51 protein-coding genes and 4 tRNA genes (2 of these 55 only partly in view) are annotated in these 57,671 nt (G+C 39.4%); 20 read left to right on the top strand and 35 right to left on the bottom strand.

Annotated features, from left to right (window positions below):
* Positions 1-1,230 carry the 5' portion of an oxidoreductase gene (locus AC4E8C_RS03150; RefSeq protein ID WP_490210182.1) on the bottom strand. 753 nt of this gene lie to the left of the window's left edge, so the window shows 1,230 of its 1,983 coding nt (coding positions 1-1,230); its start codon is at positions 1,228-1,230; its stop codon lies beyond the left edge, outside the window.
* 360 nt (positions 1,231-1,590) lie between these two features.
* On the opposite strand from AC4E8C_RS03150, the gene AC4E8C_RS03145 reads away from it, so the two are divergent.
* Positions 1,591-2,961, top strand: a complete 1,371-nt coding sequence (locus AC4E8C_RS03145; RefSeq protein WP_490210180.1) for a S8 family peptidase — start codon at positions 1,591-1,593, stop codon at positions 2,959-2,961.
* Between the two features lie 113 nt (positions 2,962-3,074).
* On the opposite strand, the gene hxlB is transcribed toward AC4E8C_RS03145, so the two are convergent.
* Both hxlB and hxlA read right to left on the bottom strand, forming a co-directional pair.
* Positions 3,075-3,632 carry a 6-phospho-3-hexuloisomerase gene (gene hxlB, locus AC4E8C_RS03140; protein ID WP_490210179.1) on the bottom strand — a complete coding sequence of 186 codons (558 nt, stop codon included), beginning with the start codon at positions 3,630-3,632 and terminating at the stop codon, positions 3,075-3,077.
* 7 nt (positions 3,633-3,639) lie between these two features.
* Entirely contained in the window at positions 3,640-4,272 is a 633-nt protein-coding gene (gene hxlA / locus AC4E8C_RS03135; protein WP_490210177.1) for a 3-hexulose-6-phosphate synthase, read from the bottom strand.
* Positions 4,273-4,478: 206 nt separating this feature from the next.
* Here hxlA and hxlR point away from each other — a divergent pair, with 206 nt between their 5' ends.
* The 6 genes from hxlR (at position 4,479) to AC4E8C_RS03105 (ending at position 9,758) form a co-directional block, all read left to right on the top strand.
* Positions 4,479-4,841, top strand: a complete 363-nt coding sequence (hxlR, locus tag AC4E8C_RS03130) for a transcriptional activator HxlR (RefSeq protein WP_490210175.1) — start codon at positions 4,479-4,481, stop codon at positions 4,839-4,841.
* 263 nt (positions 4,842-5,104) lie between these two features.
* The gene (locus AC4E8C_RS03125; protein ID WP_490210173.1) at positions 5,105-6,880 is read left to right on the top strand and encodes an ABC transporter ATP-binding protein; all 1,776 of its coding nucleotides are present in this window, start codon (positions 5,105-5,107) and stop codon (positions 6,878-6,880) included.
* A gap of 147 nt (positions 6,881-7,027) precedes the next feature.
* A complete protein-coding gene (locus tag AC4E8C_RS03120) occupies positions 7,028-7,366 on the top strand; it encodes a transposase (RefSeq protein WP_490207782.1) in 339 nt (112 codons plus the stop codon).
* Complete coding sequence (locus AC4E8C_RS03115; protein WP_490212454.1) at positions 7,309-8,214, top strand: IS3 family transposase; 906 nt, start codon at positions 7,309-7,311, stop codon at positions 8,212-8,214. The genes AC4E8C_RS03120 and AC4E8C_RS03115 overlap by 58 nt, the downstream gene beginning before the upstream one ends.
* Positions 8,215-8,508: 294 nt before the next feature.
* Positions 8,509-8,655: a hypothetical protein gene (locus tag AC4E8C_RS03110; RefSeq protein ID WP_490210171.1), complete on the top strand. Its 147-nt coding sequence runs from the start codon at positions 8,509-8,511 to the stop codon at positions 8,653-8,655.
* A gap of 440 nt (positions 8,656-9,095) precedes the next feature.
* The gene (locus AC4E8C_RS03105) at positions 9,096-9,758 is read left to right on the top strand and encodes a DNA-binding response regulator (RefSeq protein ID WP_490210169.1); all 663 of its coding nucleotides are present in this window, start codon (positions 9,096-9,098) and stop codon (positions 9,756-9,758) included.
* Positions 9,759-10,223: 465 nt separating this feature from the next.
* Here AC4E8C_RS03105 and AC4E8C_RS03100 read toward each other — a convergent pair whose 3' ends face one another.
* Positions 10,224-11,093, bottom strand: a complete 870-nt coding sequence (locus AC4E8C_RS03100; protein ID WP_490210167.1) for a cation diffusion facilitator family transporter — start codon at positions 11,091-11,093, stop codon at positions 10,224-10,226.
* Positions 11,094-11,372: 279 nt separating this feature from the next.
* Between AC4E8C_RS03100 and AC4E8C_RS03095 the strand changes: the two genes are divergently transcribed.
* Entirely contained in the window at positions 11,373-12,212 is an 840-nt protein-coding gene (locus AC4E8C_RS03095) for an STAS domain-containing protein (RefSeq protein WP_490210165.1), read from the top strand.
* A 24-nt stretch (positions 12,213-12,236) separates the two neighbouring features.
* On the opposite strand, the gene AC4E8C_RS03090 is transcribed toward AC4E8C_RS03095, so the two are convergent.
* From AC4E8C_RS03090 to AC4E8C_RS03060, 7 genes are all read right to left on the bottom strand, one after another.
* Positions 12,237-13,412 (bottom strand): amidohydrolase, encoded by a 1,176-nt coding sequence (locus AC4E8C_RS03090; RefSeq protein WP_490210163.1) that lies wholly within the window; start codon positions 13,410-13,412, stop codon positions 12,237-12,239.
* The gene (locus tag AC4E8C_RS03085; RefSeq protein ID WP_490210161.1) at positions 13,402-14,643 is read right to left on the bottom strand and encodes a Zn-dependent hydrolase; all 1,242 of its coding nucleotides are present in this window, start codon (positions 14,641-14,643) and stop codon (positions 13,402-13,404) included. The genes AC4E8C_RS03090 and AC4E8C_RS03085 overlap by 11 nt, the downstream gene beginning before the upstream one ends.
* 17 nt (positions 14,644-14,660) lie before the next feature.
* The gene (locus AC4E8C_RS03080; protein ID WP_490210159.1) at positions 14,661-15,866 is read right to left on the bottom strand and encodes a hypothetical protein; all 1,206 of its coding nucleotides are present in this window, start codon (positions 15,864-15,866) and stop codon (positions 14,661-14,663) included.
* A 252-nt stretch (positions 15,867-16,118) separates the two neighbouring features.
* The gene (locus AC4E8C_RS03075; RefSeq protein WP_490210157.1) at positions 16,119-17,675 is read right to left on the bottom strand and encodes a GNAT family N-acetyltransferase; all 1,557 of its coding nucleotides are present in this window, start codon (positions 17,673-17,675) and stop codon (positions 16,119-16,121) included.
* A gap of 223 nt (positions 17,676-17,898) precedes the next feature.
* Positions 17,899-18,936 carry a DUF4179 domain-containing protein gene (locus AC4E8C_RS03070; protein ID WP_490210155.1) on the bottom strand — a complete coding sequence of 346 codons (1,038 nt, stop codon included), beginning with the start codon at positions 18,934-18,936 and terminating at the stop codon, positions 17,899-17,901.
* On the bottom strand, positions 18,933-19,442 hold the full coding sequence (locus AC4E8C_RS03065) for a sigma-70 family RNA polymerase sigma factor (protein WP_490210153.1): 510 nt from the start codon (positions 19,440-19,442) through the stop codon (positions 18,933-18,935). Before AC4E8C_RS03065 ends, AC4E8C_RS03070 begins: the two co-directional genes overlap by 4 nt.
* A 153-nt stretch (positions 19,443-19,595) precedes the next feature.
* Positions 19,596-19,979, bottom strand: coding sequence for a hypothetical protein (locus AC4E8C_RS03060; RefSeq protein ID WP_490210151.1), 384 nt, complete (start codon positions 19,977-19,979; stop codon positions 19,596-19,598).
* Between the two features lie 229 nt (positions 19,980-20,208).
* Between AC4E8C_RS03060 and AC4E8C_RS03055 the strand changes: the two genes are divergently transcribed.
* Positions 20,209-20,958, top strand: coding sequence for an SAM-dependent methyltransferase (locus tag AC4E8C_RS03055; protein ID WP_490210149.1), 750 nt, complete (start codon positions 20,209-20,211; stop codon positions 20,956-20,958).
* Positions 20,959-21,002: 44 nt separating this feature from the next.
* On the opposite strand, the gene AC4E8C_RS03050 is transcribed toward AC4E8C_RS03055, so the two are convergent.
* From AC4E8C_RS03050 to AC4E8C_RS03035, 4 genes are all read right to left on the bottom strand, one after another.
* Complete coding sequence (locus AC4E8C_RS03050) at positions 21,003-21,995, bottom strand: LLM class flavin-dependent oxidoreductase (protein WP_490210147.1); 993 nt, start codon at positions 21,993-21,995, stop codon at positions 21,003-21,005.
* Between the two features lie 83 nt (positions 21,996-22,078).
* Entirely contained in the window at positions 22,079-22,891 is an 813-nt protein-coding gene (locus AC4E8C_RS03045) for an MBL fold metallo-hydrolase (protein ID WP_490210145.1), read from the bottom strand.
* Between the two features lie 15 nt (positions 22,892-22,906).
* The gene (locus tag AC4E8C_RS03040; RefSeq protein ID WP_490210143.1) at positions 22,907-23,872 is read right to left on the bottom strand and encodes a quinone oxidoreductase family protein; all 966 of its coding nucleotides are present in this window, start codon (positions 23,870-23,872) and stop codon (positions 22,907-22,909) included.
* Positions 23,873-24,040: 168 nt separating this feature from the next.
* Positions 24,041-24,214 carry a hypothetical protein gene (locus AC4E8C_RS03035; RefSeq protein ID WP_490210142.1) on the bottom strand — a complete coding sequence of 58 codons (174 nt, stop codon included), beginning with the start codon at positions 24,212-24,214 and terminating at the stop codon, positions 24,041-24,043.
* Between the two features lie 152 nt (positions 24,215-24,366).
* On the opposite strand from AC4E8C_RS03035, the gene AC4E8C_RS03030 reads away from it, so the two are divergent.
* Positions 24,367-25,290: an SDR family oxidoreductase gene (locus AC4E8C_RS03030; RefSeq protein WP_490210140.1), complete on the top strand. Its 924-nt coding sequence runs from the start codon at positions 24,367-24,369 to the stop codon at positions 25,288-25,290.
* Between the two features lie 57 nt (positions 25,291-25,347).
* On the opposite strand, the gene AC4E8C_RS03025 is transcribed toward AC4E8C_RS03030, so the two are convergent.
* Entirely contained in the window at positions 25,348-25,986 is a 639-nt protein-coding gene (locus AC4E8C_RS03025; RefSeq protein ID WP_490210139.1) for a hypothetical protein, read from the bottom strand.
* Between the two features lie 125 nt (positions 25,987-26,111).
* Here AC4E8C_RS03025 and AC4E8C_RS03020 point away from each other — a divergent pair, with 125 nt between their 5' ends.
* On the top strand, positions 26,112-26,297 hold the full coding sequence (locus AC4E8C_RS03020; RefSeq protein ID WP_490210138.1) for a hypothetical protein: 186 nt from the start codon (positions 26,112-26,114) through the stop codon (positions 26,295-26,297).
* A 547-nt stretch (positions 26,298-26,844) separates the two neighbouring features.
* On the opposite strand, the gene AC4E8C_RS03015 is transcribed toward AC4E8C_RS03020, so the two are convergent.
* Positions 26,845-28,038 carry a nucleoside transporter C-terminal domain-containing protein gene (locus AC4E8C_RS03015; protein ID WP_490210137.1) on the bottom strand — a complete coding sequence of 398 codons (1,194 nt, stop codon included), beginning with the start codon at positions 28,036-28,038 and terminating at the stop codon, positions 26,845-26,847.
* 287 nt (positions 28,039-28,325) lie between these two features.
* Here AC4E8C_RS03015 and AC4E8C_RS03010 point away from each other — a divergent pair, with 287 nt between their 5' ends.
* Positions 28,326-30,362 (top strand): Na+/H+ antiporter, encoded by a 2,037-nt coding sequence (locus tag AC4E8C_RS03010; protein ID WP_490210136.1) that lies wholly within the window; start codon positions 28,326-28,328, stop codon positions 30,360-30,362.
* Between the two features lie 69 nt (positions 30,363-30,431).
* On the opposite strand, the gene argH is transcribed toward AC4E8C_RS03010, so the two are convergent.
* From argH to AC4E8C_RS02985, 5 genes are read right to left on the bottom strand one after another with little or no spacing between them, the layout of a single operon-like run.
* On the bottom strand, positions 30,432-31,922 hold the full coding sequence (argH, locus tag AC4E8C_RS03005) for an argininosuccinate lyase (RefSeq protein WP_490210134.1): 1,491 nt from the start codon (positions 31,920-31,922) through the stop codon (positions 30,432-30,434).
* A gap of 16 nt (positions 31,923-31,938) precedes the next feature.
* The gene (locus AC4E8C_RS03000; RefSeq protein ID WP_490210132.1) at positions 31,939-33,630 is read right to left on the bottom strand and encodes an ABC transporter permease; all 1,692 of its coding nucleotides are present in this window, start codon (positions 33,628-33,630) and stop codon (positions 31,939-31,941) included.
* The gene (locus tag AC4E8C_RS02995) at positions 33,627-34,730 is read right to left on the bottom strand and encodes an ABC transporter ATP-binding protein (protein ID WP_490210131.1); all 1,104 of its coding nucleotides are present in this window, start codon (positions 34,728-34,730) and stop codon (positions 33,627-33,629) included. Before AC4E8C_RS02995 ends, AC4E8C_RS03000 begins: the two co-directional genes overlap by 4 nt.
* Positions 34,731-34,742: 12 nt before the next feature.
* A complete protein-coding gene (locus AC4E8C_RS02990; RefSeq protein WP_490210129.1) occupies positions 34,743-35,843 on the bottom strand; it encodes an extracellular solute-binding protein in 1,101 nt (366 codons plus the stop codon).
* 15 nt (positions 35,844-35,858) lie between these two features.
* A complete protein-coding gene (locus AC4E8C_RS02985; RefSeq protein WP_490210127.1) occupies positions 35,859-37,070 on the bottom strand; it encodes an ROK family transcriptional regulator in 1,212 nt (403 codons plus the stop codon).
* 346 nt (positions 37,071-37,416) lie between these two features.
* Between AC4E8C_RS02985 and AC4E8C_RS02980 the strand changes: the two genes are divergently transcribed.
* A complete protein-coding gene (locus AC4E8C_RS02980; protein WP_490210125.1) occupies positions 37,417-39,924 on the top strand; it encodes an NEW3 domain-containing protein in 2,508 nt (835 codons plus the stop codon).
* 485 nt (positions 39,925-40,409) lie between these two features.
* The gene (locus tag AC4E8C_RS02975) at positions 40,410-41,000 is read left to right on the top strand and encodes a guanylate kinase (RefSeq protein WP_490210123.1); all 591 of its coding nucleotides are present in this window, start codon (positions 40,410-40,412) and stop codon (positions 40,998-41,000) included.
* Between the two features lie 72 nt (positions 41,001-41,072).
* Here the strand turns inward: AC4E8C_RS02975 and ulaA are convergent, their stop codons facing one another.
* The 4 genes from ulaA to AC4E8C_RS02955 are packed head-to-tail and all read right to left on the bottom strand — an operon-like array spanning position 41,073 to position 45,270.
* Positions 41,073-42,335, bottom strand: coding sequence for a PTS ascorbate transporter subunit IIC (gene ulaA, locus AC4E8C_RS02970; RefSeq protein ID WP_490210122.1), 1,263 nt, complete (start codon positions 42,333-42,335; stop codon positions 41,073-41,075).
* A 2-nt stretch (positions 42,336-42,337) separates the two neighbouring features.
* A complete protein-coding gene (locus tag AC4E8C_RS02965) occupies positions 42,338-42,613 on the bottom strand; it encodes a PTS sugar transporter subunit IIB (protein WP_490210120.1) in 276 nt (91 codons plus the stop codon).
* Positions 42,610-43,053, bottom strand: a complete 444-nt coding sequence (locus AC4E8C_RS02960) for a PTS sugar transporter subunit IIA (RefSeq protein ID WP_490210118.1) — start codon at positions 43,051-43,053, stop codon at positions 42,610-42,612. Before AC4E8C_RS02960 ends, AC4E8C_RS02965 begins: the two co-directional genes overlap by 4 nt.
* 51 nt (positions 43,054-43,104) lie before the next feature.
* Positions 43,105-45,270, bottom strand: coding sequence for a BglG family transcription antiterminator (locus AC4E8C_RS02955; RefSeq protein ID WP_490212453.1), 2,166 nt, complete (start codon positions 45,268-45,270; stop codon positions 43,105-43,107).
* Positions 45,271-45,500: 230 nt separating this feature from the next.
* On the opposite strand from AC4E8C_RS02955, the gene AC4E8C_RS02950 reads away from it, so the two are divergent.
* Together AC4E8C_RS02950 and AC4E8C_RS02945 are read left to right on the top strand one after the other, a co-directional pair.
* Complete coding sequence (locus AC4E8C_RS02950; protein ID WP_490212452.1) at positions 45,501-45,920, top strand: MarR family winged helix-turn-helix transcriptional regulator; 420 nt, start codon at positions 45,501-45,503, stop codon at positions 45,918-45,920.
* Positions 45,921-45,932: 12 nt separating this feature from the next.
* Positions 45,933-47,138: an MFS transporter gene (locus tag AC4E8C_RS02945; protein WP_490210116.1), complete on the top strand. Its 1,206-nt coding sequence runs from the start codon at positions 45,933-45,935 to the stop codon at positions 47,136-47,138.
* A gap of 49 nt (positions 47,139-47,187) precedes the next feature.
* On the opposite strand, the gene AC4E8C_RS02940 is transcribed toward AC4E8C_RS02945, so the two are convergent.
* Positions 47,188-48,000 carry a VOC family protein gene (locus AC4E8C_RS02940; protein ID WP_490210114.1) on the bottom strand — a complete coding sequence of 271 codons (813 nt, stop codon included), beginning with the start codon at positions 47,998-48,000 and terminating at the stop codon, positions 47,188-47,190.
* 126 nt (positions 48,001-48,126) lie between these two features.
* On the opposite strand from AC4E8C_RS02940, the gene AC4E8C_RS02935 reads away from it, so the two are divergent.
* On the top strand, positions 48,127-48,315 hold the full coding sequence (locus AC4E8C_RS02935; RefSeq protein ID WP_490210113.1) for a hypothetical protein: 189 nt from the start codon (positions 48,127-48,129) through the stop codon (positions 48,313-48,315).
* A gap of 87 nt (positions 48,316-48,402) precedes the next feature.
* On the opposite strand, the gene AC4E8C_RS02930 is transcribed toward AC4E8C_RS02935, so the two are convergent.
* From AC4E8C_RS02930 to desA, 4 genes are all read right to left on the bottom strand, one after another.
* On the bottom strand, positions 48,403-48,930 hold the full coding sequence (locus AC4E8C_RS02930; protein WP_490210111.1) for a chromate transporter: 528 nt from the start codon (positions 48,928-48,930) through the stop codon (positions 48,403-48,405).
* Complete coding sequence (locus tag AC4E8C_RS02925) at positions 48,930-49,490, bottom strand: chromate transporter (protein WP_490210109.1); 561 nt, start codon at positions 49,488-49,490, stop codon at positions 48,930-48,932. Before AC4E8C_RS02925 ends, AC4E8C_RS02930 begins: the two co-directional genes overlap by 1 nt.
* A 23-nt stretch (positions 49,491-49,513) precedes the next feature.
* Positions 49,514-51,124, bottom strand: coding sequence for a gamma-glutamyltransferase family protein (locus tag AC4E8C_RS02920; RefSeq protein WP_490210107.1), 1,611 nt, complete (start codon positions 51,122-51,124; stop codon positions 49,514-49,516).
* 427 nt (positions 51,125-51,551) lie between these two features.
* A complete protein-coding gene (desA, locus tag AC4E8C_RS02915) occupies positions 51,552-52,583 on the bottom strand; it encodes a Delta(5) desaturase DesA (protein WP_490210105.1) in 1,032 nt (343 codons plus the stop codon).
* A 334-nt stretch (positions 52,584-52,917) separates the two neighbouring features.
* On the opposite strand from desA, the gene AC4E8C_RS02910 reads away from it, so the two are divergent.
* The 3 genes from AC4E8C_RS02910 to AC4E8C_RS02900 all read left to right on the top strand — a co-directional run bounded on the left by AC4E8C_RS02910 (position 52,918) and on the right by AC4E8C_RS02900 (position 57,225).
* Positions 52,918-54,366 carry a DEAD/DEAH box helicase gene (locus tag AC4E8C_RS02910; protein WP_490210103.1) on the top strand — a complete coding sequence of 483 codons (1,449 nt, stop codon included), beginning with the start codon at positions 52,918-52,920 and terminating at the stop codon, positions 54,364-54,366.
* A gap of 146 nt (positions 54,367-54,512) precedes the next feature.
* Positions 54,513-55,478, top strand: a complete 966-nt coding sequence (locus AC4E8C_RS02905) for a LacI family DNA-binding transcriptional regulator (RefSeq protein ID WP_490210102.1) — start codon at positions 54,513-54,515, stop codon at positions 55,476-55,478.
* Positions 55,479-55,767: 289 nt separating this feature from the next.
* The gene (locus AC4E8C_RS02900) at positions 55,768-57,225 is read left to right on the top strand and encodes a M20 family peptidase (RefSeq protein WP_490210100.1); all 1,458 of its coding nucleotides are present in this window, start codon (positions 55,768-55,770) and stop codon (positions 57,223-57,225) included.
* 106 nt (positions 57,226-57,331) lie between these two features.
* Here the strand turns inward: AC4E8C_RS02900 and AC4E8C_RS02895 are convergent.
* The 4 genes from AC4E8C_RS02895 to AC4E8C_RS02880 all read right to left on the bottom strand — a co-directional run.
* Positions 57,332-57,405, bottom strand: a tRNA-Ile gene (locus tag AC4E8C_RS02895).
* Positions 57,406-57,411: 6 nt separating this feature from the next.
* Positions 57,412-57,485: transfer RNA gene (locus tag AC4E8C_RS02890), tRNA-Gly, on the bottom strand.
* 15 nt (positions 57,486-57,500) lie between these two features.
* Positions 57,501-57,576: transfer RNA gene (locus tag AC4E8C_RS02885), tRNA-His, on the bottom strand.
* A 46-nt stretch (positions 57,577-57,622) separates the two neighbouring features.
* Positions 57,623-57,671 (bottom strand) — tRNA-Asp (locus AC4E8C_RS02880); it runs 28 nt beyond the window's last position.

Here is a 57,671-nt window from a genome sequence, read left to right as displayed (position 1 = left end):
AAAAATTGTAACATTGTATCCTTTTAATGAAAGGACTCGTGCGGCCTCCATCCCGCCAGGTCCGCCGCCAATGATCGCAATATTTCGTTTTTCTGTAATTGGCCTTAAATCTCTAAATTCCAGTTCCCGTCCAGCTCTGATGTTTACAGAACACTGAACGTGAGAATGCCTATTTACTGACTGTATACAATTTAAACAAGAGATACATTTTCTAATCTCCTGTTCGCGGCCTTCATAGGCTTTTTTAGCCCATTCTGGATCGGCAATATGCCCCCTTCCTAAGGAAACAAAGTCCGCCCTCCCACCGGCTAATATGGCCTCGGCAAATTGGGGCTCGCGAATCACCCCAACTGTAATAACAGGTATGTTGACGACTTTTTTTAATTCTTCGGCTAGGTAGACCCGCCAGCCTTGTTGATACATCACCGATTCAATTATTTTATCGGAAGAATCATAGGTTCCCACACTGGCATGAATCGCGCATATTCCACGGTTTTCTAAGTATTGAGCAATTTCCTTACTTAATTCTGCATCAATTCCACCTTCGACAAATTCATCCACACTAAGCCGAACTGTCATCGGATAATCATGACCACACTTTTCTTGAATGCCGCTCATGATTTCTCCTAAAAATCTCAATCTATTCTCAAAGCTGCCGCCATATTGGTCCGTTCGCAAATTGGTATAGGGGTTTAAGAACTGATTAATTAAATAACCATGGGCACCGTGTAATTCTACTCCGTCAATCCCGGCAAGTTTGCACCTATAGGCAGCCGCGACAAATTTATGTATTAGCTCTTTCACTTCTGCTACTATTAATTCCCTAGGCTCTTCCCCGATGGCCGCACAGGTTACTGGACTCGGTGCGACGATTTGTTTCCCGCCAATAAGCGCCGAGTTAGATTGTCTTCCTGCATGATGAAGCTGGACAAATAGTTTCGCCCCATATTTATGAACGGCATTTGCCAAACGGCTGAATCCCGCAATAAAACGATCTTCATCAATCCGCAGCTGATTGATCATACCTTTCCCAAATTCATAGTCGATGCACGTAAATTCAACAATAATTAATCCTGTCCCGCCTTTGGCCCTTTCTTCATAATAGGCAATTTGGTGGTCAGTGATTTCGCCATTGGGACCAGCTAGATTCGTGCCCATGGCAGGCATAACAATTCTGTTCTTTAAGGTTACACTTCCTATTTTTCCTTTTTCGAATAAATGACTGTACACCTCAATATTCCCTCCTTTTAATTGCTCACTATTTCACAATCACTTTCAATAAAGTACTTCCAATATTTATTATAAACGGTATTTCCTTCAAATTTTGTGATAGATGCGTGACAATAAGAAAAAAACTTAACAAACCCATAAAAAAAGAAGATAAATTAAAAATAGTTCATATACTGGCACCTCTGACAAAAGAGTCTTCACACTATAATTTTACTATAAAATTGATTTTCTGTAATAATTTTCTATGAACTTTTAGGGTCTATGTAACTAACTTACTGGATATAGAACCCTTTTTTAACCAATCATAAAAGGGACCATAACAAACAGGCTCATCATTAAAAACCATATTGAGGTGCAGGTATGCAAAAAAGAGTAATCATCGGTATCCTAACTATATGTTTTTGCATCGTCGTATTTATAACCGTACGCCCTTTTTGGCTGGATCAGGGAAAAATATCACCGAACAATCCAAGTAAAAGTAACCTTAACTCCCACACAAACCGCCCGCTGCAGGTCCGTAATGTGCAGCAGAATAATGGTGCCATAAAAAGAGTGGATATGATTCAGGACAATCACAACTTAAAGCTAAGACTAAATAGCACCCCTTCAATCAAGTTAATTCATCATAACAAGCAGGATAAAAGCCATTACTATGATAATGAAGTGGTTGTTCAATTTAAGGAATCACCATCCAAGGAAAAAATTCAACAGTATACCCGAGATATTGACGGAATACTGAAAGAGCAGCACGAAACCTTATATATATTCAAGTCGAATAGCAAATCTGCTACTATGCTGGAACAGTACTTTACTAAAGATGAAGCTGTTGAATATGCGGAACCCCACTACATCATTTTGCCAAATGAAGTAAATGATACCTTTTACCAAAGCTATCAATGGAATCTGCCCGCGATTGGAACGGAAGACGGATGGAATGTTACCCGTGGGTCAAAAAATGTAAAAATTGCAGTGGTGGATACTGGTGTGGACCTAGATCATCCAGATCTGACAAAACGGTTAACCACAGGTTATAATGCCATTACCAATTCGAACAATCCTGATGATGATAACGGTCATGGTTCGCATGTTGCCGGGATTATTGCAGCCGATACCAATAATGGCGAAGGCATGGCTGGGATCACATGGTATAACCCGATTATTCCAGTCAAGGTTATGGAAGCTGATGGAACAGGGGGGTCCTTTTATGTAGCGAAAGGGATCCGTTGGGCTGTCGATCACGGTGCTAATGTGATTAATTTAAGTATTGGTAATTACCAAGCATGTGATGTAATGGAAGACGCGATTGACTATGCCCTAGAAAAGGATGTGGTGGTCATTTCAGCCGCAGGGAATGATAATACAAACCAGCCTAGTTATCCAGCTGCCTTTTCCGGGGTTCTCGGTGTCGCAGCTGTTGATTGGGATGGCAATCGAGCCGAGTTTTCTAATTATGGGGATTACATTGATGTGGCAGCACCTGGTGTTGAGATTCCAAGCACTTTCTCAAATGGGGAGTATGCCTCCCTGTCAGGAACCTCCATGGCCGCGCCCCATGTAACCGCATTGGCAGGGTTAATCCGTTCTGTAAATCCTAAGCTTAAAAATACTGAAGTGGTTGATATCATTAACAAAAGCACTCGTTCAGCAGGAAAAGCAGGTCCTAATCCATACATTGGACATGGAGTTATCGATAATGCAGCTGCCTTGCAAATGGCTAGAAAAGCTAAATAATTTGGACTAGCCTCAAATCTGATTTTTCACTTTTTGTATAGAATTAATGGTGATTATACAGAAAGGACCACAACTTAAAAATGTGGTCCTTTCTGTATATGTTTAGCTGCATTCTATTCAAGATTAGCATGTTTTCCATACATTTTATTAGAATCTAAGCCTTTTTTCTCCATAAAACGCAAGATTATGGAATCGTAAAATAATAACATCGTTTGTTCAAATAGAGATCCCATTGGTTGAATAGTCTTGTAATCACCCGCAGATTGATCTTTCGTTACCCCAGGTAATTTAATAATCATATCCGCTAATTTTCCAATGGTAGATTCTGGAGAAATGGTTATAACTGCAACTTTACCGCCTAAGCTTTTAGCTTTTTCAGCAATGGCAACCAAGGTTTTGGTTTCTCCTGAACCTGACCCAATAATTAATAGATCATCCTTTTCGAAGTTAGCTGTTACGGTTTCACCAACAATATAGGCATCAATCCCCATGTGCATCATTCGCATTACAAAAGATTTACCCATAAATCCAGATCTGCCCGCACCAGCCACAAAGATTTTCTTGGATTCTAAAATATGGTTCACTAATTTCTCGGCGTCTGTATCAGATATTAAGTGTACTGTTTGACTTAATTCTTGAACAATTTCAGTTAAATATTGAGTAGTATTCATTGTTGAATCAACCTTGTTTAATTAATTCCTGCATTTCTTGTGCAGCAGCCCGTTTATCTTCTTTGCTTGTGATACCGCCGCCTACAATGATAAGGTCAGGTTGTTCTTTAATTACTTCTGAAAGTGTTTCTAATTTGATTCCACCAGCGATTGCAGTTTTGGCATTTTTTACAACGCTCTTAATCGTGTGTAGATCTTCAAAGGAATTTTTTCCTACCGCTTGCAGATCGTAACCAGTGTGTACACAGATATAATCGGCACCAAGTTCGTCCAATTCTTTGGCACGGGCTGCGATATCTTTTACCGCAATCATATCAACAAGGATTTGTTTACCTTGTTTTTTAGCTTCTTCTACTGCACCTTTAATGGACTCATCCTCTGCCGTACCAAGAATTGTAATGATGTCAGCACCTGCAGCAGATGCTTGACTTACTTCATATCCGGCTGCATCCATAATTTTCAAGTCCGCTAATACAGTTAAGTTCGGAAATGCAGCTTTTACCTCTTTCACTGCTTTAAGACCTTCATTGATCACCACAGGAGTACCAATCTCTACTACATCAATGTACTCTTCAACCTCTTTCACTAATTCAATTGCTCCTGGAATATCGACAAGATCTAATGCTAATTGTAATTTCATTTATATTCGCTCCTTATAAAATGTGGATTTTTATTTTGTGCTAATGGGCTCCAATTAACTTGTACAAATGTTCCCATTTGAAAATCTATTTACTCACTAGGACGTTTCTTAGTATACTTATCAGGTATTAAAATTAAAAGTACGCACTTTTATCGCATATAGTGCTAAAAAGTATACTATTGGGTAAATAGAGGAGGGTGAAGCAAATGCCAAATTTAGGAGAGAAAACTTTTAACTGTGAAAAAGAATTAACACTCGCAATAATTGGTGGTAAGTGGAAAATGTTGATTTTATGGCATCTAGGTAAGGAAGGAACGAAACGATTTGGTGAATTAAAGGCCCTTATGCCAGGGATTACCCAAAGAATGCTTGTAAACCAATTACGTGAACTTGAAGAGCATTTTATTGTACATCGTGAAGTATTCCCTGTCGTTCCACCAAAAGTTGAATACTCGTTGACTGAGCATGGAAAAAGTCTTATGCCGATTTTAAATGCTATGTATGAATGGGGAAAAGATTATATTGAGAATGTCCTGGACAAACAAACTGAAGGCCAATCAGCCATTTAGTAGAAAAAGTTTTTTGTAAGTTATGATTGCTGCCCCAGGCTTTTTTACTTTTATATAACTTGATCGTCAAAGTATATTACTAGTTATCTAATGACAGCCTTGTGCTGTCTTTTTTTTGCTAAAAATAGAAAAATGCCATATGACCACAAAAATAGGGTATAATTATTATTTGCCATTATATTTATAGAAGAGTTACGATTTTATCTCGATAGGGATTGGAATACTACAAAAAGTAACTTTTCTTTATAGTTAAGGAGCCCATTATGCAAAGTTATCGAATATATTTTAAATTTGTAAAACCATATTGGAAGTTAGTGCTGGCAACATTAATTATAGGAGTTATTAAATTTGGAATTCCCTTGACGCTGCCACTCATTTTAAAATACGTCGTTGATTCCATTATTTTAACAAAAATGACACTGAGTGATAAAATCCTTCACCTCTTCTATGTCATTGCTGCTTCATCTGTGCTGTTTGTCATCATACGCTATCCTGCTGAATATTATCGTCAATATTTCGCTCAGAAGATTACCAGCCAAATCTTATATGATATCCGCAGTAAACTATACGATCATTTACAGAAGCTGTCGCTGCGCTTTTATCAAAACAGTAAGACAGGTGAAATCATCTCCCGTGTTATGAACGATGTGGAGCAAACGAAGAACATCGTTGAAACAGGAATGATGAATATTTGGTTAGATATTTTCACGTTAACAATTGCCCTGGGATTTATGTTTACCTTAAATGTTAAGCTTTCATTTGTAACGATTGCCATTCTTCCCTTCTACGCTATTGCCGTAAAGATCTTATATAAACGTCTAAAATCATTAACAAAACAACGTTCACAAGCGCTCGCTGATGTGCAATCCTATCTTCATGAACGAGTGTCCGGAATGCCAGTGGTAAAGAGTTTCACCCTAGAGGACTATGATAAAAATCAATTTGACATTCGCAATCGCGGTTTTCTCAATAAAGCGATGGCAGTGACAAGATGGAATGCCTTAACCAATTCCATTATTAATACCTTGACCGATATTGCACCCTTGCTAGTCATTGCTTATGGCGGATACGAAGTTATTAACAAGGGAATTTCTTTAGGAACATTTGTCGCCTTTTTTGGTTATCTAGACCGAATTTACGGGCCTTTACGCAGATTAGTTAACTCCTCTACCCTATTAACCCAAGCAGCAGCTTCCCTCGATCGGGTAATGGAGCTTTGGAATCATCCTTACGATGTAAGTGATAAATCTAATGCCAAGAACCTTACTGCTGTAAGGGGTGAAATTAAATTTGATCATGTATCCTTCCGCTATGATAAAAATTCGGATTGGATTTTAAGGAATGTTGACTTAACCATTGCTCCAGGTAAAAAGATCGCACTCGTTGGGATGAGCGGCGGAGGTAAATCGTCTCTTATCAGTCTGATTCCTAGATTTTACGAAATCGAGAAAGGGCGAATTACCCTGGATGGAATTAATCTCACTGATATTACCCAGAGAAGCTTAAGAAGCCATATCGGAATGGTGTTACAAGACAATATCTTATTTAGTGGTACGATTCGGGAAAATATTTTATTAGGAAACCCAGATGCATCGGAAGAAGAAATGATTTCCGCTGCGGTTGCCGCCAGTGCCCATGAATTTATTGAACATTTTCCCAATGGATATGATACGGAGATCGGTGAAAAAGGGGTCAAATTATCTGGTGGTCAAAAACAAAGAATTGCGATTGCCCGGGTTTTCCTTAAGGATCCAGAAATTTTAATTCTTGACGAAGCCACTTCAGCATTGGATTTAGAATCAGAGGCTTTAATTCAGGAATCTTTAGAAAAACTAGCAAATAGCAGAACGACAATCACCATCGCCCATCGATTATCTACGATTACCAATGTAGATGAAATCATTTTTATGAAGGATGGCGAAATCGTCGAACAAGGAACACACGATGAATTAATGCGGAAAAATGGCAATTATGAACACTTATATAACATTCAAAATTTAAACCATGACCACCATGAGCTGAATTTAACCTCGAAATAAAATATAAGAATCTAATTTTTAAGGAACGGTTTTCGAGTGCTTTCTTAGAAAAGACGTATGAATTGATATTATCCCCTTTAAGTAGACAGTGTAAAAAGCCCGCTAATAACGTGGGAATGATACACTACTACTTGGAGGGGATTTTTTATGGCAAAAAAGGGGACGAAATTTCAATCCTATACAGAAGAATTTAAACGTTTAGCAATTGAAAGATATATTAATGGTGATGGTAGTTACCAAACTCTTTCTGAGGAGTTGGGATTACGAAGCCCAACCCAATTAAAAACTTGGGTAAGAAAGTTTGAGGAAGGCAATCAACTTACCGATCAAAGGGGAAAAACTTCTACTGATAACCCCCTTAAAGGGCGACAAAAAACAAAGTTCAAAAATGTAGAAGAAGAACGTGATTACTATAAGGCTCAGGTTGAATACTTAAAAAAGCAGTATCCAAATCTTCACGGGGAGGTGAAATCAGAAAATCAATAAGGTTTGAGATTATACATGAGCTAAAAGGTATATACCCCATTACCTGGTTAACTGAAATTGCTGAAGTGCAGAGATCTGGCTATTACAAATGGGTAAAAACCATTGAGATTCGTGAAAAGAAAAAGGAAAAGGATCAGGGGTTAATGGATCTAATGCTTTCCATCCACCTCAAACATAAGGAATATGGCTATCCTAGAATGGTAGTAGCCCTGAAGGAGGAAGGATTTGAGGTAAACCATAAGAAGGTTTACCGTTTAATGAAGGAGATGGAAATTCAGTCGGTAATAAGAAAGAAATGGAGATACTTTGGTAAAAAAGGTTCCAAAGTGTTCCCTAACTTGGTTAACAGGGAATTTAAAGAGAGAAAAGAAAATGAAGTCCTAGTAACAGACATAACTTACATACCTTTCCAAAACCGTTTTTATTACCTATCAGTTATTCAGGATCTATATAATAATGAAATTGTTTCTTGGAAGTTATCAGACAGGAATAACATGAAACTGGTATTGGATACTGTGGAGGACCTAAATAAAAAAAGAATCGTGCACGGAACCATTCTCCATTCGGATCAAGGATTCCAGTACACGTCTAAGAAATACAACAAACGATTAAATAAATATGGCATTAAGGGCAGCCACTCTCGCAAAGGAAACTGCCTAGATAACGCCTGTGTTGAATCGTTCTTTTCCCACTTTAAAACAGAAATGTTGTATCAAACCGATTGTAAAACAGAGGAAGAATTAATACAAGCAATAGAGACATTTATGTATGAGTACAATTATAAGAGATTCCAAAAACGACTAAACCACCGTGCTCCAGTTGAATATCGGATCACGATGGCTGCATAGTCTTTTTTAGAGCTGTCTACTTGACGGGTGTAAGTCCAAATTGGCATACGTCTTTTTATTTATTTATCTGGGTAAGTGGGTCAAAACTCTGTGATTTGCAGTGCGTTTTAATTACAAATTTTATTGATCTTTTTAAGAGTACCGCACTTTTTGGTGGGGGAGTCGGTTTAGACACTTATCAGATAAATAGACGGAGAAATTTCTCCTAATTAGTAAATAGCACGAAAATAGCTTGGAATAGACGGAGGGGTTCCGCTTATTGACACAAAAAACTTAAAAATGGGGGATTTTGCTATGCATAATCGGAAAACCTCCCCTTATATTCCTCGAAACGAGCTCCATTCTGCATATAACCGGAAAATCTCCGTTTATTTTACTTTTGCTGGTTACTCGATTAGGACAAGATATCTTATCGATATTGTTGAAATTCAAAGAAAGTAAATTGACAAATTTAAGAATTCTATTAAACTAAAAATAGTTCTATCTTCAAATTTTCTTTTTATATTAATTACTCAGCAAGTCATTATTTTCCTTATCTCTATAATTTAAGCCACATTAAACCTCTTTTTTCACTCGCATTAACTCTCTTTAATTTTAAAATCATACCTTAGTTTAAATGAATAAATAATGGGGATGGTTCATTGGCAGTGTCGAATATGTATGCCGAATAAATGCCCATGTTGTAGATTCTTCTTATGAAAACGGAATATTTACCATTATGGTTTACTTGATTGAGGAAAGAACGGTTTCCAAATTAGTTAAGTCATTTAGGCTAACTGTCAAGATTTTTTGTTATTTGCTAAATTTGATTAAATTTATTAGCTATAGTATATAAAGGGTTCTGTATTAGACATACCTTTGGATAGGAGGAGAGAGATGCTATGGGATTTCAAGAAGAATACAAGGCTTTTATGGATGCTCACCTGCAGGCAAGAAATGGTGAACGGTTGCGGCGCCTACAAGAAGGTCACAAACAAGCTGAGATATTGTTTTTGAAGCAAGTGTGGTGGCCTCTATTTTACCATTTTCAGTATCTACATCCAGAATATGAAGTGGATGATTTCAAGGATGGAAAAAGGTATTTGGATTTTGCTTATATTCGTCCCGCCATCCGTATTTGCTTCGAGATTGACGGGTTCGGCCCTCACTTGAAGAACATAAGCAGATGGCAGTTTTCCGACAGCCTGGAACGTCAAAACCAGTTGGTGATTGACGGATGGACCGTGATTCGCTTTTCTTATGACCAAGTTAAAGAGAATCCTCGTCGATGCCAACAGATTGTTCAGCAAGTGATTGGCCGATGGTTGGGTGATGAACTGGACCTGACCTCTCTTTCCTTTGTCGAAAAGGAAGTGCTTCGGTTATCGATTCGAAAAGGTGAAGTAATATCGCCTATAGAAGTCGAGAAGTATTTGAAGTTAAGTGACAAGACGGTAAAAAAGGTACTTTCTCGGCTAGTAGAGAAAAAGATGCTGATTCCCGCATCTGGGGTCGTGAGGGTCAGATCTTATCGGTTGGGGGATCAGGTTAAACGCCCGATCTGAAAATAGACGGAGAAATTTCTCCTACTTAGTAAATAGCATGAAAATAGCTTGGAATAGACGGAGAGATTCCGCTTATTGACGAAATAAACGTAAAAATGAGAGATTTTGCTATGCATAATCGGAAAACCTCCCCTTATATACCTCGAAACGAGCTCCATTCTGCATATAACCGAAAAATCTCCGCTTATTTTCCTATCGCTGATTACTCAAATAATGATTTAAAGGAAGTAAGATAAAACCATCACGAGACTGGTTTTATAAAGAAGGATGTTTTGATTTAGCATTTTATTAATCCAAGTGAACCTCATTTTAATGCATTAGGGTGAAACGTATCACAAGGAAGTTAAGTTTTATATACCAATAATGAACTCCTGTCAGTTCGGCACATATTTAAAGAAATGCACTTCAGAACGGAAACTCTTTATTTTTAGATTTAGTACTTTTTTTTGTTAATAAAAGTCCCAGCTAATTCGGCTCTACATGGACATGAACTTCGTAGATTCCATATTCATTTATGAGTGCCTTTTCCACCTGTGTAGCGATGTCATGGGCCTGTTTAATATCCAGGGTAGAATGAACAAGAATCACCACATCGATGACTTCATTATTCCCATAGTTTCTGCCTTTAATTTCTTTAATTCCTTTAACTCCTGATATGTTTGTAATGACTTCTTGGTAAACTTGAATTTTATTTTCATCAAATCCATCTGAAAGTTCATGAGAAGATTCCTTAAAGATATCCCAAGCTGTTTTACAAATTAATAGTCCTACGATAATAGCCGTTATAGTATCCAGCCACGGCATATTTAATTGAGAGCCAGCAATACCTACAGCTGCCCCTATACTGACCCAGGCATCTGATAGATTATCCTTTGCAGCTGCCATTACGGATTTACTATTTATTTTATTTGCCAATTTTTTATTGTATCGATAGACAAAATACATCGCTAATGCTGAGCCCATACCGACATATGCCGTCATCATGTCTGGTGACTCTTTTCCTCCCTGAAACATTGAAGTAATGGCTTCAGTCAGCACTTGTATCCCCACGGCAGCCATAATAATAGAGGCAACTAATGAGGCGATCGTTTCACTTTTCCAATGACCATAGCCATGATCTTTATCCGGCGGCCGTTGAGAAATTTTCAGTCCGATAAGGACAGCAATGGATGCTATGATATCAGTCGTATTGTTTAGACCATCTGCTTTCAATGCAGCCGAATCACCGACATATCCAAAAATTAATTTTATGATAGATAAACATATGTAAGCAATTATACTAACGATTGCGCCACGTTCACCTAATTTAAGATCATGATACTTTTTCTCTTCCATGTTACTTGCCCTCCCACTACCATCCCTTCTAATGATATTCCTAAAAATTGAGTGGGTCTAGAGCAACCTTTTTGCCCCTTTTTATATAAGTAGACTATGGAGAATAATGTTTCTTATGGGAAAGATTCTAATTTATAGTCACATATAGATTAAGTATAAACAAATTTATTCTAAATAAGGCTATAGCCTTATTTTATCCTTATTAATAATCCAGTTACAAAAGGGTTCTCCTATTTAAGGTATAATCTTAATATATGGAAACGGGAGGGTTATTAATATATGAGCCTGCAAAATAAAATAGCTACCTATTTCGCAAAAAATGCAACTTTACTGGCAGTACAACTTGTTGAAGGTGTTCTTCAAAAGATGAACTTAATTATTTCCGAAGAAGAAAAGCAGCGAGCTATCGAAATGTATATTAAGCTTTTCCAATTTTTAGGCATATCCATTTTAGAGGGCACAGATGATATTGCGGAGGAGCTATTATCATGGAGTAAGAAGAACGCAGAACATCAGGTCTCTTCAGGAGGAAAAATATCTGAGATTGCAGTTAGGTATCCGCCCACTAGAGAAGTCTTTCTCGATCTTATCACAAAATTAACCGAGGTATTTGGGATATCATTTAAAGATAGTAAATCTATTATTATAAGGTTTAATTCCATGCTCGACGTCAGCTTAAACGAGACGATTTTAGCTTTTGAAATGCTTTCAGAAAGATACGAGGAAAAGACTCAGCGAGAATTGGCGGAACTTTCGGCACCTGTCGTTTTGATTCAAGAGGGTGTTGCCGTTCTTCCATTAGTTGGTGAAATCAATTCTTATAGAGCCGGTTATATATTAGAAAAGGGTGTTCCTAAAATTGTAGCACTTCAATTAAAATATATTATCATAGACTATTCAGGTATCTTAAATCTCAATCAAGAAATTATAAATAACCTAAAATCGATTGGAGATATCCTTGTTTTGTTAGGCATACATGTCATTGTTACGGGTATACGGCCTGAACTAGCCTTTACAGTTGTGAACAGTGGGATGGACATGTCTTCCTTTAAAACCTTTACCCATGTCAAGCATGCGTTAGAATGGATTAATTCAAAAAGTAAATTGGCACCCCTTTAGGGTGCCAATTGGAGGAATCCTTCATTATTCATTTAAAAAAGCCCATGCATATTGAGCATATAATTCTGCTCCTGTCACCAATGCATCTTCATCGATGTTAAATCTGCCGTGATGGTGGGCCCACTCTGTATCTTTTGCAGGGTTTCCGCTGCCCACCAACGCGAAACTGCCAGGCACCTCGGCCATATATTCACTGAAATCCTCGCCGCCCATGGTCGGCTTTTCAAAATAAACCGCATCTTCACCAAATGCTTCAGCTGCAACCTTTTGAACTAGTTTCGCACTGTACTCATCATTATTCACTGCTTGAGTACCGCGAATATATTCTACCTTCGCCGTTGCCCCGTACATGGCCGCTACTTGTTCAGCATAATGCTGCAGTTGTGTTTCAATGTGGTCCCTAACGGCTGGATCAAAACAGCGAACAGTACCTTCAATCACAGCATTTTCAGCGATTACATTGAAACGTGTACCAACTACCATTTTTCCAACTGTAAGCACTGCTGGTTTTTGTGTATCAACCGTTCTGGATACAATCGATTGTACATTCATAACAAAGGAAGAAGCTACTATTGCAGTATCGATACAATCATGCGGCATCGCCCCATGTCCGCCTCGGCCCTTAAACGTTACTGTAAAAAGATCGGCTGAGGCGAATGATGGTCCTGCTGGACAAGAGACTTTATTCGTTGGCATCTGGGACCAAATATGAATGCCGAACACATTATCAACCCCATCAACAGCCCCTTGTTTCACCATTGCTTTGGCTCCCTCTGCTACTTCCTCTGCAGGCTGGAACACCAAACGGACATTTCCAGGCAAATCCGCTTTACTTTCATTTAATGCCTTGGCCGCAATCAGCAGCATTGCGGTGTGAGAATCGTGACCGCAGGCATGCATTTTCCCCTCTACTTTGGAGGCATAAGGTAAATCTTTATTTAGTTCTTCGACCGATAAAGCGTCCATGTCTCCTCGTAAGGCTACCGTTTTGCCTGGTTTTCCCCCTTCAATTGTTGCGATTACGCCAGTTGGCACCGTTCTTCGATAAGCAATTCCGAGATTATCGAGATACTCACAGACAAACTTAGTTGTATTTTCTTCTTCCCAGGATAATTCAGGCTCACTATGAAGCTTTCTGCGTATGGCTGTTAATTCTTCACTATAATCTTGAATAGCTTGTTTTATTTTTTCATTGATCATTTCTATCTGCCTCCGTTAATTTCTTCGCTGTTTCATAAAAAACCTGTACAGCTTTTGCAATATGCCGTGAATCTGACCATTCTTCCGGACAATGGCTAAGCCCGTCTTTACTTGGGATGAAGAGCATTCCTACATCCGTAACATCGGACATAACCATCGCATCGTGACCTGCACCGCTATTAATTGAACAATAAGGAATATTTAATGCACTACTGTTCTGTTCTAACAGGTTACGAATTTCTTGATTCATCGCCTTTGGCTGCATGTATAAACGCTGTACTGCCGATATCTGGATCCCATTTCTACTATATGAATCTATCAATTCGTTCATTTTACGAATGACATTTTGGATATGTTCTTCCTTGCTTGAACGAAGATCGACCGTAAAAACGGTTTTATTAGGTATAACATTTGCACCGTTAGGAAATACATTTAACTGTCCCGTTGTCATAACGGTCCCTTCCCCTTCCTCGATTGCCAGGTTAGGAAATTGTGCAATAAGCTTAGCAGCTGTGACTAATGCATCTGAGCGCCGGTCCATCGGTGTTGTCCCGGCATGTCCCGCTTGCCCATCGACGGTTATTTCAAATTGAGTCAAACCAACGATTGCCTCCACGACACCAATCGGAATATTTTTCTCTTCCAAAATCGGTCCTTGTTCAATATGCAACTCTAGGAACGCCTTAATCGTTTTGGGATCTCTTTTTTTGGGCAGAGATGAATCTAGGCCGATGATTTCCATCGCCTCAATAGGAGAAATTCCATCTTTATCTCTTAAATTCTTAAAACCTTCTTCACTAAGTAAGCCAGTGATCCCTCTAGATCCCATCAATCCGCCGCCAAATCTGGCGCCCTCTTCTTCAATTAACGCAATCACTTCCAAGGGATATTTGGGTGTTAGATGATTCTGGGCAAACAGAGCTGCCACTTCAAGTCCTGCCACCACACCAGCCGGTCCGTCATAGGAGCCGCCATTCGGAACTGAATCAAAGTGGGATCCAATGAGAACGCTAGGAGCATCCTTTAAAGTACCTTCAAGCTTGCCGAAAATATTGCCAAAACCATCTTCACGAACAGTTAAGCCATACTCCTTCATTTTTTCCTTGATATAATTTCGTGCTTGTTGATCTTCCTTGCTATAGGTAAGACGAGTCGTCCCTTTTCCAGGTGTTGCTGTAAATTGACTTAATGTTTCTATATGTCCTTCAATCCGTGTTTGAAGGTCTTCCATTCAAATCTCCTCCATTTTTAAAGTAATTTCACAAAAATACCTGCTAGAATAACCGACACAATTGTAACGGTAATAAACCCGCCGACAAGCATTGGAGGCAGCATGTGGCTTGTTAGGACTTCTTTTTCTTTTTCATCATTTGTTAACGACTTGATTACTTCGTTTGTGATGATATAGTCTGCTGGAAATCCATACAAAGCCGTTAAGGAAACAGCGAACGCCATATCTTTACTTACCTTCAGGATTTTACCGGCGATGAAGGAGAAGATGTACATCCCAATCACACCGATTACAATGGTGCCAACCAATGGATAAATGATTTCGAGCATCATGCTTGGTGTTGCTTGTTTTAAGCCATCAAAGACAAATAGCATCAGACCCATGAGCGCAAAACCGAAACCATTTGCTTTTTGTAAAACCTGTTTTTCCAGAAAACCAATGCTTTTCGCGATAATCCCAAACAATAAGCAAAGGACAAACGGACTAACAGAAACAACGGGTGCCAATAAGGTTGAAACTAGGTAAGCAAGAAAGGCCACAAGGGCAAGTCTGAAAAATTTAAAGTACTCGGTGTTGTATTTCTCAGGCAGGTTCTTAAATAACTTAAGCTCTCCTCCTGCAGTTTCTGCTGAAGCGGCGACTTCTGCTGACGCATTTGCTGGTACCTTTTCAGCTAAGTTCCCATTCCGATATTGTGTGAGAAGTCGCTTGCCTTCTTTTTTCAACATAATCGAAGTAAGCGGGTAGCCGGCAAATCCCTGTATCACATAAATGACGATCGCAAATACCGATAGCGAGGCGAGGCCTGCTTCCTTTGCCCCTTCTGACATGATTAAGGCCGATACAACTCCGCCCACTAGAGGCGGAATGGCCACAATCATGGTTTCAAAGCCATAAATCAATGTTCCGATCCCTAGTAAAAAAACGATAATCCCTATAATTCCAGAAAGCGCAATAATAATGGTCTTCCATTGAGCCTTCAATTCCTGAACCGATAACAACGTTCCCATATTAGTAATTAATAGGTACATTAACATGGTAGCAACGACAGGCGGGATACCGGCAATTGAAACGATTTCCTTTGGGAAAAATGTCCAATATCCAATCAAAAACAAAACTGCACTGATAAATATAGATGGAACCCAGGCTTTTGTTCGAATCGCAACCCAATCCCCAATTAATAAAATAAGAACAACAATAACAAAGGCTAACATTTGAGACATAAGGTCACTTCACTTTCTATAAATTAATTGATATCTTTCGTGGGACGAAAAATAATACGTTATTAGAATAATAATATAATTCTATTTTTCAGTCAATTTTAATTATTAAAATTTTTCTTGCAACCGTTTACAGTTCATTTGTTTTACTTTATGTAGAATAAATTCCTATTTCAGGCAAATGATTTTATTATTTTATAAATCATAAAAAAAAGAGACGAACAGCTTGATGGACTGGTTCGCCTCTTTTGGTTTTTAGCTCTTTTCTTCATGCTTTAGATGGTTCCACTCGATCCGATACAAGTCACGTCGACGATCTTGTAATTGACGAACAGAGCCTGTCTTTTGAGAACGCCTTAACTTCTCAATATCAATATCCCCAACAACGACGGTATCGATATTGGCATCACATTCTCCGACAATTCCATCCCTGGCAAATTCAAAATCCGATGGACTGAAAATGCCTGATTGCGCATATTGAATATCCATGTTCTTTACATGAGTCAAGTTACCGACCGTACCCGCAATACACGTATAGATTTGATTCTCAATAGCCCGTGCCTGGGCACAATAACGGACTCGTAAATAGCCTTGACGATCGTCTGTACAAAATGGAACAAAAATGATATTCGCGCCCATGTCAACTGCCATCCGGCCAAGTTCAGGGAACTCAATATCATAACAAATCAGGATGGCTATCTTTCCACAATCCGTGTCAAACACATTAAATTCGTTTCCCTCAGAAATTCCCCACCATTTCCGTTCATTAGGGGTAATGTGGAGCTTTGACTGTCTTTCGATCGTGCCATCCCGCCGGAATAAATACGCAACATTGAGCAAATCACCATTTTCTTCTACAAAATGGGATCCTCCAATGATATTTACATTGTAGCGGACGGCAAGTTCAGTAAAAAGTTCTATATACTGATTGGTAAAAGTAGCAAGTAAGCGAACGGCTTGGTCCGGTCTCTTTTCTTCCAGGTAGGACATCAATTGTGTGGTGAAAATCTCTGGAAACAATGCAAAATCAGAACCAAAATCGGCTGCGACGTTTACGTAATATTCCACCTGGCGCTTAAATTCATCAAAACAGTCAATTTTTTTCATCATATACTGGATCGCGCATATTCTAACCGGGAGCGCTGCGCGATAATGGCGCCGGGATGTAGGCATATAGTCAATATTGTGCCATTCCATCAGGGTGGCAAATGACTCTGATGCCTTGTCATCTGGCAGGTATCTCGTATTGATACGTTTAATCGAGAATCCTTGCAGCAGCTGGAAGGATAACACGGGATCGTAAATGCTGTGTTTCTCTACTTCAGCTACGTATTCGCGGGCAGTCATTTTATCTTTGTATAAGTGATAATTTGGTATACGCCCGCCAATAATAATACTTTGAAGGTTTAATTGCCTTGCTAGTTCCTTTCGCGCCTCATATAGCCGATGCCCTAATTTCATCCGCCGGTACTCAGGATCAACCATTACTTCAATTCCGTATAGGTTAAACCCGGCTGGATCATGATTGGTGATAAAACCATTATTCGTGATGGTGTTCCATGTATGTTGATCTTTATATTCATCAAAATCCACAATTAAACTTGAGCATGACCCGACAATCTTATCCTCGTATTCCACACAAAATTGTCCCTCAGGGAAAATTCGCAGGTGACTCAGTAATTGCTCCCGTTTCCATGGCTCCATGTTAGGAAAACATTCTTTCCCTAATTCAATAATCTCATCAATATCTTCCGCACGAATGTTGCGGATGATTATTTTCTTTTCATATTTTGACACATCGGTCTCTGTCATGTTTTCACGCCCTTGAACTAAATGTACGAACTGTTATAAAAAAATTATTCCAAATAAAACACGGTTTGATTGTATTATTCCCTCTTCTGAAAATTATTAACATTGACCTTTTCACTTTTATTCACCGATGACATCTTTTATGTTATTAGTAATTTTTGCACAACAAAAAGGAAGGTATCTAAATACCTCCCAATCGTTAACCTATTTCTCCAATAGAACTTGTTTATTCGCCAATTGCTTTCAATTCTTCTAATCCGACCATTTTAATGGTGTAAGGTCCCTTATATTCTTTATCTAGTTGTGATGCCACTTCCTTACGAATTTGCTCTATTACCTTCTGGTCCTTTTTCTCAAGGGATGTTTCAATCGTAATCGTTAGTCCGTCCTTAATGGTGTAAATGAAAGAATTGACTTTGTACGCTTCTTTCTTCGCTACTAACTTCTCAAAAATCAGATGAAGATTTTTTTCTAGTTTGGTTTTCGGATCGATATTGCTTAAGTTCGCAATGCGAATATCGATTGGAAAATCATTTTCATAATATTTTTTACTTAGATAGTTTCGGATCATATTGCGAACCTCATCCACTCGTTTCTCCGACTCAGGAATAATCACAAACACTTTGTTCATACTCGCGATTTGCCCAACGAAATCGACACTGTATCCTTTATCCTTGAGAATCGATTGAATTTCTTTTGCACGCTCGATGCTTATTATATTTATTCGTCTCACCGATGAATAAAAATCCGCTTTAAACGGAAGAACTTCTATGGTTTCTGCATAATATCCCTTCTGATCGAGCATATCTTTCGTGAGGGCTTCGACATCTGATTTTGTTTTGTCATTATAATCTTTGCTGTTTAGAAAAACCATCACTTTATCGGGGTCTTCCTCTTTAAAAAATCCACCCACTCTCATTCCTTTAACCTCGTATCCACGTTTCAAGCCTTCTTCTCGAACAAGAGCTAAGACTGATTTTACGCCTTGCTTATCTGCATCTTTCAAAAAGGCATCCTTTAAATACGGGATTTTGGATGCGACTTTTGCCATTGCCGGAGAAACAAAGGTAGAACCGAAGAATAAGACGATAACCGCTGCGATGCCCGCTAGTGACATAATTAGAGTCTTTCTTTTCCTTGTGACACGTTGATTCAGCTCAGTTACCTTTTCTTCACTTTTTGCTTGCTCTAAGCCTTTATACATAAAATCCATCATGTCATCTGGAATTTGAATTTTTTCTAGTTCTTTTTGAATTTTGTTCATGAAAATTCCTCCTTTCGATGTTCCACTCGGATTTTTTCTAAAGCCCGGTAAATTTTTGATTTAATGGTACTGATGGGTGACTCCACCATCTCGGAAATTTCCTGAAAGGTATATTCTTGATAATACTTCAGATAAATTAACCTTTTTTCATCTTCATCTAATGTATTTAGCAGTTCATGTAATAATAAATCAGCGTACTTTTCCTCCGCCTTTTGCGGTCCTAATTCATTATTAAAGTGCAATTCCACCACTTTCTTTTTCTTTCTTAACAAGTCAATCGATGCGTTGATGGTGATTTTCAAGATCCACGTCTTAAAGTAACTCATTTCCTTTAAACTTTTTCGATTTTTAAAAGCACGATAGGCTGCTTCCTGGACTATATCTAAAGAGTCCGGTTGATTCTTCGTATACATATAGGCCATTCTATAGATCGAATCTTTATGTGTTTCAAATAAAGATATAAATAATTTTTCTGTTAAGATCTCACGATTTTCAGGTACAGTCATATTTTCACCCCTTTTATCTGTTTACTATATTAGACCGAAAGATCGTTCATTTTGGTCGAAAATTTTATAAAAAATTTTATTTGTTTCAAACATGCGAAAAAAGAGCTGATTTCTCAGCTCCCTTTATATACTTGTACAAAAAATTGATTGCTTCTACAGCTTGTCGTTAGAGGCAGATAATTCCTTTATTTTATCGATCCAATCCTTAAAACTTCCAAACTCTTTTTCATCAAATCCGAAATGGTCCTTTATTAAACGGACAGATTTGCTTTCTTGATCCTGATAAACACCATCGGAATAAATTAATTGAAAGAGTTCAGTTAAGACAATATTTTTGGAACGTTCACTTTTAAATATCTTTAGGATATCATCCATGGCTAAACCTTTTAGTTTATAATCCTCAAGATCCATTTCGCTTTGATACTTGTTTAATATAGAATTCTCATATATCGATAATTTCCCATCAATTCGGGCAATCAGAGCAGCTAATTCGAGAAATGCTGTTTTTTCCTCTTGTTGAAGTTCTGCTAGAAACATGACCCCATCTCCTTCTAATCATTATTATATATACGAAAAAAGGCCATCTTGGTTTCAATTTTACAAAAAATTAAGAGGTTAACCATGCCCATATATTTCGTGTAAACAGCCAATCTCCTTAATTAGGCTAGTGTCATTAGATGTTGCAATTGGTATACTATTAATAGGCATTATTAATTAGTCTTGACAGAAAGTAGAAATTTTTTCTTTTTAAAAAGGAGATTGCCTTATGGATAGAAACAAATTTTCGGCTATAGCCCATAGTGATCATGCTTTTAGTAATCCAATCAACGAGGAAAAACTCGCAAAAATGGTAAAAATCATATCCCCCAAGCAGAATGATAAGGTGATTGATATTGGCGCAGGAAAGTGTGAACTGTTGATCCGTTTAGTGGAGAACTATCAGGTGAAAGCAACGGCCATTGAGTTGTATAGCGGTGCCATTGAAGAAGCTAAGAGACAGGCAGCCAATAGAATTGCCGAAGGAAGTATTGAATATATAGTCGATGATGCCACAGTGGCAGTCGAGAAATGTGAAAAAGGCGGGTATAACATTGGAATTTGTATTGGGTCTACCCATGCATTGGGTGGTCTTGAATCCACACTCCAAACTCTTAAAGGTCTTGTTAAGAAAAATGGGTACATATTGATCGGTGAAGGTTATTGGAAGCAAAAGCCTAGTCCTGAGTATCTAGAGGCCCTCGGCGGAGCAGACGAGTCCGAATGTAAAACTCATGCTGATACTGTCAAGGCAGGCCAAAAATTAGGACTAATTCCGCTTTGGGCATATACAGCCAATGATGACGAATGGGATGATTATGAATGGCTTTATTCCTCATCAATCGAGAATTATTGTTTTGAAAACCCTGAGGATCCCGATTGTAATGCAATGCTTGAGCGAATTCGGACGTGGCGTCAGACTTATTTAAAATGGGGCAGGGACACCTTAGGATTTGGATTGTATTTGTACCGGAACTAATTTCCCCAATATTCTTCATTGGGGTTCTTCTATAGACGCCAGACCTATAGAAACATTTCTGCTAGCAGCATATAGGTTTTAATTTTATTGTGGAAGCCATGGACGTTATTTATAATCATGAATTCTTCAGTTTGATACATTTCACTTAAACGAAGAATTTCGTCCTTTACCTTTTCTGGATTTCCAACCACCATACGATTTCGGTTCTCTTTACACTTAAGCCTTTCTTCTTTGGTCCAAGACTTGCCTTTTGCTTCTGCTAGATTAGGAATTCGAGTGTCTATCCCCTTTTCAACAGATAACAGCCACATATCTTGACTTAATGCTAATTCGTCCGCTTCTTCTTGCGTTGGAGCACACACAACGAAAATACAAACATTCGTACTTGGCTGGGCTAATAATGGCGACGGTTGAAAGTTTTCATAGTAATACTTCATTGCTTTTTCCCCATTATGCGGCGTGATGAAATATCCATATGTAAAAGCGGTTCCGTGCTCAGCAGCCACCCTTGCACCACGCTGTGTAACACCCAACAGCCATATGTGCGGAACCGTATCTATGGTGGGAAATGCCTGGACATCATGATACGGATGCTCCTTTGGTAAACGATTAGTTAAGAAACCTTGCACATCCTTAACCTGCCTTGGAAATTCATTGAGACTTCTTCTTACCCCATCTGTTAGTGCTAACCTTGTCATTGGGGAACCACCCGGTGATCGACCCATGCCTAGGTCGATACGATTAGGGTAAAGGGCCTCTAAGACCTTGAAATTTTCAGCAACCTTATAGGGACTGTATTGAGGAAGTAACACACCACCAGACCCTATCCGTATTTTTTTCGTATTTGCTGCAAGAGAAGAAATTAGCACTTCAGGGGAAGTTCCTGCCAGCCCATTTGTATTATGATGCTCGGCCACCCAAAAACGAGTGTATCCCAACTCTTCGGTAATCTGGGCTAATCTTATCGTGTTATGTAAAGCATTGCTGCTTGTTTCGCCTTTACTAATAACTGATTGATCGAGGACACTCAGCTTCAATAAAAAACCTTCTTTCTAATCTTATTGCTATTATCCTGTTCATTCTTTCTAAGAACAGGCAAAGGTCGTCTTTAAAAAAAAGTTTAATATTCCCTCTTAATAATCTCGATATTGTCTTTATGGCTTTGTTTCGTAAAACTTGAGGGGAACGGCATTTCTTTTTCTAATTCATCCAGCGCATCGGAGTTTTTATTTTTTACCGCACCTATTAGCCTTTCCAGATAATCCTGTGAAACATAAATTCGCCGCTTAATCTCCTCCACACTAGTGGTCATTTGACCATGACCGGGAATCAGAAGGGAAATCCTATGGTCTTGAAGAATTCTTTCAGCTTTCCGAAGTGTTTCCTCATAGGACTTCGCACTATCATACATAAATGGCAGTTCAAAATCAGATAAATAATCTCCGGCAATCCAAACTCCAAGCGGTTCTATAATGGTAAACACTCCATCATGCGTATGGCCCGGTGCTAAATAGAAGGTCATGATAGTATCTCCGAGCATCAGCTGCTGCCCATCTTCGCTTATCACAATATCGACCTCTGGAAAATCCACCGGATATGTACGTTGAATATAATAATCATTATCAAATTGTTGAATCAATTCTATCTTTTGCTGTTTATTCGGATGCTCTTGCAGTCCTTTACTTCCAATTACCTTGGCCCCAGGAAATGCACGATAACCGATAACATGGTCAAAATCTCCATGCGTGAACAGGAGATAGAGCTCCCTCTCTCCTTGGATATTAGCCACATGCTCAACAATTTCAGCTATTTCCTGTGGCAGCCAGTTTGGGTCTACCACTAAAACAAATTGCTCTGTTTCTACTACCGTACATGTTGTCTGATATAATGCACTTTGAAACACGGTAATAGACTTATTTTGATATTGAATCATAGCTATCCCCTCTCCCTAAGGAATTAATAAGATTTTACCGGTGCTCTTGCGGCTTTCTAGATAACGATGTGCTTCTTGTCCTTCTTCCAAGGCGAACATAGTTGGCTCGGAAACACGCACTTTTCCCGCTTCCATCCAGCCAAACAGTTCATGGGAGCGAACGATTCGTTCTTCGCGTGAAGTAAGCACATTCCATAAATCCCCGCCTGTTAGTGTCTTTGATGTATCCATTAACATTCTGGGGTCAACAGGTGCAGGGTCTCCGCCGGACATTCCGAAAAAGACAACTGTTCCACCAACGCGCGTCACAGCAAAGCTTTCTGAAAGAGTAGAACCGACGGATTCATAGACCACATCAACACCTTTACCCTCCGTTGCCTCCAATACTTGGCTCTTCCAATCATCTTTGTATAAAAATACTTGATTAGCCCCTGCTTCTTTGGCTGCGACTGCTTTTTCTCTGGAAGAAGTTAAACCAATTACTTTTCCCCCTAGCAGATTTATTATTTGGACGAGCAGTTGCCCCACACCGCCAGCAGCGGCATGAACAAGAACCACATCATTCTTTTTCACCGCATAGCTATCTCGTGTTAAATAATGCGCCGTCAGCCCTTGCAACAAGACAGAAGCCGCATCAGTAAGTTCGATTGTTTCAGGAACTGGGATCGCTTTTTCAAAAGGTACAGCAACTAGTTCAGCATTCGCAAATGGTACATCTGCAAACGCCATCCGATCGCCAACATGGACTCCTTGTACATTTTCACCAACTTCCTCGACAATGCCTGCCCCTTCATACCCTAGGATATAGGGAGGATTTCCGGCTAGATGATAGTTTCCTTTTCTTCTATATATATCCGCAAAATTTAAGCCAATCGCTTTCATTCTAACTAAAATTTCATCTGGACCAATGGCAGGATTCTCAATTTCTGCGTACTCCAGTACTTCTGGTCCTCCAAATGTATGAAACACAAGTGCTTTCAAATTAATTACCTCATTCTAAGTAGTTTTCATTTACTCTTTTATTAAATAGTTTTCTAACAGCGAATGCAAATAACGGCTTCTTTTCTTCATTTCATGTGCAAAAAAGATGCCACATCCTGGCGTGCATGGTGATTAGATAGGCATCTTATGATTAACTTTTCTGGTCCTTTAGATAACGGGATAATACTGCTCATATCTTGGATTATAGTAGAAAGGCGGTCTTGGTCCAATTTTCGGCATTTGAATGGCCTTCGGATTCGAGTTGTAAACAACCTCTACCTTTTCATCAGATTGATTGACTAACAACAATGTTACTTCGCGGCTGTATGGCCCATACGGCATCGCATTTACCTCCTTCGAATTGTTTATCCTCTACACTATTCTTTTTATCAATTTTATGAGCCCGGCCATTTCGAAAAAAAGCACCGGCATGCACGCTGATAGCCCAATTTTCATAAAGTAACAGGAAAATGTGTCATCTAGGAGGATTTCCCATGGCAAACAACGATCATCAACAAAATCAAAATTACCCTTTGTATCCCCACTACGGAAAAATAACACGCTATGAAGATATTCCACTGACGGTTCCAGAGCAACGTCAGCTTCGCCAGCCTGGTGTTGAAAGTTTAATGGTTCCTCGGCCCATTATCGAAAATCCCAATTACAAAGGAAGCGGAAAATTAGTCGGAAAGGTTGCTCTTATCACTGGCGGTGACAGCGGGATGGGGGCAGCGGCGGCCATCGCCTTTGCTAAAGAAGGAGCCGACGTTGCAATTGCTTATTTGGATGAACATGAGGATGCTACTCGAACCAAAACGAGAATTGAAGAATTAGGGAAGCGATGTTTATTATTACCTGGCGATCTTCGAGTCAAACAACAGTGTGTTGACATCGTAGAAAAAACAATTCAAACATTTGGTCAGCTCGATGTGCTGTGCAACCATGTAGGGATTCAATTTCAGCAATTAAGTTTATTAGATATTACCGATGAGCAATTCGATGATACGTTTAAAGTCAACATTTACTCTCATTTCTACACTACCCGTGCTGCTCTCCCATACTTAAAAGCAGGCAGTTCCATCATTAATACGGCGTCCGTCGTAGCATATGATGGAAATGACCAATTGATTGATTACACGGCGACCAAAGCAGCGAACGTCGGATTTACCCGGGCATTGGCCAATAATTTAGTCAAAAAAGGCATCAGGGTAAATGCCATTGCTCCTGGCCGAATTTGGACTCCGTTGATTCCAGCAAGTTTCTCAGCAGACCAGGTTCAATTGGCCGGTAATCCAATGCAGCGTCAGGGCCAGCCCTTTGAAGTGGCGCCGACCTTTGTATACCTTGCTTCCGATGACTCCCGTTTTGTAACCGGGCAAACCCTTCATGTAAACGGCGGGCAAGTTACTTCATCTTAGAATATTTGTGAACAGTAAAAATGCGGCTGGAATGAATTCCTGCCGCACTTCTTTTATTTAATCTGGAATGATTATGTCGAGCTTTCCATCATGATTAATTACTTCGACCACTTTGTCAGTGACTAAATAAGGAGTATCATACCTGTCTTGCTTTTTCATAGTGATATAATTATTGTTGGCAGTCAATACTGGAAAAACAGCATTGGTTTTCTTTAAAAAATTTTGAGAAACTTCAAGTTCTGCCATTAAAATAATCTGTTTAGAAGAAAAGGCAAAAAATAGTTTCCCAATTTCTTTTTCCTGCTCAATAATAGTGACCTGTTGCAAAAGAGAAATGAGGCAGGTAATAAAATCATTTATCTTTTCATTTGGTAAACTATTGAGCTGATATGCCGCTAACACTTTATTGATTCCTTGTTTTAGTTCCTTAAAGGAAAATACATCTTCAATCCGCAGCTGCGTTTTTGTTCTGCCCAGGCTTTCAAACTTTTTCCCGGTTTCAAACAGGTACTCTTTTATCATTCCCTCATATCTATCCCGATGTGCGATAAAATCTGCGAGCTCTTTGATAGAGGTAGTTTCTAGCCTTTGATTGCGAATTAAACATAAAAAGGCATAAACATCCTTTTCATCAAATCTATTCTCCATCAACTTTTCATAATAATATTTCAGTAACGCTTGTTCTTTAGTATCCATTGTTCTCCCCTAACAGAAATATTGAAACTCGATTTTCACTTAATATCTTAACATTCTCTTCATTATATCTTAAAATTTATAGCTTATAATGACATTGTATCAACCATCACTGCTAAAGGAGGGTTATGATGTATTTAAAAAAACTAGTGGAGAGTAACATGATTACGATTGATTACGATCGCAATGGCATTTTACACACCTATAGGGGATGCGTTTCAGCTTTAAACTTGCGCGACCAAATTCTTTCCTTGAAAGATGAAAAACAAAGGATTTACTGTTTCCGTTTATCCGGGATAAGAAAGGTTTATTAATTTTTTCTAAAAAGTAAATATGTGTACTTTTCCGCCTAAGACTATATGGATTAGGTTTTTTATTTTTTTACAATCTTATTTATTCGACCGTTCTATATAGTGTGCTCTGTCGTTTAGGCACCCTCTATTCGACCCGTTTTACTTAATTAGAGCGTGCTCTGTCGTTTAGACTCCTTCTATTCGACCCTTCTTACTCAATTAGAGCTTGCTCGGGCGCTTAGGCACCCTCTATTTGACCCTTCTTACTTAATTAGAGGGTGCTCGGTCGTTTAGGCACCCTCTATTCGACCCTTCTTACTCAACTAGAGCGTGCTCGGGCGCTTAGGCTCCCTCTATTCGACCCTTCATACTCAATTAGAGGGTGCTCGGTCGCTTAGGCTCCCTCTATTCGACCTGTCTTACTCAATTAGAGGGTGCTCGGTCGCTTATACTCCCTCTATTTCACCCTTCTTACTCAATTAGAGCGTGCTCGGTCGCTTAGACTCCCTCTATTCGACCGACTGTTCCAAAATATAACGTTCTCGGTCGATAATAAATCGATTCCCTATTACCAAACAAACAAACCAACAATCATTGCACTTAATAATGACACGCCCATCCCGCTCACCAAAAGCTTCCATACATTTTTTCCAATAATCTTTGATTTTTCTTCACTAACCGTAGAGTTAAACGTCCCGTAAATCATTCCTACCGTACTAAAGTTGGCAAAGGAAGTTAAGAAGGTGACTGCAACCGCCACCGTATGGGGAGCAAGCCCGCTAATCTTGTCTTTTAAGTCAATCATCGCTACAAATTCATTCGTTGCTAGCTTAATTCCCATTAACTGAGCGACATACATGGTGTCTGCCCCTGATAACCCAAGCAGGAAGGCAAGGGGACTAAAGATAACCGAAAATATTTTTTGGATCGTTAAGCCATGCACAATCGCTCCTAAAATCCCGTTTAACCCAGCAGTCAAAGCTACATACCCAATTACCATTGCCATGATGACAATGACCATTCTAATACCGACTAACATACTATTGGAAATCGTAGAAAAGAAATCCCCACGCTCTTCTTTTGCCGGAACATAAACGATATCTTCCTCTTTGCTGACGTCGATAGGGTTCAGCATATTGGCAATCAAAAGCGCATTAAAGCAATTTAGCGGAATGGCTGCAAATACATAGGTTGCTGGAACCATACTTAAATAAGCCCCAATAATCGATCCACTGATACTGCTCATACTCATTATTCCGAATGTTAGGAGCCGCTGCGTCTTTAAGACGGTTAATTGCTGACGAATAACCGCCAATGCTTCCGTATTTCCAAGAAACATCATCTGAATCGAGAAGAAGCTCTCCAACTTTGGCAGCCCTGATATTTTGGAAATAAGCCAGCCCACTTTATCAATAATCCAAGTTAATATACCGAAATAAGACAAAATATCAAAGAAGGTAATAATGAAAATAATCGGCATTAAGGCACTAAAAAAGAAATCCACTTGCTCATTCGCCATGACGGACGGGAATACAAAAGAAATCCCTTCATTCGCGCAGGCAATTAACCAAGTAAAGAACGATGCTATTTTATTTATGACCCATGACCCGACTTTTGTAGATAACATGAACCAGGTAATCAAGAATTCAGTAACTAATAATGTCAAAATGGACTTCCACTTCACGTTTTTCTTATTTGGCGAGCACAGATAAATGAGCCCGATAACCACCACTACTCCTAATGCATTTAACAAAAAATACACGTGATCAACTCCTTTTGCTTATCATTTCCCTAAATAATCTTTTATATCGAAAAAGTCCTCATTTTTTCTACCTCCTGCAGCAAGATTGGAGGCGTAAAAAAAAGACTCCCCAATAGCAACAACAATAAAAAAGCTTACTACTCGTTAAGGGAGCAGTAAACCATTTGTCTATTCCAAAAATACACTTAATTTAAATCATTTAACCTCAAGCGTGTTCCGAATTCTTCATTTGTTATAATAGACATACGTAGATTTACACAAAATACATCAGAGAGAGGAGACACGCCATGGAATTTTTTCTAGTCGTTTTAATCTTACTTGCCATTATCGGCTTATCTAGTTTAGTTAACCATTTTCTACCATACATACCGGTTCCGCTTATTCAAATCTCACTGGGGGTTTTACTTGCGTCCCTGCCGTTAGGTATTCATATCCCCATGGAGCCAGAATTATTCTTCGTCCTTTTTATTGCTCCCTTACTATTTCATGATGGGAAAAATGCTTCACGGCACGCGTTATGGAAATATCGCAAACCCATTTTATTACTCGCACTTGGTCTTGTGTTCGTGACCGTATTCGCCATTGGTTACTTAATTCACTGGCTTATCCCGTCGATTCCGTTACCAGCTGCATTTGCTTTAGCAGCGATTCTTTCACCTACGGATGTTGTAGCAGTTGGTGCGATTTCAAGCAGGGTAAAGATCCCCAAAGCGATTATGCATATTCTTGAAGGTGAGGGGCTCATGAATGATGCCTCTGGGTTAGTTGCCTTTAAATTTGCTGTCGCTGCCACCGTGACCGGAGTCTTTTCCTTAGCAGAAGCAAGCTGGAGCTTCTTAGTCATATCGATTGGTGGCTTTGTCGGCGGCGCCATCCTAGCTTTCCTCATTATTCGCTTGAAGGTTGTTATTAGAAGAATGGGGATGGAGGATGTAACCATACATATGCTGATCCAGCTTCTTACACCATTCGTCATTTTTTATATGATTGAACATCTTCACCTTTCCGGTATTTTATCAGTGGTAGCAGCAGGCATTGTCCATACGATTAATCGGGATCGTGATCAATCCCCGGCTATGCAGCTGCAGGTCGTTTCTCAAAGTACATGGACCGTACTTATTTATATTTTAAATGGGCTGGTATTTGTGCTGTTAGGCTTGCAAATACCGAGTGTTCTAAGCGAAATTTTTGAGGATCCACTGTTTAATAACTGGGAAGTAAGCAAATATATACTCATTATTACAGCGGCTCTTTTACTGCTTCGCTTCTTATGGATTTTAGTCGTGTGGCGGTGGAAATGGCTTTTAAAAACGCAGATCCAAATGCCTTCGGTGAAAGCCATTGGCATCCTTACCATTTCTGGTGTAAGAGGGGCTGTCACATTGGCCGGTGCTTTTACCATTCCTTATGTAATAGCAAACGGAAGCCCCTTTCCGGAGCGATCGTTAATTATTTTTTTAGCGGCTGGAGTTATCTTGGTAACATTGATTACTGCAAGTATTTTCCTGCCGATTCTAGCTAGGACGGATAAGGAATCTACAGATGAGTTGCACGAGGAAATGGAACGGACTGCGATGATTCGGACCATTGATGCGGCGATTCAATCGATTCGGGAATTGATGAATGATGAGAACCGCGGGCCAGCTGTGTCGGTGCTTGCGACATACAATCAGATCCGAAATAATTTAACAGCTGTAAATGATGAATACAGTGACCGGCTCAAGTTAGCTGAGATTAACATTCGGCTGAAGGCTCTTCAGGCGGAAGCTGACTACATTGAAAAATTAAAAAAGGCAGAAAAGATCGATCGAGAGACAGTGTATTTATCTGAAGAACATATCCAACGGATGAGGCTTGCCGTAACTAATCGAATACAATTTAGAAGATTGTTTATTTGGATTATGATGAAACGTACTTTCTTCAAGCTTTTACAGCTGTTTGTGCCAAAAACCCAAGAACAGCTAAAATATAGTAAAGCCAAAACCAAACGGATGATCCTCCTAAAAGTGGCCATGGCTAAAGCAGCCATTCGGTATTTGAAGGAACACATGACCCCTGAAAATGAACATATTTATATGGTCATTATTGGTGAATACAATGAAATGATCATGAAATTTAAACTGGCAAGAAAAGGGGACGATTCCCAGCAATATAGTCACTTGCAAAAAGAACTGCGTGTGAAGGCCTTTCAAGCAGAAAGGAATGAACTTCAAAATTTATATGAAGAAGGAGAAATTACACTGGATGTAATCCGGAAAATTCGTAAGCATATTAACATTAGAGAGGCTTATTGGCTGGAGGAAACCAGCGTCCATCCGCATTAAATAAAACGGTAAAAGGCCGCCATTTGGCGGCCCTTTTCTAACTTGATAAATTCACAGGCTGACTCTCACTTAAATAGCATACGTTTCTAATTGATTTTTTTTCTTCATTAACTCATCCACAAGCGTATGATAATCCTTCAACTGAATTCCTAACTTCTGCTTTCTCTCCAAAATCATTCTGTCCACTTCTTTTGGACTCGGACCGCCTTGAATGTTTCTAATTTCCACAAAATACTCAGGTGAAATGATTTTTTTCCATTCTTGTTCGGAAAGTGTGACGTCGACGAATTCATGAATCATTTTGTTAATCTCGGTAATCTCCCACTCATATAATTCCTTTTTTCGAGAAATGGTTTGTTTAGAAATATAACTGGCGATCGAATGGGCCTTTCTAAAAGAAATACCATAATCTCTTGCCAACGTATCTGCTAACTCGGTAATGGTGATACTAGATTTCTTCGCCATTTCCTTTGTATGCTCGTCGTCTACCTTTATCGTCGTAATAACGGCGTACATTAATTTCATGACCCGATTGGCATTATTAAACGACCGGTATAAATGAGGCTGTAAGTCATCCTCTGTATCGACAATATCTCCGAACGGTGTGTTGTGAATCATATTCATAGCTGCCAGCGCATCTCCATAGGCACTGCTCGCAATCGAGCGTGAGTGCTCAATCGACACTGGATTTCGCTTTTGCGGCATAATACTACTCACCTGAACATAAGGGTCAGCCACTAAGAACGTACCAAATTCTCTGGTTACATGCAGTAAGAAATCCTGAATCCATCTGCCCGTATTCACCATACAAGTCATCAGTGCCGATGACGTTTCCAGCAAGTAATCTGCCCCGCCGATTGAATCATAGGAGTTTTCAATTACCTTATCAAAACCTAATAAATCGCACGTCCTTATTCGACAGATTGGAAAACCGGTCGTTGTTAATGCCGCTGCCCCAAGTGACGATTGGTTGACGGTTTCATAGGCTGACCACAACCGTTTGATGTCTCTTTGCAAAACATCGTAGATGGCTAGTAAATAATGTCCCAATGTAGTCGGCTGGGCCGGCTGTGTATGGGTGTATCCTGTAATATAGGTTTCTGTATGCCGTTCTGCCTGCTCCAATAAAGCATCACTTAATTGATAGCAGCTGTTTAAAAGCACTAAAAGGTGCTCTCTTAGCACTAACCGATACATCGCTACACCCATATCATTGCGGCTGCGGCCGATATGAATTTTCCCCGCCAACTCCGTTCCTATTTCCTCCCCAATCTTGGCCTCCATCATAAAAAACAAGTCTTCAAACTGGGGCTGATAGGCAATTTGGCTGATATCGGTTTTGGCTACTTTATTAATCCCCTCCAACATCACCTTAGCTTCGGCTCTTTTAATAATGTTTTGTTCCTCGAGCATGATGACATGAGCCCGGTGAATATCAAACATGACATGGAATAAGAAATCCCTTTGATCATTAAATACCGGCTTCAACAACTCTTCTACATAGGTTTTTCCTGGAAAGGCGGTTCCTTCATTTTTGATGAATTCCTCTAGCTTACTCATATTTTCATCTCCGATTTTAAGACAAGGATTGTTCGGCTTTTACACCGAAAAATTTATTTGAAATAAACAGAACAAGGGCAATCAAGGCGATTTGGATCATTCCGTAGGCTGCAGCCTGACCCATATTAAACATCCTCAGCTGGTTCATAATCTCGATCGAAATTGGACGATTGGATAAGGTGTACAACAGGACGGATGTGGGAAATTCACCGACAGATTCTACGAAAGCTAATAATGTTCCTGATAATACTCCTGGCATAATAATTGGAAGAATCACTCTTCTAAAAGTATAAAACCATTTAGCGCCCAGATTTCGTGAGGCTTCTTCAATGGAATCATCTAACTGTTCCAAGACGGCATTGGTCGATCTTACCACTAAAGGAATATGACGAACAAAGTAGGCAAGCGGCAGAATCCAAAACGTGCCAACCAGAATGTTTCCAAATGAAAATACGTTCGGCTCATTAAAGGCAAAAATGAGGTTCATCCCTATAACCGTAGCCGGCAAGGCCCATGGAATCATTACCAAAATATCGACGAAATTCTTCCCATAAAATTTACGTTTTACTAATACATAGGAGGTTAACACTCCAAAAACTAAATTCCCGGCCGTTGCAATGAAGGCTAATAATAAACTATTCTTTAGAGGCTTAAAGATGTTCGGATCCTGCAATAATAAGCGGTAGTTTTCAAAGTTAAACACGGACGGATACGTTTGCCATGTCCAGGTTCCATCCGGTACAAGGGACAGAAGTAAAATCGTGAAATGCGGCAGTAACAGGATAATGACACCCACAATACCGACGAATACCATAATCCATTTCATCACAGGATTCTTTACTTCACTACGATGGGCACCAATTCCCTTCGTTGCCATTCTGTAATCCTTTCTGTTTTGGTACCAGCGCATAAATAATAAGAAAGCAATGGATACAATAGAGAGAATGACAGATTGTGTGGCTGCCACTTCCATATCACCATTAATTTTTGAAAAATAAATTTGTAAACTTAAGACCCGATAACCGCCTGCCAGTAGGAATGGTGCACTAAAGGAGGCCATTGAGATCATAAATACTAGCAAGGAAGCGGCTACAATCGCTGGGGTTAATAATGGGAAGGTGACCTTCCAGAAAACTTTAAATTTACTAGCTCCCAAATTATAGGCTGCTTCCTCCAAACTAGGATCAATTTTTCCGATGGCTGATGATACGGTCATATAGAAATACACATACATCGTATACGCATGCACAATGAGAATGCCAGACACGCCGCCAATTTTAAAGGGGACTTTATCAAGGCCAAATAAATCTTTTATGGCATTCGGAACTAAGCCCGTCTCCCCGTATAAAAACATAAACGCCATAACCCCTACCAAGGATGGAAGAACAATGGGCATAATGGCAGCACTAGCAAAAAAACCTCTCCCTGGAAAATCATAACGATTGAAGATAAAGGCTAGCGGAATGCCGATTAGAGCACTAACTAATACGCTTAATGCGGAAATATAAACGGAATTCCATAAAGCTTCTAAATTTGTTTTCGATGCCTGGCTAAAGAAATCTTGATAGTTTGCCAATGACATATTCCCATCCGTACGTAAACTCTCAATAAACGTTCGTATGGAGGGATAGAGGACATAGGCCACTAATACTAAAAGAACCGGTACAAGCAGCAGGAGTGTAAAACGAGTATCACGATTCTTTATCATGAGACATCACCATTTATAACAGGGATAACTCGAATTTGGTCTTCTGGCAGCTGAATCCAAACAGATGCTCCTGCTTCAAGATTTCTAGAACGATTGTTTAATAGATTGACCTGAAGAAGATGCCCTTCTACATTCACACTAAGGTAGTTGACAGAACCAAAAAATTCAACATTTTCTATTTTCCCTTTTAAAATGTTTAACCCTTCGATTGGTTCCTCATACACTTTAATTGCTTCTGGCCGAATCGAAAGCGAAAGACTCCCTTCGTACGTTGGATTAACATTAAATGGATGATTATGTACAACCAGTTCTTTCGTTCCTGATTCCATTTGTGCCGTTACATAGACGTGATCTGGATCAACTTTATCGACATTGACAGGTAATAAATTGATTTCACCTATAAAACTAGCAACAAAATCATTCACTGGTTCATTATATATTTCAGAGGGAGTTCCCACTTGATGGCATACACCATAATTAAATACGGCAATTCGATCACTCATCGATAAAGCTTCTGCTTGATCATGAGTCACATAAATGGTGGTAATTTTATATTCTTTCTGTAACCTTAAAATCTCACTCCGCATTTCATCTCGCAGCTTTGCATCTAAATTGCTTAGCGGCTCATCGAGAAGAAGAATTTCAGGCTCAATCACCAATGCCCTCGCCAAAGCAACACGCTGTTGTTGTCCTCCACTTAACTGACTCACTTGACGGTCTGAGTATTTCTCCAGCCGGACTTTACGAAGTACTTCCTGTACCCTCGTTTTAAGCTCACTGGCAGGAACCTTACGTACTTTTAACCCGAAGGCGACATTTTCAAAAACTGTCATGTGAGGAAAAAGGGCATAGTTTTGAAAAACCATGCCCGTATTTCTTTTTTCAGGAGGTACACGCGTCATATCTTTATCGCCAAATCGGACAATGCCTTTAGTCGGATAATAGAATCCCGCAATCATTCTTAACGTAGTGGTTTTCCCGCATCCACTCGGGCCCAGAAAAGTAAAAAATTCTCCATCCTTAATCTCCAGGTTCAAATGATCCACCGCTATTACCTTTCCAAACGCTTTTTGGACATTATCAATTTTTATAGACGCCATAACCCACACTTCCTATTCCTTTACTTCTTTTGCTCCGCTCTTAATATTCTCATCCCAATGCTTCATCCAGCCGTCACTTTCCTTTTGGAATACCTTCCAGTCGATATCCATTGGTTTGATCTCTGTTTCGGTGATCCATTTAGGGAGGTCTTTCACATCGGTTCTTGTTGGAATCCGGTAAAATTCTTCGGCTAATAATTTTGCCGCTTCAGGTGTATTAACAAATTCATAGAATGCCTCAGCCGCTTTTGGATGCGGTGCGCCCTTTGCAATTGCAATTCCTTCTGTTAATACTGGTGTACCGCTCTTTGGAACAATGAAATCAAATGGGTAATTTTTATTTTCTTTCAACATAACAACATCTGGCATAGCCCAAACAGAAATGACACCTTCACCCTTCGCCACCTTGTTGTACATCATTTCTGGATTAGCCGAGTATTCTTTTGTGTTGGCATCCAATTTTTCCAACCATTCGTAGCCTTTTGCCGTGTCTTGTGAGTCCTTGAAATCACGGTAAATCATAGCTGAAAAGATGGTTCTCATGGTTCCGGACGCTAATGGGTAACGAATAATAATTTTATTTTTCCACTTCGGATCTAATAACTCATCCCAATCCTTTGGCGCTTCTTCCTTTTTGACTTCTTTATTGTTATACATAATCACTTCAGGAGTTTGGCTCGTACCTGACCATGCCCAATCCGGATCATGGAAGGCAGCATCAAGACTACTTGAATAGGATGGCTTATACGGTTCTAGCAGCCCTTCATCCTTGGCTTGGTCAAAGTTAGTAGATGGTGCTCCCCACCACACATCTGCTTGTGGATTATTCTTTTCTGAACGGATCCGGTCCAGAATTTCCTGTGATCCCATATCAAGCCACTCTACATCCACATCATATTTTGCTTCGAATTGCTGCTCGAATTTAGATAGGATGTCTTTTCCGTGTGGAGAATACACAACAATTTTCTCTTCAAGTTTTGCTTCTTTCTTTTCATCTGTTTTTTTAGCAGGTGTGGTTGAACTTTTCTCTGCATCACCGCCACAGGCAGCCAGCAAAAGTGAAGCTGATAATGTTAAAGCAGTTAGAATCGATACCTTTTTCTTATTTTTCACAACTTTTCCCCCTTGTTAAGTAAATTTAACAATACTTTCGTGTTCCCGTAAAAATAATGAAACTGCCCCTAAAACCCCTGCATTTTCCCCTAATTGAGCGCTTTTCAATTCTACTGAACTAGGAAGATACTGTTCTACAATTTCACGGAGCTTAGGTAAAATGAATTCTGATGACTTTAACACACCACCTCCCAAAATAATTACCTCTGGATTTAAGAGACATGCGGCATTAATAATTCCATATGCTATATGTTCAATCGCCTTATCCACTACCCTAAGTGCGATAGAATCACCCTTTTTCGCAAATGTAAACACCATTTCACCTGTTACCCCATTTGATATAGCTTGATCATATAAGGGGTGCTCCGGTTGTTGTTTGACTAATTTGGTTAATTGATCACCAATGGCCTTTCCGCCTGCTACACTCTCCAAATATCCATAGCGATGAAAGATAGGTTGAAATTCATTCTTCATATCGTTTTTATCTGTGACCATATACCCTATTTCACCTGCAGCATTGGAGAATCCTCGATAGAGCTGATTATGAATAATGATGCCGCCTCCAATGCCAGTGCCAATCGCGATGAACAAAACGTTTTCCTTTTGTTTTGCATTTCCAAGCCATTGTTCTCCCAATGCGGCAACATTGACATCATTATCTACGTAAATGGGAAAAGTAAAATATCTTTCCGCTTCCCTGATGAAAGGATACCGAATCCAATTTAGACTGGGCGCTTCTGTTACAACCCCGGAACTGATATCAGTAATTCCGGGTACGCCCACTCCCATGCCCAGAATCTTGTCACTATCGATGTGATGTTTTTGAATCAAACCGTTTATTTCTTTCGCCATTTTTTTTAATAGGCCTGTATGTAAATAGTGTTCTGTTGGGAAACTATTTGCCGCCACAATATGGCCTCTTAAATCACTAATAATGATTTTTACTTTCGTCCCGCCAATATCCGTACCAATAATAAAAGCTGCTTTTTCATTAAAATAAAGATGAATGGGTCTTCTTCCACCCTGCGAAGTGGATTCCCCAATTCCTTTTTCAATGACCCAGCTTTCCTGGATCAATTCATCAACAAATAACGAAACGGTAGGTTTGCTTAGTTTTATTTTTTCAGCGATTTCTGCCCTTGAAATGGGGGCATGTTCCAAAATGCATTGTAATATTCTCTTTTTGTTCTGTACTTTGACCAGATTTTTATTTTCATTGGTACCCATTACATCACGGCCTTCAACTTTATGGTAGGTTAGTTAGTTTTGATAATTAACTAAAATATAACTGAAAAGGAAGGCGTTTACAATATCTTTTTAAACAATTCAAATTATTTAAATAATATCCACTTCTAGTCTAATATAACTAAGAACAAATTGACCATAGGAATAAATAACTGTTTTAATTTTCCCAATATGGTTACTATTTACATTTTTATAACGAGCTGTTTATGATAATGAAGAGGGAGTTATCTCCTGTTAGTTAAGCAACTTAACTAACCTATTAATTTTGATTGATAAAAGGAGGGTGTAACGGGTTGATGGTTAATTTAAAATGGAAGGGGTTACAAAGATGAAAAAGTTTTTTCTTGGAGTACTTTCAATCCTCTTGGTAGTTTCATTACTGCCATTCAGCGGGAGTGCCGCTAAAGCACAGGAGCCAGATGTTGATCTTTGGAATGCTGTAAAACCTCTTGAAACGACGGTGACTTTTCTTAACACCGGTGCACACCCTGATGACGAAAGAAGTGACTTTCTCGCCTACTTATCCAGAGGACTTGGTGTTAAAACGTCCAGTTTAATTGGTAACCGCGGGGAAGGCGGCCAAAATGAAATTGGCGACGAATTAGGAAACGGCTTAGGAATCATCCGTTCAAGAGAAATGATTGAAGCAGCTAAAATTACTGGTGTCAAAGCCTTTCATCTTAGTGAAACAACTTCCGACCCCATTTATGACTTTGGATTTTCAAAAAGTCCTGAGGATACATTAGCACAATGGGGAGAAGACCTCACATACGAGCGTTTAATCCGCTTTATCCGTACTTACCAGCCGGATATTGTGATGCCGTCATTTAGGAATGATCCGGCCCAGCACGGTCACCATCGTGCCATTGAAATTCTAACGGAACGGGCCTTTGAAGATGCTGCCAACCCTAAGATTTACCCTGATCAATTAAAAGAGGGTTTGTCTGTCTGGCAGATCAAAAAGCTCTATTTGCCAGCTGCATCAAAGGAAAGTGCTACAACCTCTATAGAAATCGGCATATATGATCCTATCTATAAGATGACTTACCCTCAATTAGGAGAACAATCTCGTTATATGCATAAGAGCCAAGGAATGGGAAATGATATCCCTGCTGCACCAAGACAAGTTGATCTTGAGTTATTTAAAACGGCCGTAGGGAATAAGCCTGAGCTTTTTGCAGGTGTTCCATATAATTTGAGCGAATGGGCACAAGAGCTTCCTAAAACGGAAAATGATTTAAAAGTGCACTTTACTAAACTCCAAAACAAATTAGACTCCATCGTATCTTCATACCCTAGTAAAGAACAAGTCTTTGAGAAATCACAGAGTGCTCTTAAAGATGTACGAAATTTACTTAATAAAACAAAACAATCCAAGAAACTTACTTCGGAACTTAAAACTGATTTACTTCATAAGCTCTCTTTGAAAGAAGATCAATTGCAAACAGCGAGCTTCGTTGCTTCACAATTGGATGTCAGTGCATCTTCTGAATTCAACATTCTTACAAAAGGGCAGACAACCAATGTAACGGTCACCTTAAAAAATAATGGAAAACAAAAGTTAAACAATGTAACTGCTGACCTTTTAGTTCCAGATGGCTGGAAAATTACTGCTGACAATAAAGCGATTAACTTGAATCCAGGCGAATCCAAGGCCATTTCCTATCAGGTAGTGGTGCCAGAAAACGCTGAATTTTATCATGCCTACAAAAAGCCAGCCATTCAAGCATCTATTAGCTATGAATCCACTGGTTCAAAAACAAGTCAAATCAAAGATTTGAACGGAACCATTGCCGTTCTTCCAGATGTCGGTCTCACCTTATCTCCAGAAGATATTGTGGTCAATACCGCAGATATTCAAGAGAAGATTCCGGTTACTGTAAAAGTGACAAACTACCGAGATAGTGCGACCCAATCATCTGTTGCCTTAAATGTTCCGCAAGGCTGGAAGGTTACACCAAGTAAAGCTGAGGTTAATTTCAAAAGTCAATTAGAAGAAAAGAATGTCGACTTTACGTTAACACCGCCGCAAGATATTCAAGCAGGCGACTTTAAGATCGTCGCTGAGGCATCCGTTAATGGAAAAACCTTTAACTCAACTGTCCAAACCATTAACTATGATCATATTGGGACCTTCTATTATGAATACCCAGCCCAAGTGAATGGTGTTGCCTTTGAACTTTTGAAAAATGACAACTTAAAAATCGGATATATTGAAAGTGGATTTGATAAGGTGGCAGATTATCTTAATAATGCCGGCCTGAAAATCACCAAGCTAACGGAGTCTGATTTAAAAACTACTGATTTAAGTCAGTTTAATACGATTGTGGTTGGAATTCGTGCCTACCTCTCTCGGGCAGACTTAATCGCCAACAACGAACGTCTTAAAGAATATGTTTATAACGGCGGACACTTAGTTGTTCAATATCATAAACCAAGTGATGGCTGGAACGCTCAAACAACTGCACCATACCCATTAACGATTGGGAATGTATCGATTAAGTGGCGTGTAACAGATGAGAATGCGAAAGTAAACGTTCTTCAACCAGAATCACCACTTTTCAACTATCCTAATAAGATTACCAATCAAGATTGGGACCATTGGATTCAGGAACGCGGATTATATTACCCAATGGCGTGGGATAGTCATTATGAAACCTTTGTCAGCATGGCTGACCCTGGTGAAGCCCCATTTGATGGAGGTATCCTCATGGCTAAATATGGCAAAGGGACCTACCTTTATACCAACCTTGTTTTCTATCGACAAATTCAAGGGCAAGTTCCTGGCGGCTACCGAATCTTCACCAACTTAATTAGTTACGGAGCAAATAACTAAAAGCGGAAGCGCCCTGGTCAGCGGCGTATGGCCTGGAGCGCTCCAACTGAGATAAGGTGAAACTTCAATCAGCGAATGTTTTTCTCGCTGATTGTTAGTTGAACCGATCGGGTTCTTACGGGCAGTTGAGAATCTACTGCCCGTTAAACGCGATAAAGGAAACACGAAGAGCCGGAGGCGCATTCGTGCTTGACTTATCGTAGGGCGGAGAGCGAAGGACACTAGCCGCTAGGGCGCTGGAGCTAGACATTTCTCAAAGATTAAATTTATAAATTTTTATAAAATAAACGGTCCCCCTTGTGTTGATAGCAGCGGGGGCTGTTTTCTATTATGGAATTTCGTCATTATATAATTTATATCTAACCGAAAATAGTCAGTTAACGGAATTTTTTGATATAATTAATATAAACTCCCTTAACTTCCATAAAAGTCCCCACAGAAAAAGGTTTATTTTTTACTCACCAAATACAAAAGGAGGCCCCACCATGTACCAAATCAAAGGAAAAGAAAAGATATTTGTCTATACAGGTCCTGATGGCTCTGGTCGAAAAACAATTGCCAAAATGGTTGCGACCGCATTTGATATGGAAACAGTTCTCTCTTACACTACCCGTTCTCCCCGCCACTATGAAAAAGATGGTCAAGACTATCACTTTGTTGCTGAAGAAACTTTTAAAGAAATGCAAGCCAAGCAAGAATTTCTCGAAAGCGTCGAAATTGATGGAATTCATTATGGGATCCGTGAACAAGATATTGTGGAAGCCTTTAAAAACCATACACTCGTCTATTTGACCTTAAACGCCGAAGGAGCGGAAAGGTTAAAAACGATGTATGGCGATGGGGTTATCCGTCTGTTTATTTTTGCCGATCGTGATACCGTCATCCAAAGACAACAAGATCGCAAGGATAGTGCAGATGTAATCGAGCGGCATATGAACCACTATGACGAGGCCATGAATTACAAAAACAACTGTGAATATGCCTATGAAAATTATGATTCTCCTCAAGCGGCCTACCAAATAAGCGAATTAATTGAATCCTTCTTGGATAGAAATCTTACGGTAACAGATTATTAATAATTAGATCAAAGGCAGCCCGTGTTCTACACAGGCTGCCTTTGATTTAGGAAAATTCAAAAGATTACTAGATTACATGAATAATTTTAATAGATTGCCTAATAATATACCTACAATACCGAAGTCAGCATCGCCAAAAGTGGTGCCGTTAAACCCTAGCGAGCCAAGAACTGGTAACAGCATGGCAGGTAAGAAGCTGATGATTAATCCATTAGCAAATGATCCAAGAATGGCACCGCGTCTTCCCCCTGTTGCATTACCGAAAACCCCGGCAGCTGCACCAGTAAAGAAGTGAGGAACTAGACCTGGTACAATGATAGCTAATCCGAAAATAGGCAGTAAGAACATGCTGATTACACCCGCAATAAAGCTGAAGAAGAAGCCAACAATAACAGCGTTAGGTGCGAATGGAAAAACGATTGGACAATCCAAGGCAGGGACGGCATTCGGAACTACCCTATCTGCAATTCCTTTAAATGCAGGTACAATTTCTGCAATGACCATCCGAACCCCAGCTAAAACAATGAATACTCCACCCGCGAAGGTAATCGCTTGAGTAAGAGAGAATACAATAAAGTTTGTCCCGCCGCTTAACTTACTTTCAATGAATGATGGACCAGTGAAAGCAGCCACCACAATGAACATTAACGCCATGGTTAAGGCTAATGCCACTGAGGAATCGCGAAGGAAACCAAGTGATTTAGGTACTTTAATTTCTTCAGTTGATTTTTCTTTATTTCCAAAATATTTACCAATTGTTCCTGATACAAAATAACCAATAGAACCAAAGTGACCAATTGCCACATCATCGGAGCCTGTAATTTGACGAGTATAAGGTTGAACAAGAGCAGGCATTAATACCATTAAAGCTCCTAGAATAATAGAACCAATTATGACGAGTGTTACACCAGTAATTCCACTAGCTGATAACACGGCTGCCAGCATACAAGCCATGAACATAGTATGGTGGCCAGTTAAGAATATGTATTTAAATTTAGTGAAACGGGCTAATAAGATATTAACAACCATACCAAATACCATAATCATGGCAGTTTCTGCACCGAATGTTTTTTGAGCCAGCGCTACGATAGCCTCATTGTTCGGTATGATTCCTTTAATGTGAAAGGCGTGTTCAAACATTTGACCAAATAAATCGAGTGCACCGACCAACACCGTTGCTCCAGCACCTAGAATGATAAAGCCCATAATCGTTTTTAAGGTGCCTGAAATCACATCGGCGATTCCTTTTTTCTGCAACAATAATCCTATTAAGGCAAATAAACCAACCAAGATTGCAGGTGTTCCTAAAATATCATTCATTATTAATCGAATCATCGTTACTTACCTTCCAATACATGAGTAGTTAAAGCTTTTTTAATTTCTTCTAAACTAAACATATTAATTAATGAAATTACTTTTCTCTTTCCATCATTTAATTGATCCATTATTTCTGGAGATCCGATATAGTAATCAGCTTGTTCTGACTTAGAACTAGCTAAATCAGTATGAGAGCAAGTCCCCTCAATATTTAATTCTTTCATTGCCTTTTGTACATTTAGGGACATCATAAAACTGCTGCCTAATCCATTTCCACACACGACTAAAATTTTCATTTTGACTCCTCCTGTAAAATAGATATGATTTTTTGATAGTTTTTAGCTGAAGCTAAGGCATCGACTTTTTCTTGGCTTGATAAGACAGAAGACAACTCCGATAAAAGATTCAAATGGGAATCCTGATTTGGTGCAGCTAACACTAGAAATACGTTGGCTGATTTTCCACCGGGAAACGGGACAGCTTTTTCCACAACCAATAAACTTAACCCTAATTGATTCACTCCATTTTCTGGCCTGGCATGCGGCATCGCAAACTTGGGTAACAAAACGATATAGGGACCAAATTCGTTTACATTCGAAATCATGGTTTCCACATATTCTCGTTCTACTGAATGATTTTGTACTAATGGCTCCGCCGCCAGTCGAATAGCTTCTTCCCAATTTTCTCTGGTTTCTATAAACTGAACCATTTCTTCTGTTAAGTATTCTTTAAGCAACAGCATTCACCCCTTTCATAAAAATATTGTTTGAATCGTCCTTTAGGCGGATTACGCTCGAGACATTGATTTAATTAATTGAAAGATATCCGATACTGAACCTGCCAGCATCAGTTCTTTTTTTGTTTTTTCTTCGGTAAGCATGTCCGTTAATTGGGCTAATGCTTTTAAATGCTTTTCTCCATCAACTGCAGCCAGTACAATGACAACCTGGATATCATGAATGGCTTTATCAGAGAAATGAACAGCTTTGGTAAGCTTTAATAAACTCATACTTAACTCATTCACACCATCTTCCGGTCTTGCATGCGGGATGGCCACCTTTGGAGCGATTACAATATATGGACCCATTTTCACAATATTATTTATCATGGCATGAATATACTCTTCAGTGATTAGCCCATGTTTCCAAAGTGGTGCTGCTGCAGTCCTGATGGCTTCCTGCCAATCCGTTACCTCTGTTTTTAGTTGTATATATTCCTCTTTGAGAAGGTCCTTCAAAGACGGCTTTTCCTGTCCCTTTACAACCTTGTCAGGCTTATATAAATACTGCTTTAGGTCTTGCTGGAGTCCCTCTTGATTAAATACATTTGCATGTTTTTGAATGATTTCCATCAAGGCCTCCATTGATGAATTGGTGGTCGTTTTTGTATCGGAATGCCCAATTACCTTTTTCAATAAACTCTCTTTTTCAGCCTCGGTTAAGATCGGGCTTACAACAAAAACAGGTTTATCTTTCTCCTCAAGCGGTATTGTCGAAATAATAAAATCAACATCATAGCGATTTTTTTCATACTCACGTAACGAAACGCTTCCAATTAAATCAATCGTGGAAAAGAGTCCTTCCAATTGATGTAATAGTAGTCTCGAGGTTCCGACCCCATTCGTACAAACAAGAAGTGCCTTTTGACGTGCCGCTGGCTTTGCCCCGACCTTTCGCATCCACCCGCCAAAATGCATGGTGATTAACGCAATTTCATGTTCGTTAACCTTTTTTCCGACTACTGCCTCTAAATGGGTGATGACCTTACTCGTTAATTGAAAGATGTCGCAATATTGAGCCTTGATTGATTCGGTCATATCACTTTCAAATTCTAATCCATATATAATTCTGTAATAAGCAGGCTTCACATGAAGCAGAAGATTTTTCTCAATTTCTTTTCGATTCTTAAAAAAGACACACGCATATTTTTGAAAATCAGTGACCATATTCGTAACAACATCCGCAAGTATCTGCGTATCACTATGATGCGTATTCGGTTGTATATCTTCAGAAAATTGAACTCTGGAACTTAGCAAATGCTTGGTAATGTAGAAAATTTCATCTTCAGGAAAAGGAATTTCAAACAACACCGAAAGCTTCTCACCAATTTTTTGGGCCGCCTGATATTGCATGGTTCCTTGTAAAATATCCTTTTCTACAGGGTCAATGGAAATCTTTTTACCGTCTGCTACCCTTCGGCAAAATAACAGAATCCTTACTGCAAGGCTATACATAAACTCATCCGTGTATTGAAGGTTTAAAACTTGTTCGCTTTCGCTAATAATATGTTGAACCGCTTTCAATTTTTCAAAATCAAAAAGGTCAAAATACTCATCGTCTTTATTCAAAATCAGCGGGATTTTAACTAATAACGATTGCCATTTCTGATCTGACAGAACATGCTGCAGGTAATGAACGATTGCTTTACGTTTATCCTCCTCGTTTCCAAGGATGTTGTAGCCAGACTTTCGATTCGACTCTAAGGCTAAATTAAACCGCCCTAACTCCATTTTTAGCCCCTTTAGGTCATCTATGGTGGTGTTACGGCTTACGCGGATTTTCTCCATTAAGTCTTCAAGAAACAGTGGAGTGTCCCATGCAATTAAATAAATCGCTAACCAAGCTTTCCGTTCTTTGGCAGAGTATTCATATTGCCAAGTTTTCAAAGCCCCTAATTTTTCAGGAATATGGGCAGCGGCTTCATCTTCTAAAATAAATCCAGCAGAGCGAACATGCTTTACCATTGGCAGGCTATTTTCTTCTAACCAATCATTTATTTTTCCAATGTCGTAATAAATAGTTCTTCTAGAAATTTGGAATTTCTCCGTTAATTCTCGTATCGACACAAAGGTTTGAGACTTAACTAAATGTGACAGAATAGCGGTCTTGCGTTGATCTAGCGACAATAAAAAATACCTCCCTTCACAATTCGTTTGTGCAAAAAAGTATTTTATTAACTTTGAGCAATTGCTTAACTATAATATACTCCTTGCTTTATCATATGTAGAGACCAAATAGCACCAATCTATTTGTGCAAAGATTGGACCAATAATAAAAAACACTTTGTTTAATTTTTTATTATATTGAATAGACAATAGCTGTCAATTGTGATACATTATATTAGTTACCTTAAGTAACTGTTACCTAAGGTAACTATTTTCTTTTAAAAAAAGAGGTGTTTGGAATTAAGACTTCTCAACAATTCTTTCAGCAATTACTGCAATTATTAAAGCCATTTGAAAATAGGCTTAATCTCCATCTTGCAGAACATCAGCTCTACAGAGCGCAATGGACCATATTGTACTATTTAGCTAATAATGGCCCTGCAACATTGGTGGAGCTGGCACATTATATGTTTGTCGAGAAACCTACCGTTACGAGAACGATTAATCGCTTGGAAGAATTGGGATATGTCGAACATGTTCCCGGAAAAGACAAGCGTGAAAAAAGAATGCAGCTTTCGGAACGTGGCAGAATAGTGTATAACGATGTCCGAGTAACCATTGACCAATATGAACAAGAAGTTCTAAAGGGGATTTCGGAAGAGGAACAAATTGAGGCAATTCGGATTATGGGAGAAGTACGAAGCAATATTATTAAATAAGGGGAGAAAAATGTGAATACATCAAGACCAAAATTATGGACGAAGGATTTTATTATTGTATCCAGTATCAATTTTTTAATAAACCTTGTCTTCTATTTATTAATCGTCATCATTGGTAAGTATGCTGTTGACCAATTTCATGCCTCTACAAGTCAAGCTGGACTTGTCACAGGTATTTTTATCATCGGCTCCTTACTAGGAAGACTGTTTACCGGGCGCTTTATTGAGGTCATTGGCCGCAAAAAAACATTATTCATTGGACTAATCTTTTTTATTTTGACTACACTATTATATTTAATTCATATAGGTTTGGTCATGCTGTTGATCACTCGTTTATTGCATGGGGTCGCTGCAGGGATGGTAGGTACGGCAACTGGAACGATTGCAGCTCAGATTATTCCAGCAACCCGTAAAGCTGAGGGGATTGGCTATTTCAGCATGAGTGCCGCCCTTTCCACTGCTGTTGGTCCGTTTATTGGACTTCTGATGACTCAGCACACAAGCTATGAAATGATTTTTGTATTTTCAGTGGCTTTAGGCATCATTAGCTTTATTACATCTATTTTTGTCTATGTACCAGCATTACAAGTCACAGCAAAACCTGCTGTGACCAAAGGATTTAAACTTTCAAACTTTATTGAGCCAAATGCATTGCCAATTTCAGTCATAACACTTGTGATTGCCTTTTGTTATTCCAGCGTCTTATCGTTTATAAATTTCTACGCGACAGAAATTGATTTGGTTAGCACGGCTAGCTTTTTCTTCCTTGTCTATTCCATTGCCGTTTTACTATCGCGCCCTTTTACAGGCCGATTAATGGACGTAAGAGGGGCAAACTATGTAATGTACCCTGCTTTTATTGTCTTAGCAGCCGGAATGGTGCTTTTAAGTTCAGTGAGCACTGGAATTACATTACTGATAGCCGGCGGCCTGATTGGACTTGGCTTCGGGAATATTCAATCCAGCACCCAGTCCGTGGCCGTAAAATTAACGGAGCCGCATCGAATGGGATTAGCCACATCAACCTTCTTTATTTTTCTTGACGCAGGACTTGGTTTCGGACCCTATATACTTGGATTTATTATTCCAAAAACGGGTTACAGCCATCTATATGTCATCCTTGGAATTGTCGTTCTATTAACATCCGTCCTTTACTACTTTTTACATGGTAAAAAGGAAAAGGCTGCACAAGCTAAATTGAACGTTTCAAATGCATAATTATTAAATGGAGGCGAGCTATCATAGTTCGCCTCCATTTTTTTATACCTTATTGAAATCTCCAGAATCCATTCATAATCTTAAAAAGGTGATGTTGATCCGTTCCCGCTAGGTTAATTAAAAAAGGTGTTTCCCCTCTTTCACCTAGCACTTGATTGGCTAAACCCTCACCAATAGGTGAACAAAACAATAGTTTTGTCCCAGCTAAATCTAGGGTTCTGCACCTGGCATGTAAGTCTTGATCGAAAAACTCTTCACTCTGGCTTAGATTGAACCATTTACTCCATTTTGCTGTTGTTTCGTCTAAGTTTTTGACAACAAAACCTACACTTTCCAAGATAGGTTTTCCAATCAAGTGGGACGTAAGCAGCCCTTGCTCCTCTAGTTCTACTAACCGTTCTTCATCAGACCTTTCCCACTGGATAAAGAACGGCAGGTTTAGCTCATTGACTCCGGCTTCTGGAAAAAGCAGTGACCATCTAATTACTTCTCCATCAGCACGAATCCGTTCACCAGGTATCGGACCATAGACTTTCACTTCCGCATCTTTAAACTGAAGAGCTAATTGTTCGATGTCATTTGTACGAATGGCGATCCTAGCGGGACCCTCCTGACCTTCATTCGCAAGCTGCTCCACAATATGGGTAATTAACCGGTTCTCGCCCTGTTGTCTTGCCATTTCTATATTCTCTATCCCTAGAAATTCAATGTAACTTAAACCAAAATAGGTTAAGGAATTATAGGTCCCCCATGTATGATGACGGCCGCCATTGACAGCATGGATTCCCGTTAGTCTTAGGTTCGCAATCGCTTCTTCCGGTTTGTTTAAAAAGATCACCAAATGATCAAAGCTTAATTTCACAATGTTACCCCCTTCATATATGTATTACCCTTAGAAGATATTCTATCGGTTATTATGATGACTTGCATAAGACCAGCTTGTTGTAAATAAGATTAAAATAAGCATCCTAAAAAAGGGGTTGTTCCAATGATTATTTTTAATAAAATTGCTTTATTCTTTGTGATTTTGTATTCCGTTATTATCCTGATTAATACTTATTTAGGAGAAAGTGAACGGATTCAATCGAATGTGATGTTCTTTTTAATGAATGGGTTTGCTTATATTGTATCGGCCCTGGAAGTAGAAAAAGAACAACAAATTATATTAGAAACATGATTTTTATTTGATTTGAGGTTGAACAGTTTCATTTCAATATAAGAAGGCTGCCCCTCATTGTTTTTTGGGGGGCAGCTTATTTTTGTGTTATAAAAAAATGGCGCCATATATTAACGAGGCTAAGATGACAAAACCAGGGTGGACCTTCAATTTTTCAAGAAGGATGAAACTTACTGCAATTAAGAGCAAGGTTTGGATGGCACCTGCGTCATGGTAGGCAGTGGAGAAAAAGTTAAATGTCATCACGCCTAACATGACTGCAATAGCTGGCCGGACATAATTGGTCATTCTTTTTACCTTAGGAGATTCCTTAAATTTATACAAAATGCCTAAAAGAACAATCATTAATAATAATGAAGGCGCCACTGTTGCAAAAACAGCCACCACGGACCCAAGGATACCGCCTTGTTCATAGCCAATATAGCCAGCCATTTTTGTCGCGATTGGTCCTGGAAGAGAATTGCCAAGTGCTAATACTTCACTAAATTCTGAAACACTCATCCAGCCGTATCGACCGACCACTTCATTTTCAACAAGGGGAATCGATGCTGGCCCGCCGCCATAACCGACAATCCCCGGGATAAAAAAGGCTAGGAAAATATGCCAATATAACATTACTCGCTCCCCCCTTCACCTTTAGCCGCCTTATCTTTCTTTAATACCGCAAATAAAAGTATAGCAACTATTAAAAAGGCCGGATGGATATCAAGGACTTCTAATAATAGTAAGCTAACAACAACAGCACCACTTGCGCTGATGATTCCTAAAGATTGATACGACTTTTTATAAAAATCCCAGGTCAACGTGAGCATCATAACCCCTACGACCGGTACCACTGCCTTTGTCATACCGGATACCCAATCCAGGGATTTCACGGAAGAAAGAGAGGCAAGCAGCACAATCATCAAGACAATCGTGGGCAGGATGGAAGATAGGATGGCGTTCAGCATGCCCAAAATCCCCCCAACTCGGTACCCTATGTATCCTGCCATTTTGGTATTAATGGGACCTGGAAGTGTATTGGCTAATGCCAAAATATCGGCAAATTCATCATCATTCATCCATTTAAAGGTTTGGACCACCTCCTTATGGAGAAGAGGAATGGAGGATGGCCCTCCACCGTATCCTAAAATTCCCGAACGAAAAAAAGCAATCGATATATCTAACTGTTTCATGTTTATTCCACACCTTTTTCAAATTACCAAGCGGCAATAGCTCCGTCGGTTCTTGATTCTGTACCGCCAGTAAGGACACCAGTATCAGGATTACGCCAAATAATCTGTCCTCTCCCGAATGCACCGTTATCTAAGGAAACCTGAATATCATGGCCTTTTCTCGCTAAAGCTTGGGCGATGTGTATAGGAAAGGCAGGTTCCACTATTATCTTCTTCCCTTCTATCCATTGCCATCGCGGCGAATCTAAGGATGCTTGCGGATTTAAATGGAAATCAATCGTGTTCATAATGACCTGGACATGGCCTTGTGGCTGCATATATCCGCCCATTACACCAAATGGTCCCATCGCCTGTTGACCTTTTGTTAAAAATCCTGGAATAATCGTATGATATGTCTTTTTGCCAGGTTCTAGACAATTTTCATCGGATGGGTCCAATGAGAAATCGGCACCCCGGTTTTGCAAAGCGATTCCTGTTCCAGGGATGACGATTCCCGAGCCAAACCCCATATAGTTACTTTGAATAAAAGACACCATGTTCCCTTCTGAGTCAGCTGTTGCCAGATAGACCGTTCCTCCTTTAGGTGGTGTTCCCGGTTCAGGTGTTTTTGCCGTCTCGCCAATCAGACTTTTTCTAGACTTTGCAAATTCCTCTGATAATAATTGTGCGCTGGTGACAGACATTTTTTTGGAGTCTGTCACATACTTCTTTGCATCAGCAAATGCTAGTTTCATAGCTTCTATTTGTTTATGATAGGTATCAACTGATTCCTTTTCAGTAAATTCATAGCCTTTTAGAATGTTTAGGGCCATCAAGGCTGCAATTCCTTGGCCATTCGGTGGAATCTCCCACACATCATAACCCCTGTAATGAACTTTAATTGGCTGAACCCACTCAGGTTGAAATTCCGCTAGGTCCTCTTTTGACAGGAAGCCGCCAAACTGCCTTGAAAAACGATCGATTCTATCGGCTAATTTTCCTCGATAAAAGCTTTCTGCATTTGTTTCTGCAATCTCACGTAATGTATCAGCATGATCTTTCGAGCTCCAGATCTCCCCAATTTGCGGAACTTTTCCATTTGGAGCAAAGGTGTCGAACAAGCCCTTATATTCCTCACCCGTATGTATTTTTTTATATTTCGTAAAAGCACTATTCCAATACCTTCCTAATGTTGGAGAGAGCGGATAGCCTTTCTCTGCATACTCAATTGCTGGCTTTAACACTTCTGTGAACAGAAGCTTGCCAAATCGTCTAGAAAGTTCGGCCCATGCTGCGGGAATCCCCGGAACTGTTACAGGAATCATACCATGTACAGGCATATGATTGTGGCCTTTAGCCTTAACTGCCTCAATAGAAATACCTTTCGGTGCAGGGCCGCTCGAGTTGAGTCCATGCAGTTCGCCCTTTGTCCATATAAGCGCAAAGGCGTCGCCCCCGATGCCATTGGATGTGGGCTCAACCACAGTTAAACAAGCGGCCGTTGCTACGGCAGCATCAATAGCATTCCCGCCCTTTTTTAATATATCTAGACCTGCTTGGGCGGCTAGCGGCTGAGAAGTGGCAACCATTCCATTTCTCGCGATTGTCGCCATTCTTTGTGCCGAGTACGGATAATGCAAGTAATCAAAGTTCATGAATAGAGTCTCTCCCTATGCTTCACGACAATTTTTTTGTAATTTTATTATTCCGCTTTATTATAGTACAGTAATTATTGGAAATCCATTAAACATTCTGATAATGGGGGGAGGGGTTTTTGCAAAGTGGTATTCCTGCGAGGTATTGTAGAATTGTTACACGTTTTTGTAGAATAACTTGAAACTTTGTAGAATTGTTCCTTGATTTTGTAGAATCCACCTTTGATTTTGTAGAATTCCTCCTTTTTTTGTAGAATTCTTCTTAAAATTGTAGAATCTCTCTTTGATTTGGCATTAATTCCTTCCAAAAGTTTAGAATCTCTCCTTGAATTCGCAGAATCCCTCCTCCCCATCATTGTAAAATTCATTAAACTACAAAAAAGACATGGACAAGATCGTCCATGCCTTTCCCTGATATTAAGAAATTTTACACTTCTGGTTTTGCTTGAATATTGATTCTTTTTTTGACAACCTTTTTTACTTCTTTAAAGGTAACAAAATTCTTTTCTTTCTCATCCCACAAGCGGAAACGTAATGAACGTAAGCTTGTAGCAAGCGTAATAGTTGGCACATTTTGTAATGGCAATGTATTTTTATGTGCCTCTTCAAGTTTGTAATTTGGCACCCTTGGACTTAAATGGTGAACGTGATGGAAGCCAATGTTACCTGTCAGCCATTGCAAAACCTTAGGCAGTTTATAGAAAGAACTTCCTTCCACTGCTGCTTTAACGTATTCCCACTCTTTGTCTTCTTCAAAATAAGAATCCTCAAAGGTATGCTGTACATAAAACAGCCAAATTCCTACAGCTCCTGAAATCATGAAAATCGAGCCTTCCACTAATAAGAAGGACTGCCAGCCAATTGCCCAACAAAGCAAACCAATTAAAGCGACAATAAGAATGTTAGTCAGATAAGTGTTGTTACGTTCCTTTTGTCTTGCGCCTTTACGATTAAATCGATTTTTTAAAAGGAATACATAAATCGGTCCTAATCCAAACATCACGAGTGGATTACGATAAAAACGATAGGCTAAACGCAACTTAAGCGGAGCAGCCAAATATTCATCCACAGTAAGCGTCCAGATGTCACCTGTACCACGCTTATCTAAGTTACCGCTTGTGGCGTGATGGACTGCATGGTCGTGTCCCCATTGATCAAATGGGAATAACGTTAAAACACCCATAATCGTTCCAGTAATGCGATTGGCCCGCCGATTCTTAAAGAAGGAATGATGGGTACAATCATGAAAGATAATGAAGATTCTCGTTAAAAATCCAGAGGCTAATACAATGGGCACCAATGCTAACCAGTATGATACGGATAGGCTTAGATAGGCCAGGTACCATAAGGATATAAAAGGCACAACAGTATTGATAATCTGCCAAACACTTGCTTTAGTAGTTGATTTTTCAAAAGGAGCAACTGATTTCTTTAAATTTTTTGTATTTTGTAAGGTCATAACTATGTCATTTCCTTTCCAATATCGTTATTACCCAAAGTATATAGGAACAAAACATAACATGTTAGTAGCAGGTGTCATATTCAGACCATGATAAGTGTCATATATAAGGTGAAAATATTGAAAAAGGTGTCAGGCACCAACTGGTAAATAGTGTAAATTAGACTTTGCCATAAATCTCTATATGCGTATTTAATTTTGGAATGGAATCAAATTCTTCTATCTTACCTGTATAATGGATGGTGGAGTAAATGCTCTATTGGTTTTGCATATGATATTTCTTTGCGAGTAATCCTATAGATATGTCGAAAATACAACTAAACGAGGTTAATACATGAGTGAAAAAAGTTTTACAGATTACCATTTAAGTGAGGAAATCACAAGGGCACTGGGAGTGTTAAAATATGACACGCCTACCGAGGTGCAAACTGAAGTGATTCCATTAGCATTGGAAAAGCAGGATCTTGTTGTTAAATCTCAAACTGGAAGTGGCAAGACAGCGGCCTATGGCATCCCTATTTGTGAATTGGTGGAATGGGAAGAAAAAAAGCCGCAGGTCCTCATTCTCACTCCTACTAGGGAGCTGGCGGTTCAAGTTCGTGAGGATATCACGAATATCGGCAGGTTCAAACGTATAAAAGCAATGGCCGTTTATGGAAAAGAGCCATTTTCCAAGCAAAAGGAAGAATTGAAGCAAAAAACACATGTCGTTGTTGGTACACCCGGGCGTGTCATCGACCACATCGATCGGGAAACCTTGGTTTTAGACCAAATTAAGTATCTTATTATTGATGAAGCAGATGAAATGTTAAACATGGGTTTTATTGATGATGTTGAATCCATTATCAAGGAACTTCCGTCAGACCGAGTGACGATGGTTTTTTCAGCTACCATGCCGAAGGATGTAGAATCTCTATGCCACCAGTACATGACAGACCCTGTTCATATTGAAATAGAAGCAACGGGAATTACCACCGATACGATTGAACACCGATTATTGGAAGTACAACCAGAAGAAGATAAACTTTCGATTCTAAAGGATGTTACCGTTGTGGAAAACCCCGACAGCTGTCTCATCTTTTGCAATACAAAAGAACATGTGGATACTATTTATGCTGACCTCGAGGCCTCTCATTATTCATGTGAACGACTTCATGGCGGATTAGAGCAACAGGATCGCTTCGCGGTAATGGATGGGTTCAAAATGGGGAATTTTAGGTACCTTGTCGCTACCGATGTGGCAGCTCGAGGGATTGATATTGATAATGTCACCCTTGTCATCAACTATGATGTACCGATGGAGAAAGAAAGTTATGTCCATCGAACCGGCAGAACCGGTCGTGCTGGACATACAGGCAAAGCGATTACGCTTGCCACATCTCATGAAGAAAAATATATTAGAGCGATTGAACGATATATAGGTTTTGAGATTCCGCCTATGGATGCCCCAAAACCTCATGAAGTAGCGAATAATCGGGCTGCTTTTGATGAAAAAATTAGCGGACGCCGCGTGGTCAGAAATAATAAAACCGCCCGCATTAACCAAGATATCATGAAACTCTATTTCAGCGGTGGAAAAAAGAAAAAGCTTCGGGCGGTTGATTTTGTTGGGACGATTGCAAAAATCCCAGGCGTAACGGCCGAGGATATCGGCATTATTACGATTCAGGATCAAATGACCTATGTTGATATTCTTAATGGAAAAGGCTCACTAGTCCTCCAAGCCATGGAGCATACCACCATTAAAGGGAAAAAGCTTAAAGTCAGCAAGGCTATTAAATAATGCTTAATAAAAGGTGTCTGATATGTAATCAGACCCTTTTTGCTTTTTCTATAGCACGGATATAGGAGTTCATTGAAATGGTTCATGTGTGGATTAAAGTGTATTATAATGACGTTAACCAAGAATCATTAATTAGGTGATGATTTATGACAAATATCAAGGATTTAGCTAAGATGGCTGGTGTTTCAGTAACGACGGTATCACGGGTGCTTAATAACCATCCCTATGTAAGTAAAGAAAAAAGAACCGCTGTTCTAAATGCTATTCAAAAAAGCAATTATCAGCCAAATATTAATGCAGTGCATTTAAGTATGGGGAAGACCTTCCTAGTTGGAGTCGTTATTCCATTTATTGACCATCCCTATTTTTCTTTATTAATAAAAGGCATTGCGATGGAAGCACTGGAAAATAACTATAAGCTTGTATTGTTTCAAACCAACTACCAAGAGACTAGAGAACTCGAAGCACTAAATATGTTGAAACAAAAACAGATTGATGCGTTAATCATTTGTTCGAGAAAATCCAGCTGGCACATTATTGAAGGATACTTACCATATGGTCCCATTATTTTATGCGAAGACACGAGAGGAAAAAAAGTGTCCTCCACTTTTGTTGACCATTATACATGTTTCACTCTTGCATTAGATTACTTATACAATCACGGTCATCGAAAGATTGGTTATTGTATTGGGCGGAATACTGGGACAAATAGCAGAAAAAGAAGTAGGGCTTATCGGGAATTTATTGAGAAATATGACTTACCTTACAATCCCACTTATATTTTCGAGGCCTGCCTCCATGTTGAGGATGGGAAACAGGTCATAGAACGAATTAAACAGATGGCAGCTCCCCCCTCTGCCCTGCTGGTCACAAGTGATGAGGTGGCTGCTGGAATTGTGACCTGTGCGCAAGACGAAGCCATTTCTATTCCCGATCATTTAGCGATTATTGGTTTTAATAATCAACCAATTGCCCAAATGATGCATATCACTACGATTGAAATCCCACTGGTAGACATGGGGAGAAAGTTATTTCTTCAAGCCATGAACGACCCCCATGATATCACCCATCAAGAAGTTTTGGCATCCTTAATTGAACGAAGGACAGTTTAGAAATAATGGTCGGATCAATAGAATTCCGACCTTTTTTATATTGTATGAGAAGCCTCTATACTACTAAAAAAAGCCCCTCAATAAATTTCTTCATCTCCCTTGACCTGAAACGGGTTTCATAGAATATGCTGTATTGGCAGAAGATACAACACCAGTGTCGGCGTGATTGGTAATTGTCCGAGCGTAACGACGGTGTTGTATTTTAGTGAATCGAGAAGTCATTTTACTATTCCCACTTTTCTAAAAACTAATGTAAAATACAAGTATATCGAAAATCGGGGGAATTCTATTGAAAAAGCGAAAGATTACCTTTTTGTTTATTTCTGGACTAATTCTTATTTTTATAATTGTAACCGTTTTCAATTCGGTAAAGGTAAACTCAAAACAGCCAACTGCAAAACCAACTAACGTAGTAATCAATGAGGATCAAGCTATTCAGCACTTATCCACAGCCATCACCTTCAAAACAGTTTCGTATCAAGACCGCAGTAAATTTGACTTAAAAGAATTTGAAGGGTTTATTTCATTTTTACAAGAAAGTTTTCCTGCTGTCCATGAACAGCTTGAATTTGAAAAAATAAATTCTTACGCCCTCGTCTATAAATGGAAAGGCTCTGATACTAATAAGAAGCCAGTTGGTTTAACCAGTCATTATGATGTGGTCCCTGTTTTATCCGGAACAGAGGCCAATTGGGAACAAGATCCTTTCAGTGGGACCGTGGTAGACGGAAAGATATGGGGCCGGGGCAGCTTGGATGACAAAATTGGTGTCATCGGCATTTTACAAGCTATTGACTATTTAGTAGAAAAAGGCTACAAACCCACGCGCGATATGTATTTCATGTTTGGTTTTGACGAAGAAATTGGCGGAGAAGAAGGTGCCAACAAAATTGTTAACACACTAAAAGAAAGAGGGATTACCTTTGACTATGTTTTAGATGAAGGTGGTGCGATTGTTGAACACATGGTACCTGGTGTAAATCAACCGGTTGGTGTGGTTGGTATTTCTGAAAAAGGATCAGCGACTGCCGAATTAACCATTGAAGGCAGCGGCGGTCACTCCTCACAGCCGAAGAACCACACGAATATTGGCCGAATGGCAAGCGCAATATCTAAGTTAGAAGATACACAGTTTAAAGGTGACCTCAAGGGACCTGGGGAAGACCTATTTGAATTCGTGGCACCAGAAATGAGTTTTGGAATGAAGTATATCTTTGCTAATAAAGTAATTTTTGAACCAGTTATTGAAAAAATTCTACTTGAGAAGCCCGCATCGGCGGCTTTAATCCGGACGACCATCGCCCCAACTATTTTTCAAGCGGGGGAGCAATACAATGCCTTGCCTGAAAAGGCCACTGCCTATATTAATCTTCGTCTTATGCCAGGTGATTCTTTGACAGATGTAAAACATTTTATTAAGGAAACGATTGATGATAAAGATATTAAAGTGAACATAACGGGCAGCGAGGCTTCCAAGGTTTCCTCCATTAACGGCTGGCAGTTTACGTCGATTCAACAGGCTGCAAGAAATGTGTATGGCAACGCAGTTATCGCTCCCTATTTAATGTTTGCTGGCTCTGATGCCAAACATTATGACAGAATCGCGAAAAATACGTACCGTTTCCTGCCCGTACAGATTACCTCCGAGGATTTAAACAGAATGCATGGAACGAATGAACATATTAGTATTAAAAATTATATCAATGCTATTAAATTTTATGTAGAAGTGATCAAGGAGTCAGATTAATAATTTAGTAACTTATATGCTAAAAAAATTTAATCTTTAAAAAAAGAAAGGTGCCAGTCCCCAAAGCGTAAACGCATAGGAACTGACACCTTTCTTTGTATATAGATGGGCCTAAATGGACTCGAACCATCGACCTCACGCTTATCAGGCGTGCGCTCTAACCAGCTGAGCTATAGGCCCATATTTTGGAGCGGGTGATGGGAATCGAACCCACTACATCAGCTTGGAAGGCTGAGGTTTTACCAGTAAACTACACCCGCATAATAATTCTAAAATGGGGCGGCTGATGGGAATCGAACCCACGAATGCCTGAACCACAATCAGGTGCGTTAACCACTTCGCCACAACCGCCAAAATCTATATATATATTAATAGTAGTCATCCTACTAGAAAAAAGTGGCGGTCCGGACGGGACTCGAACCCGCGACCTCCTGCGTGACAGGCAG

This window comes from Neobacillus sp. SRL179, assembly GCF_984799095.1.
The sequence above is the reverse complement of the archived record's forward strand: the minus strand, read 5'-3'. Positions and strand labels throughout refer to the sequence as shown.

What these genes read in the sequence shown, in the direction of transcription:
- AC4E8C_RS03095 (WP_490210165.1), top strand. Translation starts at nt 11,373, where the DNA reads ATGAGCCTGCAAAATAAAATAGCTACCTATTTCGCAAAAAATGCAACT.
- AC4E8C_RS03090 (WP_490210163.1), bottom strand. Translation starts at nt 13,412, where the DNA reads ATGATCAATGAAAAAATAAAACAAGCTATTCAAGATTATAGTGAAGAA.
- AC4E8C_RS03020 (WP_490210138.1), top strand. Translation starts at nt 26,112, where the DNA reads ATGATGTATTTAAAAAAACTAGTGGAGAGTAACATGATTACGATTGAT.
- AC4E8C_RS03070 (WP_490210155.1), bottom strand. Translation starts at nt 18,936, where the DNA reads ATGAACAAAATTCAAAAAGAACTAGAAAAAATTCAAATTCCAGATGAC.
- AC4E8C_RS02985 (WP_490210127.1), bottom strand. Translation starts at nt 37,070, where the DNA reads ATGGGTACCAATGAAAATAAAAATCTGGTCAAAGTACAGAACAAAAAG.
- AC4E8C_RS02995 (WP_490210131.1), bottom strand. Translation starts at nt 34,730, where the DNA reads ATGGCGTCTATAAAAATTGATAATGTCCAAAAAGCGTTTGGAAAGGTA.
- argH (WP_490210134.1), bottom strand. Translation starts at nt 31,922, where the DNA reads ATGAGTAAGCTAGAGGAATTCATCAAAAATGAAGGAACCGCCTTTCCA.
- AC4E8C_RS03120 (WP_490207782.1), top strand. Translation starts at nt 7,028, where the DNA reads ATGGCAAAAAAGGGGACGAAATTTCAATCCTATACAGAAGAATTTAAA.
- AC4E8C_RS02925 (WP_490210109.1), bottom strand. Translation starts at nt 49,490, where the DNA reads ATGAAACAGTTAGATATATCGATTGCTTTTTTTCGTTCGGGAATTTTA.
- AC4E8C_RS02930 (WP_490210111.1), bottom strand. Translation starts at nt 48,930, where the DNA reads ATGTTATATTGGCATATTTTCCTAGCCTTTTTTATCCCGGGGATTGTC.
- hxlR (WP_490210175.1), top strand. Translation starts at nt 4,479, where the DNA reads ATGCCAAATTTAGGAGAGAAAACTTTTAACTGTGAAAAAGAATTAACA.
- AC4E8C_RS03065 (WP_490210153.1), bottom strand. Translation starts at nt 19,442, where the DNA reads ATGACTGTACCTGAAAATCGTGAGATCTTAACAGAAAAATTATTTATA.
- AC4E8C_RS03100 (WP_490210167.1), bottom strand. Translation starts at nt 11,093, where the DNA reads ATGGAAGAGAAAAAGTATCATGATCTTAAATTAGGTGAACGTGGCGCA.
- AC4E8C_RS03045 (WP_490210145.1), bottom strand. Translation starts at nt 22,891, where the DNA reads ATGATTCAATATCAAAATAAGTCTATTACCGTGTTTCAAAGTGCATTA.
- AC4E8C_RS03125 (WP_490210173.1), top strand. Translation starts at nt 5,105, where the DNA reads ATGCAAAGTTATCGAATATATTTTAAATTTGTAAAACCATATTGGAAG.
- AC4E8C_RS03075 (WP_490210157.1), bottom strand. Translation starts at nt 17,675, where the DNA reads ATGACAGAGACCGATGTGTCAAAATATGAAAAGAAAATAATCATCCGC.
- AC4E8C_RS03105 (WP_490210169.1), top strand. Translation starts at nt 9,096, where the DNA reads ATGGGATTTCAAGAAGAATACAAGGCTTTTATGGATGCTCACCTGCAG.
- AC4E8C_RS03055 (WP_490210149.1), top strand. Translation starts at nt 20,209, where the DNA reads ATGGATAGAAACAAATTTTCGGCTATAGCCCATAGTGATCATGCTTTT.
- AC4E8C_RS02980 (WP_490210125.1), top strand. Translation starts at nt 37,417, where the DNA reads ATGAAAAAGTTTTTTCTTGGAGTACTTTCAATCCTCTTGGTAGTTTCA.
- ulaA (WP_490210122.1), bottom strand. Translation starts at nt 42,335, where the DNA reads ATGATTCGATTAATAATGAATGATATTTTAGGAACACCTGCAATCTTG.
- AC4E8C_RS02935 (WP_490210113.1), top strand. Translation starts at nt 48,127, where the DNA reads ATGATTATTTTTAATAAAATTGCTTTATTCTTTGTGATTTTGTATTCC.
- AC4E8C_RS03035 (WP_490210142.1), bottom strand. Translation starts at nt 24,214, where the DNA reads ATGCCGTATGGGCCATACAGCCGCGAAGTAACATTGTTGTTAGTCAAT.
- hxlA (WP_490210177.1), bottom strand. Translation starts at nt 4,272, where the DNA reads ATGAAATTACAATTAGCATTAGATCTTGTCGATATTCCAGGAGCAATT.
- AC4E8C_RS03110 (WP_490210171.1), top strand. Translation starts at nt 8,509, where the DNA reads ATGCATAATCGGAAAACCTCCCCTTATATTCCTCGAAACGAGCTCCAT.
- AC4E8C_RS03000 (WP_490210132.1), bottom strand. Translation starts at nt 33,630, where the DNA reads ATGATAAAGAATCGTGATACTCGTTTTACACTCCTGCTGCTTGTACCG.
- AC4E8C_RS02975 (WP_490210123.1), top strand. Translation starts at nt 40,410, where the DNA reads ATGTACCAAATCAAAGGAAAAGAAAAGATATTTGTCTATACAGGTCCT.
- AC4E8C_RS03145 (WP_490210180.1), top strand. Translation starts at nt 1,591, where the DNA reads ATGCAAAAAAGAGTAATCATCGGTATCCTAACTATATGTTTTTGCATC.
- AC4E8C_RS03025 (WP_490210139.1), bottom strand. Translation starts at nt 25,986, where the DNA reads ATGGATACTAAAGAACAAGCGTTACTGAAATATTATTATGAAAAGTTG.
- AC4E8C_RS03085 (WP_490210161.1), bottom strand. Translation starts at nt 14,643, where the DNA reads ATGGAAGACCTTCAAACACGGATTGAAGGACATATAGAAACATTAAGT.
- hxlB (WP_490210179.1), bottom strand. Translation starts at nt 3,632, where the DNA reads ATGAATACTACTCAATATTTAACTGAAATTGTTCAAGAATTAAGTCAA.
- AC4E8C_RS03080 (WP_490210159.1), bottom strand. Translation starts at nt 15,866, where the DNA reads ATGTCTCAAATGTTAGCCTTTGTTATTGTTGTTCTTATTTTATTAATT.
- AC4E8C_RS03010 (WP_490210136.1), top strand. Translation starts at nt 28,326, where the DNA reads ATGGAATTTTTTCTAGTCGTTTTAATCTTACTTGCCATTATCGGCTTA.
- AC4E8C_RS02910 (WP_490210103.1), top strand. Translation starts at nt 52,918, where the DNA reads ATGAGTGAAAAAAGTTTTACAGATTACCATTTAAGTGAGGAAATCACA.
- AC4E8C_RS02965 (WP_490210120.1), bottom strand. Translation starts at nt 42,613, where the DNA reads ATGAAAATTTTAGTCGTGTGTGGAAATGGATTAGGCAGCAGTTTTATG.
- AC4E8C_RS02920 (WP_490210107.1), bottom strand. Translation starts at nt 51,124, where the DNA reads ATGAACTTTGATTACTTGCATTATCCGTACTCGGCACAAAGAATGGCG.
- AC4E8C_RS03060 (WP_490210151.1), bottom strand. Translation starts at nt 19,979, where the DNA reads ATGTTTCTAGCAGAACTTCAACAAGAGGAAAAAACAGCATTTCTCGAA.
- desA (WP_490210105.1), bottom strand. Translation starts at nt 52,583, where the DNA reads ATGACCTTACAAAATACAAAAAATTTAAAGAAATCAGTTGCTCCTTTT.
- AC4E8C_RS02905 (WP_490210102.1), top strand. Translation starts at nt 54,513, where the DNA reads ATGACAAATATCAAGGATTTAGCTAAGATGGCTGGTGTTTCAGTAACG.
- AC4E8C_RS03030 (WP_490210140.1), top strand. Translation starts at nt 24,367, where the DNA reads ATGGCAAACAACGATCATCAACAAAATCAAAATTACCCTTTGTATCCC.